The 51155-nt window shown below is 44.5% G+C and carries 43 protein-coding genes and 1 pseudogene; 26 read left to right on the top strand and 18 right to left on the bottom strand.

The genetic code is table 11. The features are described 5' to 3' along the window. Positions 1–193: IS3 family transposase (locus JMX92_RS07460; RefSeq protein WP_201544889.1), on the top strand; the 193-nt coding region annotated here is incomplete at its 5' end. Here the strand turns inward: JMX92_RS07460 and JMX92_RS07465 are convergent. Further along, positions 194–1873, bottom strand: coding sequence for a tandem-95 repeat protein (locus JMX92_RS07465; RefSeq protein ID WP_201544891.1), 1680 nt, complete (start codon positions 1871–1873; stop codon positions 194–196). It abuts the gene before it with no gap. A gap of 441 nt (positions 1874–2314) precedes the next feature. On the opposite strand from JMX92_RS07465, the gene JMX92_RS07470 reads away from it, so the two are divergent. The 3 genes from JMX92_RS07470 to JMX92_RS07480 all read left to right on the top strand — a co-directional run bounded on the left by JMX92_RS07470 (position 2315) and on the right by JMX92_RS07480 (position 4951). Further along, the gene (locus tag JMX92_RS07470; RefSeq protein ID WP_201544893.1) at positions 2315–3175 is read left to right on the top strand and encodes an alpha/beta fold hydrolase; all 861 of its coding nucleotides are present in this window, start codon (positions 2315–2317) and stop codon (positions 3173–3175) included. A 58-nt stretch (positions 3176–3233) separates the two neighbouring features. Further along, positions 3234–3590: a helicase gene (locus JMX92_RS07475; RefSeq protein WP_201544895.1), complete on the top strand. Its 357-nt coding sequence runs from the start codon at positions 3234–3236 to the stop codon at positions 3588–3590. Positions 3591–3679: 89 nt separating this feature from the next. Next, on the top strand, positions 3680–4951 hold the full coding sequence (locus tag JMX92_RS07480; RefSeq protein ID WP_201544897.1) for an NADH:flavin oxidoreductase/NADH oxidase family protein: 1272 nt from the start codon (positions 3680–3682) through the stop codon (positions 4949–4951). A gap of 25 nt (positions 4952–4976) precedes the next feature. Here JMX92_RS07480 and JMX92_RS07485 read toward each other — a convergent pair whose 3' ends face one another. The 3 genes from JMX92_RS07485 to JMX92_RS07495 form a co-directional block, all read right to left on the bottom strand. Next, the gene (locus JMX92_RS07485; RefSeq protein ID WP_155587174.1) at positions 4977–5426 is read right to left on the bottom strand and encodes a winged helix-turn-helix transcriptional regulator; all 450 of its coding nucleotides are present in this window, start codon (positions 5424–5426) and stop codon (positions 4977–4979) included. A 69-nt stretch (positions 5427–5495) separates the two neighbouring features. After that, positions 5496–5816 (bottom strand): polyhydroxyalkanoic acid system family protein, encoded by a 321-nt coding sequence (locus tag JMX92_RS07490; protein WP_011960428.1) that lies wholly within the window; start codon positions 5814–5816, stop codon positions 5496–5498. A gap of 35 nt (positions 5817–5851) precedes the next feature. Then, a complete protein-coding gene (locus tag JMX92_RS07495; protein ID WP_201544898.1) occupies positions 5852–6508 on the bottom strand; it encodes a TetR/AcrR family transcriptional regulator in 657 nt (218 codons plus the stop codon). Between the two features lie 298 nt (positions 6509–6806). Between JMX92_RS07495 and JMX92_RS13525 the strand changes: the two genes are divergently transcribed. The 6 genes from JMX92_RS13525 to JMX92_RS07520 all read left to right on the top strand — a co-directional run bounded on the left by JMX92_RS13525 (position 6807) and on the right by JMX92_RS07520 (position 12833). Continuing rightward, positions 6807–7094, top strand: a complete 288-nt coding sequence (locus JMX92_RS13525; protein ID WP_227675313.1) for a fasciclin domain-containing protein — start codon at positions 6807–6809, stop codon at positions 7092–7094. A gap of 11 nt (positions 7095–7105) precedes the next feature. Beyond that, positions 7106–7357: a fasciclin domain-containing protein gene (locus tag JMX92_RS13530; RefSeq protein ID WP_227675314.1), complete on the top strand. Its 252-nt coding sequence runs from the start codon at positions 7106–7108 to the stop codon at positions 7355–7357. Positions 7358–7414: 57 nt separating this feature from the next. Next, on the top strand, positions 7415–8179 hold the full coding sequence (locus JMX92_RS07505; RefSeq protein ID WP_201544904.1) for an SDR family NAD(P)-dependent oxidoreductase: 765 nt from the start codon (positions 7415–7417) through the stop codon (positions 8177–8179). Between the two features lie 67 nt (positions 8180–8246). Further along, complete coding sequence (locus JMX92_RS07510; protein WP_201544912.1) at positions 8247–9980, top strand: NAD(P)/FAD-dependent oxidoreductase; 1734 nt, start codon at positions 8247–8249, stop codon at positions 9978–9980. 57 nt (positions 9981–10037) lie between these two features. Further along, a complete protein-coding gene (locus JMX92_RS13655; protein WP_201544914.1) occupies positions 10038–12368 on the top strand; it encodes a DUF1365 family protein in 2331 nt (776 codons plus the stop codon). 48 nt (positions 12369–12416) lie between these two features. After that, positions 12417–12833 carry a DUF2177 family protein gene (locus tag JMX92_RS07520; RefSeq protein WP_155587180.1) on the top strand — a complete coding sequence of 139 codons (417 nt, stop codon included), beginning with the start codon at positions 12417–12419 and terminating at the stop codon, positions 12831–12833. Between the two features lie 105 nt (positions 12834–12938). On the opposite strand, the gene JMX92_RS07525 is transcribed toward JMX92_RS07520, so the two are convergent. Both JMX92_RS07525 and dkgB read right to left on the bottom strand, forming a co-directional pair. Further along, on the bottom strand, positions 12939–13523 hold the full coding sequence (locus JMX92_RS07525) for an NAD(P)H-dependent oxidoreductase (protein ID WP_201544916.1): 585 nt from the start codon (positions 13521–13523) through the stop codon (positions 12939–12941). Between the two features lie 70 nt (positions 13524–13593). Further along, positions 13594–14397, bottom strand: coding sequence for a 2,5-didehydrogluconate reductase DkgB (dkgB, locus tag JMX92_RS07530; RefSeq protein WP_201544918.1), 804 nt, complete (start codon positions 14395–14397; stop codon positions 13594–13596). 130 nt (positions 14398–14527) lie between these two features. Between dkgB and JMX92_RS07535 the strand changes: the two genes are divergently transcribed. Further along, complete coding sequence (locus JMX92_RS07535; protein WP_201544920.1) at positions 14528–15427, top strand: LysR family transcriptional regulator; 900 nt, start codon at positions 14528–14530, stop codon at positions 15425–15427. A gap of 28 nt (positions 15428–15455) precedes the next feature. On the opposite strand, the gene JMX92_RS07540 is transcribed toward JMX92_RS07535, so the two are convergent. The 6 genes from JMX92_RS07540 to JMX92_RS07565 form a co-directional block, all read right to left on the bottom strand. Continuing rightward, on the bottom strand, positions 15456–16169 hold the full coding sequence (locus JMX92_RS07540; protein ID WP_155587182.1) for a DUF6977 family protein: 714 nt from the start codon (positions 16167–16169) through the stop codon (positions 15456–15458). Between the two features lie 147 nt (positions 16170–16316). Next, the gene (locus JMX92_RS07545) at positions 16317–17999 is read right to left on the bottom strand and encodes an AMP-binding protein (RefSeq protein WP_201544922.1); all 1683 of its coding nucleotides are present in this window, start codon (positions 17997–17999) and stop codon (positions 16317–16319) included. Between the two features lie 189 nt (positions 18000–18188). Continuing rightward, the gene (locus tag JMX92_RS07550) at positions 18189–19259 is read right to left on the bottom strand and encodes a CaiB/BaiF CoA transferase family protein (RefSeq protein ID WP_201544924.1); all 1071 of its coding nucleotides are present in this window, start codon (positions 19257–19259) and stop codon (positions 18189–18191) included. Continuing rightward, positions 19252–21423, bottom strand: a complete 2172-nt coding sequence (locus JMX92_RS07555; RefSeq protein ID WP_201544926.1) for a 3-hydroxyacyl-CoA dehydrogenase NAD-binding domain-containing protein — start codon at positions 21421–21423, stop codon at positions 19252–19254. The genes JMX92_RS07550 and JMX92_RS07555 overlap by 8 nt, the downstream gene beginning before the upstream one ends. A 97-nt stretch (positions 21424–21520) precedes the next feature. Beyond that, positions 21521–22729 (bottom strand): acetyl-CoA C-acetyltransferase, encoded by a 1209-nt coding sequence (locus tag JMX92_RS07560; RefSeq protein WP_155587186.1) that lies wholly within the window; start codon positions 22727–22729, stop codon positions 21521–21523. A 130-nt stretch (positions 22730–22859) separates the two neighbouring features. Further along, positions 22860–24011 carry an acyl-CoA dehydrogenase family protein gene (locus tag JMX92_RS07565; protein WP_201544935.1) on the bottom strand — a complete coding sequence of 384 codons (1152 nt, stop codon included), beginning with the start codon at positions 24009–24011 and terminating at the stop codon, positions 22860–22862. 186 nt (positions 24012–24197) lie between these two features. On the opposite strand from JMX92_RS07565, the gene JMX92_RS07570 reads away from it, so the two are divergent. Both JMX92_RS07570 and JMX92_RS07575 read left to right on the top strand, forming a co-directional pair. Further along, positions 24198–24845, top strand: coding sequence for a TetR/AcrR family transcriptional regulator (locus tag JMX92_RS07570; protein ID WP_201544937.1), 648 nt, complete (start codon positions 24198–24200; stop codon positions 24843–24845). Positions 24846–25341: 496 nt separating this feature from the next. Further along, positions 25342–26607, top strand: a complete 1266-nt coding sequence (locus JMX92_RS07575) for a tyrosine-type recombinase/integrase (RefSeq protein WP_201544939.1) — start codon at positions 25342–25344, stop codon at positions 26605–26607. 33 nt (positions 26608–26640) lie between these two features. On the opposite strand, the gene JMX92_RS07580 is transcribed toward JMX92_RS07575, so the two are convergent. The 3 genes from JMX92_RS07580 to adh form a co-directional block, all read right to left on the bottom strand. Further along, positions 26641–27015: a PepSY domain-containing protein gene (locus tag JMX92_RS07580; RefSeq protein WP_201544941.1), complete on the bottom strand. Its 375-nt coding sequence runs from the start codon at positions 27013–27015 to the stop codon at positions 26641–26643. Between the two features lie 272 nt (positions 27016–27287). Beyond that, positions 27288–27620: a DUF779 domain-containing protein gene (locus JMX92_RS07585; RefSeq protein ID WP_201544943.1), complete on the bottom strand. Its 333-nt coding sequence runs from the start codon at positions 27618–27620 to the stop codon at positions 27288–27290. Positions 27621–27746: 126 nt separating this feature from the next. Continuing rightward, entirely contained in the window at positions 27747–29273 is a 1527-nt protein-coding gene (gene adh / locus JMX92_RS07590; RefSeq protein ID WP_201544945.1) for an aldehyde dehydrogenase, read from the bottom strand. Positions 29274–29691: 418 nt separating this feature from the next. Between adh and JMX92_RS07595 the strand changes: the two genes are divergently transcribed. The 13 genes from JMX92_RS07595 (at position 29692) to JMX92_RS07655 (ending at position 48052) form a co-directional block, all read left to right on the top strand. Continuing rightward, complete coding sequence (locus JMX92_RS07595) at positions 29692–30957, top strand: NRAMP family divalent metal transporter (RefSeq protein WP_201544947.1); 1266 nt, start codon at positions 29692–29694, stop codon at positions 30955–30957. 110 nt (positions 30958–31067) lie between these two features. Then, on the top strand, positions 31068–32327 hold the full coding sequence (locus tag JMX92_RS07600) for an NRAMP family divalent metal transporter (RefSeq protein ID WP_011960450.1): 1260 nt from the start codon (positions 31068–31070) through the stop codon (positions 32325–32327). A 237-nt stretch (positions 32328–32564) separates the two neighbouring features. Continuing rightward, positions 32565–33260, top strand: a complete 696-nt coding sequence (locus tag JMX92_RS07605) for a hypothetical protein (protein WP_201544949.1) — start codon at positions 32565–32567, stop codon at positions 33258–33260. Positions 33261–33307: 47 nt separating this feature from the next. Then, complete coding sequence (locus JMX92_RS07610) at positions 33308–34270, top strand: LysR family transcriptional regulator (RefSeq protein ID WP_110816562.1); 963 nt, start codon at positions 33308–33310, stop codon at positions 34268–34270. A 294-nt stretch (positions 34271–34564) separates the two neighbouring features. Next, positions 34565–35458 carry a methylisocitrate lyase gene (gene prpB / locus JMX92_RS07615; RefSeq protein ID WP_011960453.1) on the top strand — a complete coding sequence of 298 codons (894 nt, stop codon included), beginning with the start codon at positions 34565–34567 and terminating at the stop codon, positions 35456–35458. 197 nt (positions 35459–35655) lie between these two features. After that, complete coding sequence (gene prpC / locus JMX92_RS07620) at positions 35656–36786, top strand: 2-methylcitrate synthase (RefSeq protein ID WP_201544951.1); 1131 nt, start codon at positions 35656–35658, stop codon at positions 36784–36786. Between the two features lie 274 nt (positions 36787–37060). Continuing rightward, the gene (acnD, locus tag JMX92_RS07625) at positions 37061–39712 is read left to right on the top strand and encodes a Fe/S-dependent 2-methylisocitrate dehydratase AcnD (protein WP_155587211.1); all 2652 of its coding nucleotides are present in this window, start codon (positions 37061–37063) and stop codon (positions 39710–39712) included. Positions 39713–39827: 115 nt separating this feature from the next. Further along, positions 39828–41081 carry a 2-methylaconitate cis-trans isomerase PrpF gene (gene prpF / locus JMX92_RS07630; protein ID WP_201544953.1) on the top strand — a complete coding sequence of 418 codons (1254 nt, stop codon included), beginning with the start codon at positions 39828–39830 and terminating at the stop codon, positions 41079–41081. A 215-nt stretch (positions 41082–41296) separates the two neighbouring features. Further along, on the top strand, positions 41297–43150 hold the full coding sequence (locus tag JMX92_RS07635) for an ABC transporter ATP-binding protein (protein WP_227675315.1): 1854 nt from the start codon (positions 41297–41299) through the stop codon (positions 43148–43150). A gap of 61 nt (positions 43151–43211) precedes the next feature. Further along, on the top strand, positions 43212–43802 hold the full coding sequence (locus JMX92_RS07640) for a GNAT family N-acetyltransferase (protein ID WP_011960458.1): 591 nt from the start codon (positions 43212–43214) through the stop codon (positions 43800–43802). 123 nt (positions 43803–43925) lie between these two features. After that, positions 43926–45266, top strand: coding sequence for a DUF2868 domain-containing protein (locus JMX92_RS07645; protein ID WP_011960459.1), 1341 nt, complete (start codon positions 43926–43928; stop codon positions 45264–45266). 153 nt (positions 45267–45419) lie between these two features. Continuing rightward, the gene (locus JMX92_RS07650; RefSeq protein WP_201544955.1) at positions 45420–46367 is read left to right on the top strand and encodes a sterol desaturase family protein; all 948 of its coding nucleotides are present in this window, start codon (positions 45420–45422) and stop codon (positions 46365–46367) included. Between the two features lie 116 nt (positions 46368–46483). Beyond that, positions 46484–48052, top strand: a complete 1569-nt coding sequence (locus JMX92_RS07655; RefSeq protein ID WP_201544961.1) for a DUF3482 domain-containing protein — start codon at positions 46484–46486, stop codon at positions 48050–48052. Positions 48053–48099: 47 nt separating this feature from the next. On the opposite strand, the gene JMX92_RS07660 is transcribed toward JMX92_RS07655, so the two are convergent. The 3 genes and pseudogenes from JMX92_RS07660 to JMX92_RS07670 form a co-directional block, all read right to left on the bottom strand. Beyond that, a complete protein-coding gene (locus tag JMX92_RS07660) occupies positions 48100–49095 on the bottom strand; it encodes an ArsA family ATPase (protein ID WP_201544957.1) in 996 nt (331 codons plus the stop codon). Positions 49096–49136: 41 nt separating this feature from the next. Then, complete coding sequence (locus JMX92_RS07665) at positions 49137–49403, bottom strand: cory-CC-star protein (RefSeq protein ID WP_011960463.1); 267 nt, start codon at positions 49401–49403, stop codon at positions 49137–49139. Between the two features lie 144 nt (positions 49404–49547). Further along, positions 49548–51035 (bottom strand): annotated as a pseudogene (locus JMX92_RS07670) (carbon starvation protein A); the annotation flags it as partial. Positions 51036–51155: the final 120 nt, after the last annotated feature.

The raw sequence follows: 51155 nt of genomic DNA on the forward strand, positions 1-51155 counted from the left end.
ACCCATAGAAAGCTTCTGGGACATATTGAAGAACGAGCTAGTATATCACCAAGACTATAAAACAAGGTTTGCAGCTATCAGAGATATCATTGGATATATTGAGTTATATTATAATCAGACTAGGATTAAAAAGGGTTTAGGCTATAAATCGCCAAGACAGGTGTGGTTTGATTATTATCGTCAGGCTGCGTAATCAAAATCTCCCAAGTTTATATATACGGGATTGACGGCAGGGGTCATACTTTGTTGCTTCGACAAAAAGAATCTTATTATTACTATCTACTATAATATCCGTGGGACCAATATTAGAAGTTTGGGAAGTATAAAGAGAGCCTTTATTTCCAAAAGAATAATCCAAGGTACCATCAGGATTAAACCGTTGGATCATATGTTTATAGTTAGAATTCGAATCTTTTATAGTTCCTGCTACTAAAAATTTACCATCATTAGTGACAGCTATTTTATTAGCTTGTTCGTATACAGTAGGAACGTACGGTATTCCAGTAAGTACAGAACTATCTCTCTCATAAACTATTTGTGGTGCATCATTCACACCTTGAACCGTGACAGAAGCTTTCTGAGTAATCACGCCGCCTTTGCCGTCGCTGATGGTGTACGTGAAGCTGTCTGTACCATTGAAGTTAGCGTTTGGCGTATAACTGTAGCTGCCATCAGCGTTTACTACCACAGAACCATTGGCCGCTTTGTCTGCTAGTGCATAAGTTAACTTATCACCATCAACATCGGTCGCGTCAGATAGTTTGCCGGTTGCAACCGTATCTTCTACTGCTTGAATTGCTGTGTCTTTTGAAACTGGTAAGTCATTGACCGCAGCAACAGTGATCGTCGCCGTCTGGGTAATGGTTTCAGTGCCATTAGTGATGGTATAAGTGAAGCTGTCACTGCCGTTAAAGTTAGCCTTTGGTGTATATTTATAGCTACCATCAGCACTGATAGTCACTGTGCCATTGGCTGCTTTCTCTGCTAGTGCATAAGTTAATTTATCGCCATCCACATCAGTTGCTGGTGATAGTTTACCCGTGGCTACTGTATCCTCGACCGCTTTAATAGCAGTATCAGTTGATACCGGTGCATCATTGACACCTTGAACCGTGACAGAAGCTTTTTGAGTAATGACGCCGCCTTTGCCATCGCTGATGGTGTACGTGAAGCTGTCTGTACCATTGAAGTTAGCGCTTGGTGTATAACTGTAGCTGCCATCAGCGTTTACTACCACAGAACCATTGGCCGCTTTGTCTGCTAGTGCATAAGTTAACTTATCACCATCAACATCGGTCGCGTCAGATAGCTTTCCAGTTGCTACCGTGTCTTCCACTGCTTGAATTGCTGTGTCTTTAGATTCTGGATGTTTGTTACGAGTTCCACCTGACGAAGAACTACCGCCTCCACTTAATGCAGCTGCACCTAGAGTTATAGCCCCAAGTCCTCCCCATAGTGCGGTATTGCTAATGCCTGTCAACAGGCCGGATTCCGCTGCTACTGAAGTATTTAGCATTTCAGCAACCAAAGATGTGTATGAGGTTTCTGATACAGTCTCCACTACCGATGCATTGCTATCAATAGGAGTAAACTCTATGAACCCTGCATCCGTCATTGTGCCTATTTCAACATTATCTACAACATAATAGTTCTCAATCGTTAAAATATCTTCATTACTCTCATTAGCAATAACTAAATTATCACCTGATTTTTTTGCTTTTAAGTTAGTTATGGGTTTGCCAGACTCAGCATCAACGAGAGATATTTTCATGTTATTTGTTGCAAAAATTTTTCCTGTTTGTCCGTAATCTAAGATTACCGACTTAGAATCGCTGTCAATTTTATTAATGATAAGCTGAGTTTTTTGGTTCATACAGAGGTCCTTTTTAATATTATTTTTAAAAGCCGGTGATATGTATTTTTGTTAAAGCGTATTACCCTTTCCTTAATTCAGAAATTTACTATATAGCTTTACTTAAAGCAACATGTATGTGATGTTCTGAAAACAACAAACATTTTATTGTATATTACAAGCTAATACCTTCTTTTATTCACCAACTATTCAGTAAAATATTTGCCTAAGTCATTAATTTTATTTTCTAAGAAATACATCAGGTGTCGCACCACCTAAATCTGATTTAGACTTCCCCTCTTTGGTACGCCATAAAGCCTTGCTGCACCATATACAGTGAGGTATAACAACGATTTAAAATAGTCACTATCAAAAATATAGTGACTATAAAAACATAGTGTAGTAAACTAAATACACTTTTAGTAGTAACTATACTTTATATGTTTTTAAGGCGTATCTTATATGACCATTACCCACGTAACCGCCCCTACTCAATTTGTAGAGATTGATGGTGTTAAGTTTGCTTACCGCAGATGGGGAAATAAACAAAGCTCAAATCCCCCCTTGCTTCTTTTGCAGCACTTCCGTGGTGGCATGGATCACTGGGACCCTCTTATGACAGATGGTCTTGCAGCCAACCAAGAAGTTATCTTGTTTAATAATCGCGGTGTGGCCTCATCAACAGGGACACCGTGTACGCGTATAGAAGATATGGCTGATGATGCAGCCGCCTTTATTCGTGCACTTAGCCTTGATAAGGTAGATGTGCTGGGCTTCTCCTTAGGCGGCTTTCAGGCACAAGATCTGACACTACGCCACCCTGATATAGTACGTAAGCTGATGCTACTGGGTACAGGGCCACGTGGCGGCAAGCCAGACCATGAGAACAAAGATATTCCTGCCTTGGTATATAAGCACGCTACGCAAGCCATACCAGCAAAAGATGATTACTTGTTTTTATTCTTCGGCCGATCACAGTCAGCCATTGAGGCGGGTAATGATTTTTGGGAACGGCGCCACCAACGTGTAGAGCAAGACACACCAAGCTCGCCTGCCGTTATGCAAGCACAAATTGAAGCCAATCTACATTTTTTGCCAAAGCTTAATGACACCCACCCCTTTGCACATTTAGAAAAAATTAAGCAGCCCACATTTATTTTAAATGGGCAAGATGATGTGATGATTCCGACCATTAACTCTTATCATATGGCGAAGCACATCCCTAATGCGCAGTTATTTATCTATCCAGATGCCGGTCATGGCGCCCATTTCCAATATCCTCAGCGTTTTTTAAGTCATGCCTTAGCATTTTTAAATGAATAGCTTGGATGCTCGTTGACTATCTTCTTCTTTAATTATGCTCTATTGGGATACAGCTTCTATGTTGAAATTTAAATTTTTACTCATGATATTAACGAAATTAATGCAGCGTGCTATTAACAAAAACCCTAAAGCAGCTGCCCACACTCAAGGTGAAGAGTTAATCTTTCAGATCCAAACAGCCAGTGGCTCTGGACGCTATTATATCGTCAAAAATCAGCGCATTCGCTCTCATGCTGGGCGTCGTGATAATGCTGACTTTACCCTAAGCTTTAGTTCTGCAAAAAAGGCCTTTTCGGTACTTAGCTCTAAAGACAGCACAGCGGCTTTTTTGAGCGCAGTCGGTAGCAAGGATCTGATTATTAGTGGCGATTACGCTAAGGTAATGTGGTTCCAAGGATTGGTAGCTTATCTTTAATAGTAAGGCTACTTGTCATAGCCCTTTCACTGTAGCACCCTTATTAACCCGTCACTTCTTCTACTTACTCAATCTTTAAGAGACATTGTATGAAAGCTACCTATAATATCCCTGATAACAGTCGTCCCCATGATAATTTACTCAACCAACCTTTAACTCTGCCCAATGGCACCGTTATCAACAATCGTCTTGCAAAATCTGCAACTAGTGAGACGTTGGCGACTTATAGCAACAACCCTACTCAAGATTTGGTTCGGCTATATAGACACTGGGCTGCTTCTGGTATCGGTATGATCATTACGAGTAATATTATGATTGATCGCCAAGCGTTAGGTGAGCCTGGTAATGTGGTTATTGAGGATGAGCGCGATTTGTCCATATTGCAGCAATGGGCCAGTGCAGTGACAACGCAGGGTTCTCAGCTTTGGGCACAGTTAAATCACCCTGGCAAGCAAGCCCCAAAAGGACTTAATACGCGCACCATATCAGCCTCTGCTGTGCCCTTTAGCAAGGAGACACAATCTCTATTTGCTACCCCTGAGGCTGCAACTGAGGCGGATATTACTGATATCATCAAGCGTTTTGGGCGTAGTGCCGCCATCTGTCAAAAAGCAGGCTTTAGTGGGGTACAAATTCATGCGGCTCATGGCTATTTGCTCAGTCAATTTCTATCTCCCCACCACAATATTCGTGATGATGCTTGGGGAGGTAGTTCTGCCAAACGCCAACGTCTGTTATTAGAGGTATATCATGAGATCCGTCGACAAGTTGGGCCTGACTACCCTATTGCCATTAAATTAAATTCGGCTGATTTTCAAAAAGGCGGATTTACTGAAGAGGAGTCTTTGGCGGTCATCGAGGCGCTAACAGCGGCAGGGATTGACCTTATTGAAATATCAGGTGGTACTTATGAGACTGGAATAGCCAAGGCACAAAAAGCATCGACCATCGCGCGCGAGGCATTCTTTTTGGAATTTGCTGAAAAGGTACGAAAACAGGTTGATACGCCATTGATGGTCACAGGCGGCTTTAAAAGCTATCAAGGCATGAATAATGCTTTGTCATCTGGGGCGTTAGATATGGTGGGTATTGGCAGGCTGATGACGATTGATCCTGATGCGCCACAGCAGCTATTACAAGGCCGTGATAGTGCTCATACGGTAAAACCAATCAAAGTGGGCATCAAGATGATTGATAATCTTGGGGTGATGGATGTATTTTGGTACACCGAGCAAATTAAGCGTATTGCTCGAGGAGAGGATCCTAAGCCGAATGAAAGCGCCTTATGCGCCTTTATCCGAATGATATTCAAAAGTGGATGGGGTACTTTTAGCACGCGGCGTTTACGAGCAAAGTCCTAAGCGCTCACATTCACAAGATTGGCCATCAACGCTGCCGGCTAATGGCGCGTTTACCAATCTCTATCCCTGTATTTTTATCAATGACCACAGGCTTTATTTCAAGGCCTGTTTCTGAATCTGTAAAAATCGGCATCTGAGCGGGTGTGTCGCACAATTTATGGGTGCGGCCCCAAGCGCCTATTGAGAACAATACTGGCAATACATCCTGCCCCGCCGCTGTTAGCAGATACTCCTCACGCGGTGGATGCTCTGAGTAGCTTCTTTTTTCAAGCAGCCCCTCTTGCACCAAAGTTGCTAAACGCTTGGTCAGCATTGAGGGCGCGATACCCAAACTGGTACGAAAATCATCAAATCGAGTCAGTCCACTATGGGCATCGCGTAAGATAAGCAGGCACCAAGAATCACCGAATACCGACAGACTATGGGCAATCGGACAAGTAGCAAGGCTGGGTTTATCTAAAGGTAATTTAGCCATAATGAACCTTATTTTTTTATGATTTTATGAGTGTCATTATAGCGCAACCTTGGTGATCTAAGCACTAAGTTAAGACTTTTCTGCTATCGCCTTATCTAGGTTTTGCTCAATTTGCTGTTTTATCTTGGGCAAAAAGCTTTTGAACAAAAACCCAAGCTTGGCATCTAACTCAAACTTATCAGGCGCACTGAGCAACTGCCCCGTGGCGCCCGTACGCTTAAACGTGACGATGTCTTTATCCTCTAAGCGCTGTAAATGACATGTCATCCGATAATCTTGTTCAGCCGATTGAATCCAGTCGTCTGTCACTTGACGAGCCCGAGCCAAGCCTAGAGTGTGCTGACGCTCAATATGTAAGTCTGGATATAGGGTTTGGGCGGATTCACTCATTTATCATTCACCTTTGGTGTTTATTTTTGTTGTTTTTAGTTGGCTCGTCCAACCCCATCGAAATATGCCTTGGTGACCATCTCAATGATTTGATCGTCTGGGTACATGCCGCTACTTTTTAAAAATCCCAATACAGGATCACAGGCCTTTGCGTACAACGTGTACAAAATACAAAGTGGAGACAGCTCTGTATTTAATCGGCCATCTTGCTGGGCTTGCTCAATCCATTCGCCCAGATTGTCAGACATGACCACGAGCATATCCATATACTTCTCATGCGCCAATAAATGCTCACGCAGCTGTGAGTTCTCACTAGGAAGATTGGGCATTTTTTGATTCAGCTTTAGTCGCATTGCCCATTGGGTGATGGCTTTTAGCTTATCTATGGCGGGCAAGTCTTGTTGATTGATTTTATCAATTTCATCTAAGCCTGCCTGCATGGTATCTACCAATGCGCCGACAGCAAGGGCTTCTTTACTGGGAAAATGTCGATATAAGGAGGCCTTAGCAATGCCTACGGTATCGGCAATCTCATCGACAGTCATAGCGTCATAGCCTTTGGTCGCCAGCAGGTTATTCACTGTGTCTATGATCAGCTGTTCTCGCTTAATCATCATTCTTTGCTTGAAAGTAAGTTTTGAGCTTTTTGCCACCCCTTTACCATGAGTTTTGGTCTTTTGTTTTGTGCTCATCTACCCTCTCTCTTTTACTCAAATACAGGCTATATCTCTTGTCTTAGTATACCTAATTTGGCATGCTAATACTACTTTGTATAGTTTTATACTAATTAGTATAAAAGTTACTTGTTTACCATTTAATTATACTATAGAGTATAAAAATACACGGACGGGTTAGATGTTAACAGTACTGACACTACTCTTTTACTACCGACTAACTGATCTAAGTATTAAGTATTCAGCTCTGCATCTACAAAAAGCGATTACCCCAAAGTTATACCCTTTTTTTATACAACTAACCCGAGAGACCCTTATGAAAATGACTAAATTAACCACATTAGCAGCGGTTACCGTATCAAGCTTAGTATTATCAGCCTGTATGAGTAGCCCTATGCACATGGACCGCGCACACGATTCAGGTACTAATATGGCTCATTCTGAGCAAGCGATGAGCATGAAAAACTTGGTTCAAGTGGCTCAAAGCAACAAGGACTTTAGTATTTTGGTAGAAGCCGTGGCGGCAGCCGGTCTGGTAGATACCCTTGCTACTACCCCCAATTTAACGGTGTTTGCACCAACCAAGCCTTCGTCAATTTATTAAACGAGCTTGGTATGACTAAAAGTCAGCTACTTGCCAATCCTGCACTACTAAAGCAAGTGCTGACCTATCATGTGGTGCCAGCAACCGTTTATTCATCACAAGTGAAAGCCGGCATGGTAAAAACGGTACAAGGTACCAGCTTCTCAATTAGCAATGATGGCAAAATCAGTGATGCCAAGGGCAGAGTTGCCAATTTGATAAAAACGGATATAAAAGCCTCTAATGGTGTGATTCATGTGATTGATAAAGTGCTGTTACCCTAAGGCCCTCGCTAATTATCTTAAATTAGCTGATAACCCTTGCCCATTAAAGAGACCACAATGAGCACACGCATTCTTATTACGGGCGCCACCTCTGGCATGGGTTATCAATTAGCCGTTGATTATCTACAAGCCGGCCATGTGGTGTATGCAGCAGGACGCAATCAAGAGGCTCTTAATAAGCTTGGCCGCTTAGGGGCTGTATCTATCTGTGTGGATTTAACCGATTATCATCAGGTGATGCAGGCATTTGGTGATATTGATGCGCTAGATATTGTGATTTGTTGCGCAGGTGTTTGTCATTATATTGATATTGCCCCTGATACGAGCGTATCTGAGCCTAGCGGCTATAACTTTGGGTTTGATGGTCAAAAAATAATGCACACTATCAATACCAATTTAAGTACGTTAGTTTTTACCTTAGAGGCGGTATTGCCGGCGCTTACAAAGGCACAAGGCCGAGTGGTGGCGCTTGGCTCTGCCTCCGCTTATGTCCCCTTCGCTCGATCTGAAGGCTATGGCAGCTCAAAAGCGGCGATACATTATCTAATGCAGACCTTGCAAATCAGCTTAAAGCCACTGGGTATCAACGTCAGCTTAGCCATACCAGGCTTTGTTGAAACCCCAATGACAGATCACAACAACTTTGTCATGCCTTTTTTACAAACCCCTAAACAAGCCAGCCTAGCCATACGTCAAGGCATTAAAAACCATCAACAAATTATTGCGTTCCCAAAACAGCTGACTGTTCCGCTAAAGACTTTAGGTATATTGCCTAACAGTGTCTGGCAGTTTGTGTCTAGCAAGCTATATGCCAATCGATAAGTATCAATACAGATCACAAATAAATTTAGACAACGCTCTAAAGCATAACGATAACAAGAGATACTTTATGACCCAGTTACAATTCGCCAGCCCCCATCCCAAAACCGTTGCCATTATTGGCTCTGGCGTATCAGGCTTGGTTTGTGCTCATTATTTAGTGGCAAGTCACAAGGTAACTATCTTTGAGGCCAATGACTATCTTGGCGGGCATGTAAATACCATTGACGTTGCTCTAACAACACCGCGAAAGCTAAAAAAAGATGAGATTGAAACCGCTGCGATTGATACCGGTTTTATTGTGTTTAACGAGCGTACGTATCCTAATTTTTTTAGGCTGTTAGATGAGTTAGACGTCCCGTTTCAAAAGACGGACATGAGCTTTTCGGTCAAAAACCCTGCGATTAATTTTGAGTACAATGGTCACACCTTAAATAGCTTGGTGTCGCAGCGTAAAAACTTAATTAGTCCGAAGTTTTGGCGTTTTGCAAAAGACATTATTGCCTTTAATAAACACATAAAACAGCGACATCAAGCGTATAAGGCGCTGCGTCAAGCCATTGAGCAGTTGACCTTAGCTGCTGAGCAACTGAATGCGCAAAACAAACTTACTAAGCGCAAAGCCCAGAGGCTGCAAGAGCAATTGGCCAATAAAAATAAGGCGCTTGAGACGCTCAGTCAAGAAACACTGGGGGATTATTTATCCGGACAAAAATACAGTCAACTATTCCAACAAAACTATCTACTGCCCATGGTGTCTGCCATTTGGTCTATGCAGATTGAGCGCTCTAAATCGTTTCCACTGATATTTTTTGCTCAATTTTTTGACAATCATGGCCTACTCGATATTATCAATCGCCCACAGTGGTTCACGATCAAAGGCGGCTCGAAGCAATATGTCAATAAGTTGATTGAACGCTATGCCAACTTAGGTGGTAATGCGCTGGTTAATAGCCCTGTGCAATCGATTACTCGCCAAACCCATGGCAATAAAACCGATGGCCATAAAAACAGCATCACCATCCACTATAAAGACGCTAAAGGAGTTAGTAAATCAGCGAGCTTTGATGAGGTGATTGTTGCCTGCCATGCAGATGTGGCAAAGCGCCTGCTGGCCGACATCAATGAGCAAGAATCTCAAATACTGGGCGCATTTTCTTTTACAGATAATGAGGCCATTTTGCATACAGACACAAGCGTACTGCCAAAAAAGCCATTAGCATGGGCCAGCTGGAATTATTTATTACCCAGCACCAATCAGCAACTACAGCACTCTCAAGCACCAGCCAGCCAATCATTAGGCGACAACCATTCATTACACAGTGAGTTGAATGGGTTGGATGAGCTAAAGCCGGTCTTAACGTACCACATGAATATCCTTCAGCGGCTGGATAAGCATCACAACTATCTTGTGACCCTCAACGAGCAGATAGATACAGCGCAGGTGATAAAGCGTATTGATTATCGTCATCCTGTTTATGATATCAAGATGACACTGGCACAAAAGCAGTGGCACCGTCTTGCCAGCCAAGACAACCACACCCACTTTTGCGGTGCGTATTGGTTTAGCGGCTTTCATGAAGACGGCGTGAGAAGTGGTCTAAGGGTGTGCCAACATTTAGGGGTTAACATTGAGCTTCTCGATGCTATTAATCCGGCTCATTTAGATAAAGTGATTGAGCCTAACCCCACCTTTAATAATAGTGTCTTGCCGATTAAGGCCGATAAAAACCAGGCCAGATTAAGTCAGCGCCAGCTGATATCAGCCTCTACTAATACGGCATTAAACGAGGTGTTTCAATAAAAAATATAACAGCCATAAAGAATAGGTATAAAAATAATACCACGGAGGGTTTTGAGCATGCCTACCAACATAAGCGCGCATAAAGTAAGCGCAGATAAAGACAGTCATCACAACTTACGGCATCAAGCCCTGCCCCATCAAATCTTAACTGGCACAACATGGCATGTGCGTCACCTACCCTCAAAACATAAATTTAGCTATCCCTACCGCTATTGGGGGCTGAGTCTAAATAGACTGGTGGCAGGTGATTTCCCAGATAAGCTTGGTAAGGCTTGGAATAATTTGCATCATTTCGATTTTTCTGACTATGTTGAGCTAGAAAAGGTGGAGCATGCTCATTATAAGAATGCGCAATATAATGCACAATATGTAACAGATGATCTTACGGATAAACAGCGACAAGCACAGCAGTGGCAATATAAAGTCTTACAACAGTTTCAGCGATTGACCGATAGCGCGCCTAGCGGCGACATCTTAGCACTGGTAGTAAGCCGAAATTTGGGGTTTTATTTTAGTCCTGTTAACTTATATATTGGCTTTGATGCTAAGGGCGATGTCAGTCATCTGTTGGCAGAGATTAGCAATACACCATGGGACAAACGTCATTTTTATGGGTTCAAACTAGACGGCAATATCAGCGAATTTAGCCACAATAAAGGCTTTCATGTCTCACCCTTTAACCCTCTTGACCAAACATACACTTGGAAGGTTAAGCTCGTAGATAATCCGCTTGGATTAAAGCAGCTCATATTAAGCATTCAAGTATCAGACAGCAGCAGAGGCAAGGTGTTTGAGGCCGGTATCAACATGACGCCTCAAGCCATGACCGTTTCAAATATTACCAAAACCCTTAACAACAATCCTGTTATGAATTACAGCTCGATGGGCCGTATTTACTGGCATGCATTGTTAATATACGCCTTAAAAAAAGTACCTTACATGGGTTACAACCAGCGATTACAGGGCAGTAAACAAGCCGCTCATGTTGCTAGCCGGCAACACAATGATCAAATTAGAGAGCCTAAAATGTTAATACAGCCACACCACTCTACAGACAGAAAAACGCACTCATTGGTCAAGCGTGTGACAAATAGCCCTACGCTAACCCCTTTTAAGCTTGGTATTGATGTGGTGTCTCGCCGTGTCTTATTTAAAGCCTTATCTTACTTACAATTTGGCAGCATCACGGTTATTGAAGGCCAAGGCTCCAATAAAACTAGAAAACGCCGTAAAACGCACAACACCTTTACCTTTGGCAACAAACCTCAAAAATTAAACCCTAAATTTAGTGGTGAGGTGGCAGGCAATCATGCGCTTCATGCCGTGCTAGAGGTGCATAATAAAGACTTCTATCGCAAGCTGATCACAGGTGGCGATATTGCCCTTGCAGACAGCTATATTAACGGTGAATGGGAGGTGGATGACCTCACCGCTTTGATTCGACTTGGTGCCCGCAATAAAAAGATAAGCCATAAACTTGACGGTAAGCTTAGCAAGCTGACCAAAACCTTTGAGTTTAAAAAACATAAATCTCGTTCAAATACAGTCAGCAATTCAAAATCGAATATCCTAGCGCATTATGACCTTGGTAATGACATGTATCAGTCGTTCTTGGACGATAGTATGATGTATTCCTCCGCCATTTATCCAGCACCGGAGGCAACGCTTTATGAGGCTCAGCAACATAAATTAAAAACACTCTGCACATTGTTAGAGCTAACGCCTGAGGATCATGTGATTGAAATCGGTACAGGCTGGGGCGGATTTGCCATTTATGCCGCGACGCACTATAGCTGCCAGGTCACGACAACCACCATATCTGATGCTCAATATGAGGAGGCAAAACGCCGCGTTCATCAAGCAGGACTGAGCAGCAAAATCACGCTATTAAAGCAAGATTATCGCCATCTAGAGGGTCAATATGACAAGCTCATTAGCATTGAGATGGTAGAGGCTGTGGGCCATGAATATCTGCCTACCTTTTTTGCAAAATGTAATGCACTGCTAAAGCCGAATGGCATTATGGCCCTGCAAGCCATTACCTTTAATGACCAAGGATATGACGATTACCTAAGTTCTGCTGATTTTATTCAGTCGCATATTTTTCCTGGCGGCTGTTTGCTGTCCAACCAAGAAATCAGCAATCAATTTACGCAGCAAACAGATATGGTGGTGAAATCACTTATCGATTATGGCTACGATTATGCCCAAACCTTAAGAGATTGGCGTCATGCATTTATGGCTCATTTAGAGGATATCCGAGCTATGGGCTATGATGAGGCGTTTATCAGGCTGTGGCAGTTTTACTTTTGCTATTGTGAAGCAGGGTTTTTAGAGCGCACTATTGGCGTGGTACAGGTCAAAGCCGTCAAGCCTGACAATCGGTAACGGCTTTGATCAAGGGCGTTTAAACGCTTACGAAAAGGAAATTTCATCATGAATTTAGCTTACGTTTGGATCTATCTCAGCTCAGTGATTGTCTTTGTCTTGGTCGATAGCGTATGGCTAAAATCTATGACACAGACATTTTATCAGCCCCGTATTGGTCATTTGTTGTCTGACACGCCCAATATGCGAGCTGCGGCGGTGTTTTATTTGTTTTATATTTTTGCGCTATGCGTGCTGGTGATTTACCCTCAGCTTAAAGCACATGCGCCGCTTTGGCAATTTTTTGGCATGGGCGCTCTAATTGGTCTTATGGCTTATGGTACTTTTGACTTCACTGCTCTTGCCTTGTTTAAAGACTATAGCACCTCTGCGGCGTTAGTAGACTTTGCTTGGGGCGGCATTATTACCGGCACAGTGGCGCTATCTGTTGGTGGGTTAGCTTATAAATTTGGATGGTTGGCGTGATTTATAGCAGTTAAACAAAAAAATATAACCATTTAAATAAATTTATTTAAATGGTTATTGACATGGTTGTTGAAATGGCTTTGTCTGTCGGCTCAACAATGATGGCTACTGGGCAAAAACCGCCGTCAAATGCGCTTGATAGTCTTGTATGTCCCTCTCAATGGTCGGATTTTTAATAACATCATTGCTCATAAAAGTGGGTAATGGGGTCATGCCTAAGAATTGATAGGCCTTGTGAGTGGCAATATACACCCCATCCACGCCAGCACCCTCAAAGAACTGCTTAGGGTCGGTAAAGGCAATGGCAGGGGCATTCCAAGTCACCGAAAGCATATACTGCTTGCCTTGTAATAATCCGCCCGAGCCGTAGTTCTTCTCAGGGTCTTGGCGCGTGCGCCCATCGCTTTGATATAAGCGGCCGTGACCTAGAGTGAATACCTCGTCGATATACTTCTTGACGATCCAAGGCACACCCATCCACCAAGCCGGCGTCTGCTGAATGACCACATCTGCCCACAGCCACTTTTGTATCTCTTCTTCTACCTCATAGCCGGCATCAATGTGGGTGATTTGTACCTGATGTCCCAAATCTAGCAGATGCGCTTTTGCCGCCTGCGTCATGGTGTCATTAAGCTTGCCATGTGAATGGGCAAAGTTTTTGCCGCCATTTAAGATTAATATGTTTGTCATGTTAGTTACTCTGTATCTATTTAATCATTTTAAAGCCAGAGGTCTTGGCCTCTATTTGAATGTCAAAACATTAATCCCAAATGGGTGCCAGACCCTCAGGATCGACTTCACGGCTGTTGGCCTCTAATTGATCAATTTGTGCCATCTGCTCATCACTTAACGTGATATGTTGGGCTTGTAAGTTGCTGGCGAGATTTTCACGCTTTGTGGATGAAGGAATAACCGCGTACCCTTTGGCCAATGCCCACGCTAAAATAACTTGCGCAGGTGTTTGTTGGTTTTGCTCAGCGATTCGTTGAATCACAGCATCTTTTAGCGCTTTGCCATAGGCCAACGTCATGTATGAGGTGACCTTTATGCCTTGTTGCTGCATAAAATCAACCAGCTTACGGTTTTGTAGATACGGGCTAAGCTCGATTTGGTTGGTTTCGATATTTTCAGCACCCACCACATCGATGGCTTGTTTTAATAATTCGATATTAAAATTAGAGACGCCGATTTTCTTGGTTAAGCCCAGACTTTTTGCCTCAGCTAGGGCACTCATGTACACCTCAAGTGGTACAGGGTTTGAGGGCGCGGGCCAATGAATGAGGGTTAAGTCCACGCTATTGACGCCCAGTTTATCTAAGCTTTGTTCAAGACTGGGAATAAGCGCCTGTCTAGATAGATTATCCACCCAAATCTTGGTGGTAAGATAGATTGAGTCGACAGCAATACCGCTGTTTTTTATTGCCGCTCCGATGTCTGCTTCATTACCATATATTTGGGCAGTATCTATGGCTCTATAGCCTAAATCTAGCGCATTGGTTACTGAGTCGATAACCGTCTGGCCTTGCAATCTAAATGTACCTAAACCGAATCTTGGAAGTGTCATATAATTCACCTGTCTTTTGTTGTCACTATGAGCGTCCTAAGCAGTATTGCTTGTTGAGAGACAGTATATATAGACAGTTAATTGATAAGAAGGCATAGTAAATCAAAATTCTTTTGCATAAGAGTCAATAATGAAAGTTACCCTTAATGAGCTCGATACCTTTATAAGTATTGTGGATACCGGCAGCATCAGCCAAGCAGCAGAATACCTCGATGTTACGGTATCAGCGGTCAGCCGATCGTTAGCAAGATTGGAGAAAAAGTTAGACACCGCCTTGTTTAGACGGACAACAAGACGCTTGGCGCTGACCCAAGAGGGCGAGATGTATTTGGCACGGATACGCGGTGTATTAAATGATTTAGAGGCCGCGGAGGATATGCTGATAAAAAATAAAGCGGTGCCCTCAGGCAAGCTAAGAATTGATGCGGCCACGCCTTTTATGCTGCATGTCATTGCGCCGTTGATGACAAAATATAGTCAAGCCTATCCCCAGATCGATATTGAGCTGGTAAGCAATGAAAACTTGGTGGATTTATTAGAAGAACGCACCGATGTGGCGATACGTATTGGCGAGCTAAAAGACTCCACCTTAAATGCCACGCCGCTGGGCTTAAGTCAGATTCGAATTCTAGCCAGCCCAGCCTATTTACAGCGACAGGGCACACCGCAAAGTGTAGAAGACTTAGCTCACCATCAGCTACTGGGATTTAATGCTCTACCTAAGCTTAATGATTGGCCAATATATGATGCCTTTAATAACCTATTTCACGCTCAGACCAATATCAAGGCCGATAGTGGTGAGACCTTAAGACAACTGGCTTTATGCGGTACTGGCATTGTCTGCTTATCTGACTTTATGACCCAGCAAGATATTAAAGAAGGACGCTTGATTGAGCTGTTTGTATCAAGCACCATAAAAATGCAGCAGCCCATTAATCTGGTCTACTATAAAAATAGAAAACTGTCGCAGCGGGTCAGCTCATTTATTGATTTTATGAAAAAAGAGTTTGGTACCTCTAAGCCATTTTAATCTGTATCTTTATATGGCGGTATGCGCTCTAAAACCAGCCTTCTTGCAAAAGATGCTCAGTATTGCTCAGCTCAAACCCAGTGACCAAATCATAGAAGGTGCCTGGGTCCTCGATGCCCTCTAACAGCTCGCGCTTATGCAAGGCCACAAACATCGCCAGCGAATAGGCCGGACAATGCACATTCTTTTTTGGGTTAAATGAGATGTCAGTAAAGGCTTGATACTGTAGTACTTCTTGATGCAAGTGCGGATTTTGTTTTAAGGCATTCACATACAGCCAGTCATAAAACACCGTTAAAGGCTCAAGCCCCCAGACCATACCAAAGTAATCATAGCCAGTGATTTCTCCTGAGCTTATAAGGCGCTCATCTTTTTTGGCCTGTCTGGGTGCGGCATCTAACAAATCTACAAAGGGACCACCACCTTTAAATACTTTGCTGGCTTGATACGCATTCTCTACACTGTATTGTTGACCATCTTCTTCATTGGTGATCTTAAGGCTCACCGGGCTTAAAGGAAAGCTTAACTTATTGCCGGATTTGCTAGACAGCTCCAGCACATTTTTAAAGCCGTATTTCTTTTTGATGACTCGGTGCAAGTCGTTAAGGGTTTTTTTCTTTTGTCTGGTTGCAAATCCCACATGCCGCTCAATTCGAACCATGTCCGTTTTTACTAAATTGTCACTACCAACGCGTGGCATGAATACGGGTTTTTGTTCTGTAGCGGTTTGTGCGTGTTCCATAGCAAGGTGCCTTTTATTTCAATGAGCATGTTCAGTGTTAGCGAGGCAGTTTATAGCATTCTAAAAAAATTATCTTGCTGTATTTGCAGCTTTTAAGCCGTGAGCCACCTTTTGTACTCGCCACGGCATAGAATCGATGTAAAACGGCTAACGATTACTCTTCGCACGAAGCTTATGCCTTAAGATTTTACCTACTGTAGACTTAGGCAGCTCATCGATAAACTCAATATGACGAGGGCACTTATAAGCGGCTAGATTCTTTTTACAAAATTCAAAGAGCTCTTTTTTGGTTAAGCTTGAGTGGTCAGATACCACAAATAATTTTACAGATTGGCCTTGTAGTTCATCCTCCACACCCACCACTGAGCATTCTCTAACTTTAGGATGCATCTCCACAACACCTTCAATCTCATTAGGATAGACATTAAAGCCGCTGACAATGAGCATGTCTTTTTTTCTATCAAAGAGCTTAACGTAGCCTTTGTCATCGATAGCGCCCACATCGCCTGTTTTCAGATAGCCATCTTTGGTAAAAAACTTACTGTTATCTAGGTTGTGATAGCCTTTAATGACATTCATGCCTTTAATGCCAATCTCCCCTTCTTCGCCCATACCCAGTACATTTTCTTCATCATCAAATATCTTAATATCAACGCCTGGGACAGGCATACCAATCGTACCGGTAAATTCTTTATTGGTTAAAGGATTGGCAGTACCCACGCCGAGGGTCTCTGACATCCCCCATCCTTCATGAATGGGGACGCCAGTAGTATCTAGCCATTTGCGTGCCATTTCAGGTGTCGCTGCCATACCACCTGCCAAAGACAGTTTTAAGTTTGAAAAATCAACGGATTTAAATTCAGGATGATTTAACAGTGCTTGGAATAAGGTGTTCACTGCTGGCAGTAGATGAAATGGTTCTTTTTTTAGCAATTTGACAAAGGCGTTAATGTCACGCGGATTGGTGACAAGTAAGAAGTGTTGTCCGGTACGAAATCCGAGTAAAGAGATAATAAAAGCAAAGATATGATACAGCGGAAGGGCAATAACTGAGGTTAACTGACCGTCTTTATTGGCGTCATAATTTAACGGCTTAAACCATTCATCATACTGCTTGGTGCCATAGACCACATTATGATGAGTGATCAATATTCCTTTGGCCGTGCCTGTGGTGCCGCCGGTATATTGAATTAAAGCTAAGTCATCAGGCTTGCTATCACAACGGGTGTATTTGAGCTTTTTGCCTTGTTTTAACACCGCTTTAAAGCTAACTTCTTGGCACTTTGAGCAGCTTGATAGATCATAGTTAGGCACTGCTTTTTTGAGGTGTTTGGCGGCTAGGTTAATCAAAGCGCCTTTTGCTGTGCCTAACATGTCACCAATGGCGCTGACAACGACGGTTTCAACAGGGGTCTTATCAATAATAGAGTCTAGGCCATGGGCGAACGGCTCTAGAATAAAAATAATCTTGGCATCGGCATCAATCAATTGATGTTTTAGCTCTCGTGAGGTGTACAGAGGGTTGATTAAAGTTAGAACCATACCTGCGCGTAAAGCGCCAATAACTATAGGCAAGTACTGATTAACGTTAGGCATCATAATCCCAACCGTTGAGCCTTGTGCCAATCCTAGGCTTTGAATCCATGCAGCGATGTTTTTAGACATCTGATCGACTTCGGCATAGGTATATGACACGCCCATATTGGTCATAAACTTATTTTTGGCAAATTTTGTTAAGGTGTCATCGAAGAAGTCATTCAATGATTGGTTGAGAGGGGGCAGCTCCTTGGCGACACCTTCTGGATAAAACTCAGTCCAAAACTTATTCATAACATACCTTCCCTGGTTAATTAATGCACCTCAGCCTTGAAGTGCGTACAACATAGATAAAAACAGCCCGCTATAGCCACTTATCCCAACCACTTATCCAAACCACTTTAGAGGGGCTAGCGAGCTATTTTTACTAGATATATTTAATGTCAAATACGCTTCATGTATAGCTTATAAATATGAAGACATTTAACGCACCACCTGCCAGCCCGCCGTCGCCCCATACTGATCTTGATGAGCAAATAACGGATGCTGTTGTGCTTCTGCAAGCGTTAGCACAGGGGTCACACAGACATCAGTGTCAGCAAAGACTTGTTGCCAATGCGATAGTGGCTGGCTGGAAAATTTGTCGGCCACTGTTTTCATCGCAGCACGACTATCTGGTATGTTTGGTAACACCCCACGTTGCCAATGCGTATTTTTTAAATCGGCCAATCCCAGCACGTCGCAAAGCCCCTGCCAGAACTTTAATTCAAGCGAGCCTACAGCCATATAGCGCTCATCTGATGTCTTGTACAGGCGGTAGCAAGGCAATAGACCTCCCAAAAAATCATACTGGGGGGCAGGTTTTTTGCCGGTCATCTGCTCGATAAGCTTACCCGTCGCCTTTGGCATGACCATATGCTGGTATAAGCTGTGAGTCATACTGATGTTAATATGTCGACCCTTGCTCGTGGCTTTAGCAGCAATCAGCGCCGCTAATAAAGCAATGACGGCGGTATCACTGCCGCCTGCCAAATCTGCAAACTGGACATTGGGCATCGCCTGCCCGCCATCGGCTGTCTTTAATTGATCGAGCACGCCACTCATCGCCATAAAGTTGATGTCATGACCCGCTTTGTGGTGCCAACCATGAGTCACCGCGTCAGCATCGGCATCGCCATAGCCAGTAATAGACACCATGACAAGTTTTGGATTAAGCGCTTGTAAAGTCTCTGCACTTAACCCGATGGCTTCTAATACCCCTGGACGGAAGCTATCTAGCATGACATCCGCATCTTTTATGTGCGCTTTGATGGCCTCAATACCTGCTGCATCACGAAAGTCCACTTTTTGAGTGTCTTTGCCGTGGTTTAGGGCGGTAAATAGCTCACCAAACGCGCGGGCTGGGTCCCCATTTAGCGGCTCAATCTTGACAATCTGGGCACCCAAATCTGCAAGTAATCTGGTTGCAAATGGACCAGGCAAATTACGGGTTAAGTCCACTACCTTGATGCCTTGAAGGCAATCCGCCATTTGATCTAAACGTCGGCTACTCATCACTAAACTCCTGCCCCCTTTCAGCCATTTGTACTAAAATGTTAGCAGGTTCAAAGCGCTCACCGTAGGCGGCATCAAGCGTGCGACTACGCTCAACGAAGTTTTTGACACCTACAGAGTTGATAAATTGTAAGGTGCCACCTTGATTTGGCGCAAAACCCCAACCGAAGATTGATCCGACATTCGCATCTGCAACCGTCCGTACCACATTCTCCTCAAAGCATTTGGCGCTTTCATTGGCTTGGATATAAAGTAGGCGGTCCACCAAGTCTTGCTGTGAGGGCTGCTTATCTTGGGTGGGATAAAGCTTGGTCAGCTCAGGCCATAAACGTTTTTCACCGTCTTTAGGATAATCATAAAAGCCTTTGCCTACCTTCTTGCCTTCACGGCCAAGCTCCTTTACCATCTTCTCGACAACTGGCATGGCCGGATGCGCATTAAAGGGTTTACCTTCGGCTTGTAAAGCACGCTTGGTCTGCTGCATCACGTGAAGAGATAAGCTTAACGATACCTCATCTTGTAGGGCTAATGGCGGCATTGGCATACCAGACTTCATGCCAGCCACTTCGATACTACGGGGATGCACCCCTTCACTGAGCATCGCAATACCTTCTGAGACATAAGTGCCAAACACACGAGAGGTGTAAAAGCCGCGACTGTCATTAACCACGATCGGCGTCTTCGCAATTTGACCCACATAATCAAAGCCTTTGGCTAAAGTGGCATCATCTGTTTCTTCACCCACAATAATTTCAACCAAAGGCATCTTATCTACCGGAGAGAAGAAATGTAATCCGATAAATTGGTTGGGACGTTTGCTGGCCTTAGCCAGTTCGGTGATAGGTAATGTCGAGGTGTTAGAGGCATAAATGGCAGTTTCTGCAATAACCGCTTCAGTATTGCGAGTGCACGCCGCTTTAATATCGATGTCCTCAAACACCGCTTCAATAATCAAGTCACAGTCTTCTAAGTCATCATAAGCGGTAGTGGTGTTAATTTTATCTAATAAAGCCTGTTTCTTCTGCTCCGTGGAACGACCACGGGCAATCGCCTTGTCTAACAGCTTGCTAGAGTAGTCTTTGCCTTTTTCAGCGGCTTCAATAGAGGTATCTAACAGCACAACATTTATGCCTGCTTTGGCAGAAACATAAGCAATACCTGCGCCCATCATACCTGCACCAAGGATACCTACTTTTCTCACTTTAGAGCGCTCAAACCCTGCAGGGCGTGACTGACCTTTTTTGATGCTGTTTAGCTGTGTCCAAAGGGTGTTGATCATGTTTTTAGACACATCAGATAAAGCGCAAGCCACAAAATAACGCGACTCAATTTTAAGACCATTATCGATGTCGGTTAAACAGCCCTCGAACACACTAGATAAAATGTGCGTAATGGCAGGATAATTGCCATGTGATTTTTGATTGGCCATGGCTGGGGCAATTGAGAAGACCTGAACCACTTTAGGATGCTTGCTGTCTCCTCCTGGGATTTTAAAACCTCTTTCATCCCAAGGCTGGCAGGCTTTAGGGTTGCTATTGATCCAGGCTTTGGCTTTGCTGATAAGCGCCTCGTTGTCTTTGGCCGTATCATGAATAACACCGAGCTCTACCGCTTGTTGAGGGCGAAGCTCTTTGCCTTGAGTCATTAGCTCAAGTGCTTTTTGGATGCCAACAAGACGAGGCAGGCGCTGAGTACCGCCACCGCCTGGCAATAGACCCAGCTTCACTTCAGGTAGACCCAGCTTGTTCTTTGGTGAATCAATAGCAATACGATAATGACAAGCCAAGGCCAATTCTAAACCACCACCCAAAGCCGTACCGGTAATAGCGGCCACTACTGGTTTTCCGGCAGTTTCAAGCTTACGCAGGCTGGTTTTTAGCTCTTCTACTAACTCAAATGCTTGTTCTGCGTTTTCAATCTTGGCCAACTGATCAATATCAGCACCCACCACAAAAGTTGATTTGCCTGAGGTTAAGATGAGGCCTTTTGCATCTGTATCGTTGATAAATGCATCGGTCAAAGTGGCAAATGCCTCGTTAAAGCCATCGCCAATCACGTTCATTTTACGATCGCTTTGATCGATGGTAACTGTGATGATGCCGTTGTCTGCTTCTGCAGAGAAGTTATTTAATGCATTAATGATGTTTACGCTGTTTGTGCTCATGTTATGTCCTTATTATTTCTACACGTCATGTAGGGCGTGTATTCTGTCCGTATTTAGACCCTAGAAGAGTGTGCCCCTATCATTGATAAATTGCGGGTTAAACACGCTCAATAATAGTCGCAATACCCATGCCACCACCCACACAGAGCGTGATCATAGCCGTCTTTAGGTCACGGCGCTCTAGCTCGTCCAAGACAGTGGTCAAAAGCATAGCGCCTGTTGCCCCTAATGGATGACCCATGGCGATAGCGCCGCCATTAACGTTGACTTTATCTAGCGAAACACCAAAGTCTGCAGCAGTATTCATCGGGACCGCAGCAAAGGCTTCGTTGATTTCCCAAAGGTCGATATCAGCAGCACTCATGCCCGCCTTATCCAAAGCTTTTTGACAGGCTGGAGTTGGGCCGGTTAACATGATGGTAGGCTCTGAACCGATAACAGAGGCCATAGTAATCTTAGCGCGTGGCCTCAGACCGGCTTTCTCGCCAGCCGCTTTACTACCAACTAGACACAAGGCAGCACCATCAACGATACCTGATGAGTTGCCCGCATGGTGAACGTGATTGATATCCTCAATTGTGGTGTATTTATCAAGAATAACGCTATCAAAGCCCATCTTGCCAGGCATAGCAAATGAGGGATTTAATTTTGCCAAGGTTTCTACAGAAGTATTAGGACGAATGGTTTCATCTTTATCTAATAATAAAAGACCATTAATGTCGGTTACCGGCACCACGGATTTATCATAGTAGCCCTGCTCCCAAGCGGCAGCCGCTCTTCTGTGCGACTCTGTGGCAAAGGCATCGACATCTTCACGACTAAACCCACGCAAAGTTGCAATGGCATCAGCGCCAACGCCTTGTGGCGCAAACTGAGTCGCAACGTTGACACGAGGATCCATATACCAAGCACCGCCATCTGAGCCCATAGGCACACGGCTCATAGACTCAACACCGCCGGCAACCACCAAATCTTCCATACCAGACATAACTTTGGTAGCGGCTAAATTAATTGACTCCAGACCAGAGGCACAAAAGCGTGACAGAGTTAACCCAGCCACGCTTTGATGCCACTCGGCATCAATCGCTGCAATACGAGCAATGTCAGAACCCTGCTCACCGACTGGGGTGACACAGCCTAACACGATATCGTCAACCAAACTGGTATCTAAGTTGTGGCGCTGCTGCATCTGTTTTAATAGTGTGCGAACCAGCCAAATTGGAGAGGCTTGATGTAACGAGCCATCTTTCTTACCCTTGCCACGAGGTGTGCGGATGGCGTCATAAATATAGGCAACTTCAGTCATAAAAATCCCTTTTTTAATTCTTAATATCATTTATGGTCGAACGGTTGGTTTACGCTAAGATAGCTTAAGTAAAGCTATTTGGTGACTTGATATTGTCTTTAAGTCACCAAACATAAGTCAAACTGGTGCGTTACATGAAGCGTGAGGCAAGCTCTTTCATGATTTCGTTAGTACCGCCGTAGATTTTTTGTACGCGCGCATCAGCATACATACGGGCAATGGGGTACTCGCTCATATAACCATAACCACCGAATAACTGTAAGCATTCATCGATTACTTTACACTGTTTTTCAGTGACCCAGTATTTGATTAATGACGCTTGTGGTGCCGTAAGCTTGCCCTCTATCATGGCCTCCACTGCAGAGTCGCACAGAGCACGTACGGCTAAATAGTCAGCTTGTACTTCGGCTAATTTAAAGCGAGTGTTTTGGAATTTCCAAATGGGACGACCGAATGCTTCACGCTGTTTGACATAGTCAAGGGTGAGCTCTAACGCCAGTTTGATAGCACCGCAACCGCTTAAGGCTATAATAAGGCGCTCTTGTGGCAGCTCTTGCATCATTTGGATAAAGCCAAGGCCTTCGATGCTACCTAATAAGTTCTTTTGTGGCACGCGGACATTGCTAAAGAACAGCTCTGAGGTGTCTTGAGCGGACAAACCGGTTTTTTTAAGATTACGGCCACGCTCAAAGCCTTCTAAACCATCGGTTTCAACAACGATTAATGAGACACCTTGTGCGCCCTTCTCACGGTCTGTCTTACACGCCAATACAATCAGGTTGGCATGTTGACCGTTAGTGATAAAGGTTTTTGAGCCATTAATAATATAGTCATCGCCCTCTTTTACGGCATAAGTTTTAATTGCTTGTAAGTCTGAGCCTGTTGTCGGCTCGGTCATCGCAATGGCGCCCACATATTCGCCAGTTGCCAATTTTGGAATCCAAGCCTTTTTTTGCTCTTGAGTGCCATGTTTGAGGATATAAGGGGCAACGATACCTGAGTGAACCATCCCTCCAAAGCCAGATTGATTGGCTTGAGCCTGGGCTAGCAAAATAGCGGCTTCATGACCAAAATCACCGCCGCCGCCGCCATACTCTTCAGGCATTGAGGCACATAAAAAGCCCATTTCACCGGCCTCAAGCCATGCATCACGATCAATTTTACCGTTCTCGCGCCACTGCTCATCTTTATCTTCCCAGCTTTTGAACAACTTTAAGGCGCTTTCATATACCATTTCATGTTCTTCAGTCATCCAATTACTTTTAAAAGCATCAATACTCATACCGTCATTCCTTAACGAGGTTTAGGGTTTTTATGGTAATTTAAATTACCATATATTATCCCGTATAAAAAACATTTTAGGCTTATATATCTATCCTTTGAGCTTTCATACTACAAAAGTATATTTATTTAAGCAACGACTTATACTAAAATAGTAATTATTATTACTATTTTATTGGGATGTGACGTGAACCAGAGTTTAGCAAAGGCAAGCCAAAAAAATGAGAGGCTCAATGACAAAGCACTTGCGCCTTTATCCAAGATACGCCCTGCCACATTGGATAACATTGAAAAAGCAGTACATCAGTTGTTTGCCGGTGATAATGCGCAAGAGGTCACCATGATCCAAATTGCCAAGGCGGCCAACGTCTCATTGCAAACTTTATATAAGTACTTTGGGGATAAGCAGACCGTGTTCCATACTATTATGGATAGAGTACTCGGCCGGCTCGCTATACGCATGATGGATCATTTGCAAGGTATTGATAGTGTGGAGGATAGAATTAGAAAAACACTTTGGGTGGTTTTTGACTTTGTGGATACCCACCCTGATGCCGTCATGGTACTTACTTCGATATCTGCCACGGACATTCGTAAAATATCTATCTATGAAAATGAAGAGCTGATTAAGGCATTTACCAGTGTCTTGCTAGATGGACAAAAACGTGGTGTGTTAAATGATAGCGTGCCTTTATATGTGTTATTCGATGTGTTTATGGGGTTTGTGATGCGTATTGGTATGATGCAAGTGGTTCGCAAAGCCAATACGCCGCTTACGGACAGTTTTGATGATTTGTTCAATATTTTGTGGCGTGCCATCTCTAAACCGCAATAGTTATGATATGACTGTGCTATTTTGACGCTTATCATCATCAAAAAAGACAAGCGCCTGTATTTGCACAGAACAGTAATACACCCCTACTTTTATAATTCTGTGCAAGTACAGGCGCCTCTAATTTTTATTAAAAATTACTTCTTTTATTAAATGCATCACCTATAGCCAGTATTTGTAGTTAATTTGCTCTATAATAACTTAAATCATCCCCAAGGTACACTTGGGGATGATTATGCATAAAAGCTTTTATATATAAGGGTTTTATTTTTATAAAGATGATTTTGGTATCCAGTTTGGTGTCCAAATAATAGGATGTTTAGTACTGGATTTTAGAGGCAAGACTACAGATAAAAGACGGTGATTATTAAACTGTATGCCTTTAGTGCTAGGCGTTAGGCGTGATGAAGATTACTAACAATACTTTAGCACAATAAAAGCGAAGATTGTACAAAAATGTGTGCTCCTATTTATATGAAAAAACAACAAAGTGAGAAGTATGGTTATTCATAATAGACGGGATATTAATAGACTTGAGTGCCGTGACAAAGATTATTTGGTCGCAGTCGCTGGCGTACCCGGACTTAGTGTACGTATCTATCCCAATGGCAAAAAAGAATATTATCTGCGTTACCCCCATCCACATCAGCCCAATAAACGTCCGCGTATGACGTTGGGTTCTGTGGAAGGTATCAGCCTGCATGAGGCAAGAACCAAAGCTGAGTCTATATTGGATATGGTGCGAAATGGCACCGACCCTAAAGCCATACGTCAGCAAAAGCAGGTTAATAAATATGCGCATCTAACAAACGCCACGTTTGCTGAGATTGCTGCAGCTTGGCGTGATAATAAAATCAATAGCCGCCGCCAACGTAAGACCGGCAAGCGCACCTTTAGCGAGTCAACCTTAAAGTTTTGGGATTTGTGTCTGGGTTATATGTGCGCCGAGATTGGTAACTTGAGGATGAATGACATCACCAGTGAAACCATCTTGAATGTTTGTGAGTCTATTCAAAATAACGATAATGAAGCTGCCTTTGTGGGTGCCAGTACCCGTTTATATACCGAAAAGGTGTTTTCATTCGCCGTGGCTCGTGGGTTATGTGACACCAATGTCGCCATTTATACCCGTGGAGAGCTGGCACCAGCGGGCTCAGGAAAACACTTGCCAGCACTGACCAAACCCGATGAGTTTGCCGCTTTATTGAAGGACATGGCGACGTTTACTGCAGCAAGTGAGCTGACGTTAATGGCAATGAACTTATTGCCTTATGTCTTTGTGCGCAGTATTGATTTACGCTCTATGCGCTGGGATGAGATTGATTGGGCGCATAAGCTCTGGGTTTTTTCACCAACCAAAGGCGAAGGGCGTGAAGATATGGTTTCAAGCTTGGTGGTGCCTTTAGCAGATCAGGTGATTACTCGCCTGCGTGACATCCAAAAAATAACCGGTGACAAGCCTTATGTGTTCGCCTCGATACGCAGCTCAAGCAATGCTTATATGAGTAAGGCCACTTTGGTTCAGGCATTTCACCGGCTGGGTTACAAGGGAAAACATTGTACGCATGGATTTCGAGCCGCCGCCAAGACACTGCTTATGGAGCAGCCCGAGCTTCGCTATTCAGACATTGTCACTGAGCTACAGCTCGGCCACAGGATCAAGGATACCCATGGCGGAGCGTACAACCGATTGGATGAAATAAGCACACGTACTCAAATGATGCAGCACTGGGCTGATTATATTGATAGTCTGCGCAGCCGTTAATACCAAGTGGCCTGCTCTACTAGTCTTTCGCTACTAGTCTTTTTTCATTTTTACCACATTCATGCTGGGATAAGCTAAGTCAATCTTGTATTTTTTGCCACCTCGATAAGCGGTGGTTTTGACAATGCCTTGCTTTTGTTTATAGTCGACTTTTTGTACTTGGTAACCCATTGCATTTAGCTTACGTGTGGCCAGTCGTTCGGCATTACCTTGGTTGTACTCGCTCTTGTTATATTTTTTGTTTTGATGCTTTTTGTTCTGCTTATGGGTATTATGCCCTTTTTTATCATAGGTACCATTAGGATAGTGCATCCCTCGAGTATCCAGAGGTGTCGATGCACAGCCCACAACAGCTACACTCAAAAATATAGCAGTAAATCCTGTGGCCAATGTTTTAAGTTTTATCATGCGGATTTATCCTTATAAAATCAATTTACCCAGTACTCTTTAGCTAAATCAGGGCTTGAAATATTTCATTACAAATATATGACTATGATAGCTGTCTTATATTGATAGTTAGTATCTTAAGCGTTATAAGTTGTAATTGCTCAGTCTATGTGTCGGCTAGAGTCAATGCAGAGCATAGGACCATATAAATGGAAAAAACCGAGCGGTTTAGACTCGGTTTTTTAGATGATTTACTGCAAATAAATTAACTTTTTTTAGCACTTAGAGCGGGCTTAACTTTGAATCTGACAAATCTCAGAGCGCACAATAAAGCGCTTGCCCTCAGGCATCTCAAGCGAGAAGCTAGCACCGCGTCCGGCCACAACATCTATCGTTAAGTCAGTATGCTGCCATAGTTCAAACTGAGCCTTGCCCATATAAAAAGGACAGCCGCCAATCTCGCCTACCAGCACATCCTGCCCTCCTGTCTTAAACTCACCAAGCGGATAACACATAGGTGAGCTGCCATCACAGCAGCCGCCAGATTGGTGGAACATCAGATCGCCATGCTTAGATTTTAATAACTCAATGAGCTCAATGCAGGCTGGCGTGGCATCAACTTTCATAATTTGTACTCCTAAAATATTCGGCCTTGTCATTATGGTTTGGTAATGAGCACCTTAAAATTAAAAAAAGCAATCCACCTGACGATAGATTGCTTTGGTAAGTTGATAAAGAGTTGAATTTAGGTTTTAAAAGAAGCCCATCGCCTTGGTGCTATAAGAGACCAGCATATTTTTGGTTTGCTGATAATGATCTAGCATCATTAGATGGTTTTCACGACCAATACCTGACTGCTTGTAGCCACCGAAGGCTGCGTGTGACGGATATAGGTGGTAGCAGTTGGTCCATACACGGCCTGCTTGGATGCCACGGCCAAAGCGATAAGCTTTATGCACGTTGCGGGTCCAGATACCTGCGCCTAAGCCATACAAGGTATCGTTAGCCAAGCGTAATGCTTCCTCATCATCCTTAAAGGTAGTTACCGCCAGCACAGGTCCAAAGATTTCTTCTTGGAAAATGCGCATGTCGTTGGTGCCCTCAAAGATAGTAGGCTGCACATAATAGCCGCTGGCAAGATCGCCTTCATGCTTGGCCTGCTCACCGCCGACCAGCACTTTAGCACCTTCTTTTTTACCAATATCTAGATAAGATAAGATTTTTTCTAACTGATCTGAGCTGGCTTGCGCACCGACCATGGTTTCGGTATCTAGCGGGTTGCCAAGTTTAATGGCTTTAACGCGCTCAATACAGCGTTTGATAAATTCATCATAAATGCTCTCATGCACCAGTGCACGTGAAGGACACGTACAGACCTCACCTTGGTTGAGCGCAAACATCACCAGACCCTCTACCGCCTTGTCTAAGAAATCATCGTCTTCATCCATGATGTCTGCAAAGAAGATATTAGGACTCTTACCACCAAGCTCTAGCGTAACAGGAATAATGTTTTCACTGGCGTATTGCATGATTAGGCGACCGGTGGTGGTTTCACCTGTGAAAGCGATTTTGCTAATACGAGGGTTTGACGCAAGTGGCTTGCCTGCCTCTACCCCAAAGCCATTGACCACGTTTAATACGCCTTTTGGCAAGATGTCTGCCAGCCCAATGGTTTCAATTAAATACAAGATTGAGGCAGGCGTCTGCTCAGCCAGCTTAAGTACGATACAGTTACCTGCAGCCAATGCCGGAGCAATTTTCCAAATCGCCATAAGTAGAGGGAAGTTCCAAGGGATAATCTGACCGACCACACCTAAGGGCTCATGGAAATGATAGGCTACGGTATCTTCATCAATTTGACTGATACCGCCTTCTTGGGCACGGATGGCGCCGGCAAAATAACGCAAATGATCGATAGATAAAGGGATATCTGCTGCTAGGGTTTCTCTAACTGGTTTGCCGTTTTCATAACATTCGGCCACCGCGATTTTTTCAAGATTTTCTTCCATCTTGTCAGCGATTTTTAGCAAGATATTTGAGCGCTCTGTGACACTGGTTTTGCCCCAAGCTTCTTTGGCCGCATGTGCAGCATCTAGGGCTTTTTCGATGTCGGCAGCTTTTGAACGGGCAACTTGGCAAATGAGTTTGCCGTCGATAGGACTGGTGTTATCAAAATACTCACCATCAATGGGAGCAACCCACTCTCCGCCAATAAAGTTATCGTATTTTTCGCGGAATTTAACCAAGCTATTGTCAGTATTTGGGGTTTGGTAAAGCATGTGACGCTCCTTGTGATTATTATTAAGCCTTAACCTTTTGTTATTTTTGAATAAATAAGCGTTAAGGCCGGTTCTTATAAGCCGCAATTTTCCTTTGCGTGCTTGCTTATCCTAATCCCTAATTAGTTAGAAGGGAAGTTACTTATTTTATGCAGTGCTTGCTTAATAGATAAAATATAGTTATAAAATATGCTATCAGCAAACTTAGGGTTAACTTAAGTGTATTTTTAATGATACGTTCTGCTTCTGCTGTGGGTTTTATAACTAAAGGAGTGGTCGGTCATAACCATATTCAATTAGTTGCAATACTATACGTGATAGTATATTGAGTTTTTTGAAAGCTGAGCTTAGCGCTTATGATTACTGCCACCACTGCCAGTTGCGCTGATCTAAGCTTTCTGACTCATTCGAGGTGTTTATGAGCGCAGCATCCCCTAATTTAGATCAAAACTCGGATAAATTTAACTGGCGTATCTTCGGCCCTGGCATCTTGCTAGCTACTGGCGCTGTTGGTGGCTCACATCTTGTTTCATCGACACAAGCTGGCGCGTTATATGGCTGGCAATTGGCGATTATGATTATTCTCGCCAACTTTTTTAAATACCCCTTTTTTAAATTCAGCACCGATTATGTGTATGACACAGGGGAGTCACTAATTGCCGGTTACGCCAAAAAATCGCGGGTATATCTTTGGTTATATACCTTGCTTTTGTTAGCGTCAGCGCTTATTAGCGTGGGTGCTGTGGCCTTGTTAACCACGGTTATTTTGGGCTTTATGTTGCCCTCAAGTATCAGTCCCTCGATGACGGTACTGTCATTTATCGTTATGGGCGTCTCTTGGCTGTTTTTGGTGTTGGGCCACTACAAGCTGCTCGATAAGTTCAATAAGTGGATTATGGCCGCTTTAATTGTCTCAACCATTGCTGCTGTTATGATTGCAGCGGGTAAGCCGACAGTTATGGCACCAGATTTCATAGCCGCTTCGCCTTGGAATATGGCTTCGCTGGGCTTTATCGTGGCCTTAATGGGTTGGATGCCAGCACCGCTTGAATTTGCGGCCATGACCTCGATGTGGACCAAAGAAAAGGTAAAAGCCGATCACACTACCCACCGCCAAGGTTTAATTGACTTCAATGCCGGCTACATCTCAAGTGCCATTTTGGCGCTGTTTTTCTTAGCGCTTGGGGTCTTTGTACAATACGGCACAGGGACCGAGATTCAAACCCAAGGCGGCGCTTACATTACTCAATTAATGAATATGTATACCGCCACCATTGGCGATTGGTCCAAGTTATTGGTGGCGTTTGTGGCCTTTATGGTGATGTTTGGCACCACCATTGCCTGTGCCGATGGTTATGGCCGCTCTATTGCTGAAGGGATGCGTTTGATTAATAACAATCCAAACGAGGCCTCGCAAACCCAGATTTTTTGGTGGACCACCTTTTCAGCCTTAGGCGGCTTTGTTCTTATCACCTTTTTCAAAGGTCAGCTTGATATCATGCTTAAGTTTGCGATGATTTCAGCCTTTGTGTTAGCCCCTGTGTATGGCTGGCTCAACTATTCATTGATTAAAAGTCAGCAACGACTGTCACCGCTTATGACCTTTTATAGTATCTCAGGCCTTATCTTTTTAGCGGGTATCGCTTTATTGTTTATGGCACAGCTGACAGGGATTCTTGCCTAGCGCTTTGCTAGTAAAAACTTAAATAAATTTAAAAAATACACCTACTGCACCTATGAGTAATCTTATAAACCAAGCCCTTTAAAATAAGCACAAATTAAGGTTAACCTGCTATGAGCACATCTTCGACTCACGCCTCGCCCAAAGACAAAGGCATTAATTGGCAAGCTTTTGGTCCCGGTATCTTACTGGCCTCAGCGGCCATTGGGGGCTCACATCTTATCTCATCGACACAAGCTGGCGCGTTATATGGTTGGCAATTGGCGATTATGATTATCCTCGCCAACTTTTTTAAATATCCCTTTTTTAAATTCGGTACCGACTATGTTTATGAAACCGGAGAGTCGTTGGTTGCCGGATATGCCAAAAAATCACGCCTATATCTGTGGGCATTTTTTATCTTATCTTTGGCAGCTTCGGTCATTAGCACCGGTGCAGTGGCGCTATTGGCGGCAGTTATCCTAGGGTTTATGTTGCCTGAAAGCTGGGGGCTATCTAATGGTGTTTTGTCGATTATCGTCATGGGCGTGTCTTGGCTATTTTTGATTCTCGGTCACTACAAGATGCTTGATAAGCTTACCAAATGGATTATGGTGGCGCTGACTGTGACCACGTTAGCTGCGGTGATTATTGCGGCAGGCAAGCCTACCATTATGGCACCAGATTTTGTGGCCGCCTCACCTTGGAATTTGGCCACCTTGGGCTTTATTGTGGCCTTAATGGGCTGGATGCCAGCACCACTTGAGTTCTCAGCGATTAATTCTATGTGGATTTCAGCCAAAGTAAAATCGGACCACACCACACACCGTCAGGGCTTAATTGACTTTAATGTCGGTTTTATCGCCACCTCTTTATTGGCACTGGTATTTTTGGCATTGGGTGTGTTTGTACAGTATGGCTCAGGTGTTGAAATCCAGACCCAAGGCGGTGCTTATGTGGGGCAGCTGATTAGTATGTACACGGCCACCATTGGTGAGTGGTCACGTCTATTGGTAGCCTTTGTGGCCTTTATGGTGATGTTTGGTACCACCATTACCTGTGCTGATGGTTATGGCCGTATCAATGCCGAAAGCTTACGTTTAATCAAAGACGATGCCAATATTTCACAACAGCAAATCATCCTGTGGACCACCTACTGTATTGTGGGCGGCTATATTATTATCACCTTCTTTACCGGGCAGCTGGGCGCTATGCTAAAGTTTGCTATGATTACAGCTTTTGTTTCAGCCCCAATTTTTGGTTGGTTAAATTACTCACTAGCCAAAGATCAGCAGCACCTATCAGCTGGCATGAAGCTGTACAGTATTGCCGGCTTGATCTTCTTAGGCGGTATTGCTTTGTTGTTTATGGCGCAATTATTTGGCCTAATCTAAAAAAACTTCTCTGTTTAACCTCTTTAAAAGACCTTACAATAGCCGTAAGGTCTTTTTTTATACCCCCTCATATTTAGCTGGCTTAAGCGCAGGGTTGGATTAGGGTTAGAATTGTAATTACAATTACAATCCAAAGGTTTCGTTGTATGCTATCTTAATAGCGACAATAGGCCTTTTTTGGCACGTTTTTTGGTGATTTTCTTTTGGCCCCTTAGATAGATAACTGGAGTAAGTGCCATGACCTTAAATCCCGTACGTCCTTTTGTGAGCGCAGTTGTGCTGGCCACCCTCACTGCTTTGGCAGGCTGTGATACGCGCACCCAAAACCCAATGATGCAGACCATTCCTACCGATGCCGAGAAGTGGCAAGACAAATTGGGTGACACCTTAGAGCAGCTTTCAGAAGAAGATCGCCAGCTTCTAAGCCGTTATATGCTACGGATGCGTTTAAGTGACGCTTATGAAAAAGGCGCTGTCCCTAGAATTACCATTGGCCGGGCATTAGAGCAGCAGCGAAAGTACGAAGCACTGCATCCGGATAATCCCACAGGTAAAAAAAGCCCCGTAACCACAGCTGTGCAGCCTGATAACTATCCGATAACCCTACTGCCGGCCAAAACCAGTGAAAACGACAGTTTGAATAATGTTAAATTGTCTTTTGTGCTGTCAAATGAAGGGCAAACAGCTGTAAAAAGCTTTAAAGGCACTTTAATGCTGCGTTATCCGGCATTCAAAAAACCCAAGCCGGTGGTCATTCCTTTTACCCTATTTGATCAGCCCATGTTGCCCAAACAGTCTCGGAAAATGGAGGCGGATGTGAGCATAACTGACATCAATGTGATGAAAGCCATTCAAAATCCACAAAATATTGAAATTGAGATAACCAATGGCGCTATGGTATTAGAAGATGGTCGCGAGATTGTGTTTAAGTAAGCACTATTTGGTGCAATGTATGTGTTTTAACGTATGGTGAGTGAGTGATGCAGTTAAAAAGATTAACCGCCTTTCATAGCGTAGCACGCTTAAAAAGCTTTAGTGAGGCAGTATCACAAACCCAGCTGTCACAGCCGACTTTAAGCCGCTTAATCAAGCAGTTAGAGGATGATCTGGGCGTTATCCTCATTGACCGCTATCATCGTCCGTTACAGCTGACTGAGGCGGGCAGATTTTTTTATGAAAAAATTGATATCATCTTAAAAGAGCTCGATAGCACCATCAGTCTGACCCAAAAAATCGCGCATCCGCCAGATACCCTAAACATTGGCTTTGTGCCCTCAGTGCTTTATGGCTTATTACCGACGGTTATTTCAAGGTTAAAGCAGCGCTTGCCGAATTTGGAGGTGCATTTAAAAGACATCAGTTCCTTCAAACAGATCGGTGCGCTCAAGGCCGGCGAGATTGACGTGGGTTTTGGCCGATTTGCCCATAACGATGAGCATATTTATCAGCTGTTACTGCGTCATGAACGCTACGTCGCCGCCCTTCCCAATACTCATGAACTGGCTGGCAGCCATGATATTCACTTATCACAGCTGCAAAATAGCCGAGTTATCTTATACCACCAAACCCATCTTCCTGTCCCTCAACTTGCCAGCGCTTCAACAACTGAGGCTCAAAACACAGACCCTAGTCTTATTAGCGAGCCGCTGCTGCATCTGTTTGCCAAGCGCTCAGCCTTACCGCATCACACCACCTCGGTTAGTGACATTCAGTTGGCATTAGGCTTGGTAGCCGCCGGTGAAGGCATAACGTTAGTGCCTGATAGCCTAAAATCAGTACGCTCTGAGCAAATCAGTTACCGCACCTTAATTCATGAAGATGCCACCTCACCGATTTACATCTGTAGCCTTACTACCCCCACGCACCCAGCCTTTACTACCTTACTTGAGGTGATTTATGCCATTTATGAAGAGCGTGGTATCACCTATCGCCGAGTGATCTAATTCTTTATCAGCTGTATTTTCTACACAAATTGTAATTTTTTGTAAAAAAGCATCTGGTTTTTGATTGCTCTATTTTGCATATTTTAAATACGGCTTAAGATAAACCATCAAAATTTAAATAACCATAATCATTTTATGAATAGTATTAGTAAAAACACATATAATATTTAGTATTTGTAATCAATATCGCTTTATACCCCTCTTCCTTATTGGCCAATTTAGGGCTATTCTTATTGAAAATACAATCTACATAAAAACAAGTTATCCCTCCCCCTTCTATTCAAAGGACTGATTATGAGCACTTATTCTGCCGGCAAGCGCTTTCGCGAAGCCCTCTTAGCACAAAAATCAAATAACCAGCCGCTACAAATTGTCGGTACCATCAACGCCTATACCGCCATGATGGCCAAACAAGTTGGTCACAAAGCCATTTACTTATCAGGTGCTGGCGTGGCAAACGCCTCATACGGCCTACCAGACTTAGGCATGACCAGCCTTGATAACGTATTAGAAGATGCCAGCCGTATTACCAATGCGGTGGATACACCACTATTGGTCGATATCGATACCGGTTGGGGCGGTGCATTTAATATCTCGCAAACCATCAAAAAGATGGAAAAAGCAGGTGTTGCTGCCGTGCATATTGAAGACCAAGTGGCACAAAAGCGCTGTGGTCACCGTCCAAACAAAGAAATCGTATCAACCGCCGAGATGGTTGACCGTCTTAAAGCGGCGCTTGATGCCAAAGTCGATCCAGATTTTGTGGTGATGGCACGTACCGATGCCTTATCCGTTGAAGGTTTAGAAGCTGCTGTTGAACGTGCTGTGGCTTTTGAAGAAGCTGGCGCCGATATGATTTTCGCTGAAGCATTAACCGATATCGAGATGTATCGTAAATTCACCGATGTATTAAATATCCCCGTACTCGCTAATATGACTGAGTTTGGCCAGACTGACTTATACACCACAGAGCAGCTATTTAATGTGGGCGTCGATATGGTGTTATACCCATTATCGGCCTTTCGTGCGATGAACAAGGCGGCGCTAAACGTGTATCAGCATCTATTAAATGATGGTACTCAAGAAGCTGTGGTCGATACCATGCAGACGCGTATGGAGCTATATGACTTCTTAAATTATCACCAGTTTGAACAAAAGCTAGATGAGCTATTTGCTCAAAAGAAGTAAGTTACTTAAAAGAGAAAAGCTCTACCAATAAACAGTTGAGTAAACCAAATATTTTAATTTAATAATAGCTTGAAGGTTTGTAGCGTCACAAGGCGGTTGACTGCAGATTGTACAAATCGTACATCTAAGCAAACCAACACAGTGACGCTGCAACATACAAACTATTTCAGCCACCAAACAAAAAAAGGATTTTTACTATGGCAGCAGGTAAACAACTATCAGGTGCAGGCTTACGTGGTCAAGTAGCAGGTAAGACGGCATTATCAACCGTTGGCAAATCAGGCTCAGGCTTAACTTACCGTGGTTATGATGTCAAAGACTTAGCCGAAAACTGTATCTTTGAAGAAGTCGCCTATTTATTGTTATACGGTAATTTGCCTACCCAAGCCCAGCTTGATGACTACAAAGCAACGCTAAAACAACTGCGTGATCTACCGCAGCCACTAAAAGATGTATTAGAACGTATTCCACAAGATGCACACCCAATGGATGTGCTGCGTACGGGCTGCTCGATGTTAGGTAACTTAGAACCAGAAGACAGCTTTGAGCAGCAACTGGACAAAACCAACCGCATGTTATCCGCTTTCCCAGCGATTATTAACTACTGGTACCGCTTTAGCCATGAAGGCGTGAAGATTGACTGCATGACTGATGCCGAAACCATTGGTGGTCACTTTTTGCAATTATTAAAAGGTGACAAGCCAAGTGAGCTACACGAGCGTGTGATGAATGTGTCGCTTATCTTGTACGCTGAGCATGAGTTTAACGCCTCTACCTTTACCGCGCGTGTCTGTGCCTCCACCCTATCAGACATCTTCTCTTGTATCACAGGTGCCATCGGCTCATTACGTGGTCCGTTACACGGCGGCGCCAATGAAGCGGCGATGGAGCTTATCGAAGGCTTTGACTCGCCAGAAGATGCAGAAGCCGGCTTGCTGCGCATGCTAGATAACAAAGACAAAATTATGGGCTTTGGTCACGCCATTTATAGCGAATCAGATCCTCGTAACGTGATTATCAAGCAGTGGGCTGAAAAACTAGCCGCCGATGTGGGCGATGAGGTGTTATACCCAGTATCTGTGCGCTGTGAAGAGGTGATGTGGCGTGAGAAAAAACTGTTCTGTAACGCAGACTTCTTCCATGCCTCGACCTATAACTTTATGGGTATTCCAACCAAGCTATTCACGCCAATTTTCGTTTGCTCTCGCCTAACCGGCTGGGCCGCTCACGTATTTGAGCAGCGTGCTGACAACCGTATCATCCGCCCAAGCGCCGAATATGTGGGCGAAGCGCCACGTGAGGTAACGCCTATCGCTGAGCGCGGTTAGTTTATAAAGTAGAGTCAGATTGTTTAGGGCTCTATCTTTTTTATTGAAGATAGGGCCTTATTTGTTAGATGATTATTTTGTTAGATGATTGTATTTAATGACCGTTAGCGCATTAATATTTTATTGATTTCAAAATTTAGCGATTTTAGCAATTAGGGCTACTTATAGGGCTACTTACTGCTAAGTGTTAAATTTAATTTAAGGACAGCCAGTCATGTCAAATCAGAGTATTGAAACAAACCAGCCAGAGCTGACCCACAAACATCCCCAGCCGATGAATACAGAATTTAAAAAACCACTACCTTTGCCAAATGGTGAGGACAGTGGTCTGTATTATTTTGACGTTGAACAAGCAGTTAATGCAATTGAACCAGGCGCTTATGCCAAGCTGCCTTTTAGCTCAAAAGTTCTTTGTGAAAACTTAGTACGCCGCTGCCCACCAGAAGATTTGACCGAGGCGCTATCACAGCATATCTACCGCAAACAAGACATTGATTTTCCTTGGTATCCGGCGCGTGTGGTGTGTCATGACATCTTGGGCCAAACCGCCTTTGTCGACTTAGCTGGCCTTCGTGATGCCATCGCTGCTGAAGGCGGTGACCCGGCGAAAGTTAACCCCATTGTGCCGACCCAATTGATTGTCGATCACTCATTGGCGGTTGAACACGCCGGCTATGAAGAGAATGCTTTTGAGAAAAACCGGGCCATTGAAGAGCGCCGCAATGAGGACCGTTTTCATTTTATCAACTGGTGTGAATATGCCTTTGATAACGTTAACGTGGTGCCGCCTGGCAATGGCATCATGCACCAAATTAACCTTGAGAAAATGTCACCTGTGGTCCAGGTCATTACCGATAAAAACGACGGCACACCTGTGGCCTATCCAGATACCTTGGTCGGTACTGACAGTCATACGCCCATGGTCGATGCCTTAGGCGTTATCTCCATTGGTGTGGGCGGGCTAGAAGCTGAAAGCGTGATGCTGGGCAATCCCTCATATATGCGCCTGCCTGATATCATCGGTCTGGAATTAACCGGCAAATTACAACCTGGCATTACCGGTACAGATTTGGTACTGGCTATGACTGAATTTTTGCGTGATGAAGGTGTGGTCTCCGCTTATGTAGAATGCTTTGGAGACGGGGCTCGTAGCTTATCTGTAGGCGATCGTGCTTCAATATCAAACATGACCCCTGAATATGGCGCAACCGCTGTTATGTTCTATATTGATGAGCAAACCATTGATTATCTGCGTTTGACCGGCCGTACAGAAAAGCAAATTAACGTCGTTGAGGCCTATGCTAAGCACACGGGGCTTTGGGCAGATGGCATGCAACAAGCCAAATACGAGCGCGTATTAAGATTTGATTTATCAAAAGTGGTGCGTAATATCGCAGGCCCCTCTAAGCCGCATGCTCGTGTATCTACCACAGATTTGGTTAACAAAGGCATCGCTCAAGAGCACTACGACCCCACCGCACCCGCAGATGGCTCAATGCCTGATGGCGCTGTGATTATCGCCGCCATCACCAGCTGCACCAATACCTCAAACCCACGCAATATGGTTGCTGCGGGGATTGTGGCCCGTAATGCCCTCAAAAAGGGTCTGGTGCGTAAACCTTGGGTCAAATCATCATTAGCACCGGGCTCAAAAGCGGTAAAACTGTATTTAGAAGAAGCCGACTTATTGCCTGATTTGCAAGCCCTTGGTTTTGATGTGGTGGCCTTTGCTTGTACGACTTGTAATGGTATGAGCGGTGCGCTTGAACCTGAAATTCAGCAAGAAATCATCGACCGCGACTTATTTGCCACGGCAGTGCTCTCAGGTAACCGTAACTTCGATGGCCGTATTCACCCATACGCCAAGCAAGCATTCTTAGCCTCGCCGCCTCTGGTTGTCGCCTATGCAATTGCAGGTTCTATTCGCTTTGATATCGAAAAAGACCCACTGGGCCAAGATCAAGATGGCAATGATGTCTATCTAAAAGACATCTGGTTTGATGATGCGGAAGTTGATGCCATTGTGGCCTCTGCGGTGAAGCCTGAGCAATACAGCAAGGTGTATATCCCCATGTTCGATGAAGGAAAAGTAGATGCTGAGCGTCACGATGCTGTCACTGACCCTCAATACAACTGGCGAGAGATGAGTACCTATATTCGCCGCCCGCCTTACTGGGAGGGTAATATGGCTGAGGCCAACCAGTTAAAAGGCATGCGACCACTGGCAGTATTGGGAGATAACATCACAACTGACCACTTATCACCCTCTAATGCCATTATGCCAGATAGTGCTGCTGGCGAGTATTTGGACACCATGGGCTTGCCTGCTGAGGACTACAACTCCTATGCCACTCACCGTGGTGATCATTTAACCGCTCAGCGTGCAACTTTTGCCAATCCAAAACTGTTAAACGAGATGGTTCGTGACGAAAACGGCGAAGTCATTCAAGGCTCTTTGGCCCGTGTTGAGCCAGAAGGCGAGACCATGCGCATGTGGGAAGCCATTGAAACGTACATGAAACGCAATCAGCCGCTCATCATCATTGCAGGTGATGGCTATGGTCAAGGCTCTAGCCGTGACTGGGCTGCTAAAGGGGTTCGTTTAGCTGGGGTTGAGTGTGTGGTCGCTGAAGACTTTGAGCGTATTCACCGTCAAAACTTAGTGGGTATGGGTGCGCTACCGGTTCAGTTTGAAGCCGGCACGACCCGCAAAACCCTAAACATCGACGGTACAGAAGTGTTTGATATCGAAGGTGAAGTGTCTGCAGGTGGCACAATGACACTCGTGATTCACCGCAAAGATGGTAGCGTAGATAAAGCGCCAGTTAAGTGTCGTCTAGATACCGCTGATGAAGTTAAAATGTATCAATCAGGTGGTATGTTACAGCGCTTTGCTAAAGAGTTCTTGGCAGGCAATGTGGCTTAGTTTATTGAAGCTAATTTGCTGATAAATCGCGTCTTAATTAAGCGCATAAGCCACCTTTTATTGTGCTTGTGCGCTTTTTTAATAAAAAATAATATCCCCCTCATAAGGATTTGTCATGACCCAATCTAATACACCCTTTGCCCCCCAAATTTCAGTACCTGCCACCTATATGCGTGGCGGCACCTCCAAAGGCACATTTTTTAAATTAAGTGATTTGCCTGAGCGTTGCCAACAACCTGGCGAGGCTCGCGATAACTTTTTAATGCGCGTCATTGGTAGCCCCGATCCTTATGGCAAGCAAATCGATGGCTTGGGTAATGGGTCATCTAGTACCTCAAAGACGGTTATTCTCTCTAAACCTGATCAAGCCAAGTCTGAAAAAGATAGCCACGATGTGAATTACCTGTTTGGGCAAGTGAATATTGCCAAGCCCATGATTGATTGGGGGGGTAATTGTGGTAATTTAACCGCTGCAGTGGGCGCTTGTGCCATCAATATGGGTCTGGTCGATGCTGATAAAGTAGCTGCTAGTGCCAAGAGCGGTATTTGTGAAGTGCGTATTTGGCAGCAGAATATTAGCAAAACTATCATTGCCCATGTGCCGGTCTACACTGATGAGCAAGGACAAGTGCAGGTACAAGAAACCGGCGACTTTGAATTAGATGGGGTTACCTTCCCTGCCGCAGAGGTAAAAATTGAATTTATTGATCCGGTTGACGCATCAAGCGCTATGTTCCCAACAGGCCATCTGGTTGACGACTTTGATGTCTCCGGGTGCGGACTGGATAAAGACTGTGTTCAAGCGACCTTTATCAATGCCGGCATCCCCACCATATTTATGAAAGCTGAGGACTTAGGCTTTAATGGTACTGAGCTTCAGTCTGATATTAATGGCAATCAAGAGCTGCTTGATAAGCTTGAGACTATCCGCGCCAAAGGCGGTGTGGCTATGGGCTTATTTCAGGATGTAAGTGACGCACAAAAAAGCCAGCATATCCCTAAGATTGCTTGGGTGGCACCTGCTCAGTCTTACACTGCCTCAAGTGGTAAGGTGGTCGATAAAGACGACATTGACTTGGTGGTACGTGCCATGAGTATGGGACAGCTGCACCATGCGATGATGGGTACAGCGGCGGTGGCCATTGCCGCTGCTGCCACCACGCAAGGTACATTGGTTAACCAATCAGCTGGCAATGGCTCAGCAACACAGCTGTCTGAAGTACGCTTTGGCCATCCCTCTGGTACACTGCTTGTGGGCGGTAAAACTGAGCTGGTAGATGGCCGCTGGCAAGCCAAAAAAGTGTCTATGAGCCGCTCTGCTCGCCGAATTATGGTCGGGCAAGTGTTTGTGCCTGGTGACTGCTTTTAGAGTTTTTGGGATGACAATTGGTCTCTATAATGACCTTGGTGAGCGGATATAAAGAGTCATCATGGGGCTTTGCTTTCAAAAATATTACAATGGCGCCATAGTAAGCGGCTATGATTATGAAGGTATAATTACCCAAGCCAAGAGCGCGAATGGTAAACTTCATAATCATCCGCTTTATATTTAATCTTATTTATAATTAAAGAGCTAGAGATAATATGGCCTCACCTCCAAAACGTGTCCCCCTAGATATCAAACCGCCCACCAAAAAAACCGAACGGGGGGCATTGCTGTGGTCGATATTAAAACGATTGGGTGAGTTTGCTCGCCCTTATCGTGGCCTGTTTATCCTAACCTTAATTTTGACGGTATTGGGGTCGTTTACCGCTCAGGTTAACGCATTCGTGCTGCAGTACACCATTGATACTTTAACGGGTATCGTGGGTTTACCTGACCCGTGGATTAAAGGCCTGAAGCTATTAACCTTAATTAGTAGTATTTTATTGGCTAAAGAGGTGCTCAACGTTTTTATCACCTTCGGTCAGCGCTATTTTGGTGAGCGTATTCGTATTAACTTATCGCGCGATTTATCACAAAAAGTCGTCGATCGTATTTTGTCCTACAAAATGTCGTTTTATACCAGTGATGAGAATGCCAGCGGTAAGCTGCAGACCCGTATTGACTTGGGCGTTAGCAGTTTGACGCAGCTGGTACAAAACTTCTTTATCGACATGCTGCCTCTATTCGCCAGTGCCATTGTGTCCTTGGTGATTATGTTTAATGCCAACTTTTGGGTGGGCATGGTCGGCCTAATTATTGTGCCGATTTATTTCTTTGTTAGTCAACAGCAGGCCAACCGCTTACAAGGGTTTCGTAAGCAAATGCGCCAATATCGCGAGACCAAAAGCGGCCTGGTGATCTCAATTATTGACTCTATCACCGTGATTAAGTCCTTTGTGCGTGAGCCGATTGAGTCGGATAAGCACTGGGAAATTCAAAAAGACATGACCACCAACCAGCTACGTATCCGCAGTATTGCGTTTATGTATAATGCTGGCAAGAGTTTTATCGAGCAAATCGGGGTGGTGGTTATCATCGTCTTGACTTCATATTTTGTGCTTAATGGCCAGATGACCATTGGTGCGATTATGTTTCATATTTTGCTGTTTCAAAACATCGCTGCACCTATTCGCGAATTACACCGTATTTATGACCAAATCAACAACGCCCTAACCTACGCTGAAGGCTTCTTTGATATTTTAGATGATGATGACGCCATTGAACGTGCTGGTGAAATTGAGTGTACGGATTTAAAAGGCCATATTGAGCTTAAAGATGTCAATTTCTCCTATCCTAATGGCAAGCAGGCGTTAAAAGATGTCAGCTTTGAGATTCATCCCAATCGCATCACCGCATTGGTCGGCTTAAGTGGCGCTGGTAAAAGCACCATTATTAATCTACTGGTGAAGTTTTATGACCCCAGCAGCGGCACTATCTGTCTAGATGGTCAAAGCCTAGATAACTACAATACGCATAATTTGCGCGAACAAATTGGATTGGTACTGCAAAAGAACCATATTTTTTCGGGTACCATTGCTGATAATATTCGTTATGGTAATATGCAGGCCACCGATGATGAGATTATTGAGGCGGCTAAGCAGGCGTCTATTCATGAACAGATTATGGGGATGCCTGAGGGCTATGATAGCGAAGCAAAAATGCTCTCAGGAGGACAGCAGCAGCGGATTGCGCTGGCACGAATGTTCCTAAAGAACCCGCCTATTGTGTTCTTAGATGAGCCTACAGCAAGCCTTGATGCCATTGCGACCCAGCAGATCAAACACAGCTTGGACTTAATCAAAAAAGACCGTACGGTAATTATTGTCTCACACAATATTTCCCAAATTATCGATGCTGATGATTTGATTGTGATTGATAATGGCCGCGTGGTCGAAACCGGTACCCATGAAGAGCTGTATGCCCAGCATGGCGCGTATTATGATATCTTTAACGCCATGTCAGACAGCTTAAATTTAGATAAAATAAGCCACACTCTCAAAAGCGATGTCTAATTTATAGCGGCTTTTTAGTTTATAATTTTTGGCTGATAAATAACCGATAAGATGTTTTTCAATGACCGTTAAATTCACTATAAAAAACTTCGATGAGCTCACTGCCGTCGATGTGTATTACATTTTACAAGCCCGCTCTCAGGTATTTGTAGTCGAGCAGCACTGTCCTTATCAAGATGTTGATGACATTGACTTTGAATGCCTACACTTGGTGGCTCATATGGACAAAACCTTGGTCGGTTATTGCCGTATTATTCCGCCCAATGTCGGTGGTGTGGCCTCCAATCCAAATCCCCGCATCGGTAGAGTGTTGGTGCTACCTGAGTACCGCCGCAATGGGCTGGCGCGCGATATCATGATGCATGCCATTAAGTATTGCCGTAGCAAGTATGGCAAAAAACCAATTAGAATAGCGGCACAAACTTATTTGACCGAGTTTTATCAATCTTTAGGTTTCGAGGCCATTGGTGAGCCGTATGAAGAAGATGGCTTAAGTCATATTGATATGGTGCTACAGCAAAATAAGCGCAAAATCAAAGCGGCTTCTGTCCCTGCCATTGCAGAAGGCGTCAGCGCCAAAAGTGTGCTGATGAATTTAGTACTGTTTATTATCGCGGTGGCCATTATAGGGGTGTTGTATCTGTTAATCTAAAGGATGGCGGGCCGGTTTTTGCCATGTGCGCCTCTTTTGCTGGGCAATGACGCCCTTGATCACTTTTTATTTGATTTATTTGGTATCGCGTAGCGCGATCGGCTGCCATCGACAAGGAATATCATGTTATCCAAACAAGACCAATTGACTGAGCTGGTACGAAAGCTTGAGTCGAAAAATCATGTGTTCTCCACCGATCCGCTGCTGATCACAGAGCGCTTGCAGGATGAGGCTGCCACACCCCTTCAAAAAATACGTCGCCGTGCTGAACGCATTGATAGCAATGGCGCCTTAGCTGGTACGTTAAATAAAATCGATGGCCGTATTAAAGGCATTATCCTAATCATGAGTGTGCTGTGGTGCATCTCAGGATTTTTGGGGTTGTTTGCGCTGCTACAGGCCAATGTGGTCAACTTCTTTTATGTACTGGTGTGTTTGCTTGGTTTTCATACTGTGATGCTGCTTGGGTGGCTGATCTTCACGGTCATTAATCGCGGCAGTCAATCACCCAGCCTGATTACCAGCTTTATCAGCCCCAAGGCTTTAATTCGCGGCAAAGATGATGTGACCCAAGCGGCGGTAGAGCTATATGACGAGCAATTGCACCACACTGGCATGCGCTGGTATCTGAGTAAGTTTAGCCATCAGCTGTGGCTGGCCACTTTAACCGGTATGCTGTTTGCTATCATCTTTTTGCTGATTGTGCGTCAATACAGCTTTAGCTGGGAGTCTACCCTACTCTCTGATCAAGCGTTAATGAGCTTGACACATTGGCTTGGGTGGCTACCAAGTTTGGTGGGTTTTCACGTCCCTGATACTGAGGCGATTATCCAAAGTCGTCTGGCCACAGAGGCAATGCCCTTATCTATTGCCCGGCAATGGGCGAGCTTGCTTATTGGCAGCTTGCTCATGTATGGCATTGTGCCAAGGGCCATAGCTTGGGCATTGTGCGCGCTGATGTTTAATCGCCAAAAAATGAAGATTGACTTAAATCTACCTTACTATCAAAAAATCCTCAATTTTTGGCAAAGAAAAGTGGTGGATGCAGATGACTTTGTCGAAAAAATACAGGCTGTCGCCCCTGTCGCAAAAATAAGTACGGGCAATAAATTGGTGGTATTGCTTGAGTATAAACACAGTGATCCTCATTGGTATCATGCCGCAGGCCAGGCCTTTATTCATCCTGCACCTGTTGAATTTGGGGTGCTAGATGATAGGGAGGATATGGATAAAATCTTGCAGTATCTTGAGCAGCATGAGGTTCAAGTTTTGGTGGGTATTCATGCCAAAGCCTTGCCTGATCGTGGCACCATGCGTAAGTTAGATAAGATTGCCACTCATGCCAAACAAGGGGTTATTGTACAGTTGCTAGAGGACACCTCTAGTATGGAGAAGCAAGACAGCGTGCGCAGACAACAGTGGCAGGCGGCACTGGCTGAGCGCAATATTGGTCTGGTCTCATAGCCATTATTTATACTTAATTTAGAAAGATTACTTGATAGTAAAAACTTTTTAATGGGTTGCCTCCCTGATAACTGTTAAACTCAGAGAGATACTTGTGCTTAACGCCGTTATCTTTAACAGCGACGTCATATTTAACAAGGTAGTCAGGTAACTATGAATGGAATCACGGAGCAGTTAAATGCTCTAAAAGACACATTAAATGATGGTGTTTTAACTATCGCTCCTGAAGCCATACACCCTACTTTGGTGAGTATATTGCCCCAACACTGGCAGGAGTGGTTATTGCCTTTAATGGGTGGACCCTTTGTTTTGATATTTCTACTTGAGTGGTTTTATCAAAGCCGCCGCGGGCAAGCTGAACAATTTTCAGCCAAAAGAGCCCTGACTAACTTTAGCTTAGGCGGCACCTACATCACCTTTGAGCTGATTATTCAGGCGTTGATAGTGCTGCCAATTTGCTTGTGGTTGTATCAATTTCGGTTATTTACCATTGATGTCACTTGGCTTAGTGCCCTGCCTATCTTTATTGCCGTTGAGTTTTGTTATTACTGGTTCCACCGCGCCTCGCACCGGATCAGCTGGTTTTGGTCGGCACACATAGTGCATCACACTGATGATCGTATGAATTTATCGACTGCCATGCGCCAAAGCTTACTGTATTCGGTTACCGGTTGGTGGCTGTTTTTTACCCCGCTGATGCTGCTAGGCGTGCATCCGGTCTGGGTGTTCTTCTTCTACGCGCTTGATTTAATTTATCAATTCTTCATTCATACCGAAACTGTCGGCAAGCTCCCCAAATGGGTGGAATATGTCTTTGATACCCCCTCTAACCATAAAGCCCATCATGGCACCAATGCCGCTTATGTCGATAAAAACTATGGCGGCGTACTGATTATTTTTGACCGCTTATTTGGTACTTATGTTGAAGAAGACCCCCTCAATAATCCTGTACGATTTGGCGCTTATGGTGAGAAAAGCAATGACAACCTCTTTGGGCTGATATTTTCTTTTTTTGGTCGCATGTGGCACAAAGCTTTAAGCGCTCAAGGGCTAAAACAAAAACTAAAAGCCTTTATTCATCCCCCCAGTGAGATAAAATAACAAAACAAGCGACACTGCTAACTTGGTAAACGTTAACTTAGTAACCGTATTTTTCGCTCTGATGTTTACTGTGATTTATACTATTAATTTGATCAATATTTGAGTCCTTTATGACCATGCAAGATGATACCCCACAGCAGCAAGAAAATTCGATAACGCCGGCTAAATCGGCCAATGTAGACTTGCTCAAAGATACGCAAAATACCAGTGATGACTTGCATGGTGATGCCGTATTGACGGACTCCCATGCCAGCTCACAGTCAAAAAAGGCGACCTTAGCCACAGGAGAGGCCCTAAAGCTTGCGGTAGTGGGACATACCAATACCGGAAAGACCTCAATTTTACGTACCTTATTACGGGATATGTACTTTGGAGAAGTAAAAAACGAAGCAGCCACTACCCGTCACGTGGAGCGAGCCATAATCAGTGACAGCCAGACTGATGAGCCGCTGGTGGCCTTGTTTGATACACCAGGGTTAGAGGATGCTTCAGGTTTAATGGACTGGCTTGAAGACCATACAGCCAGTCGCCGTGATGGCATTGAGCGTCTACAGCAGTTTTTGGCCAGTGATAGTGCTCAAGGCGGTGAGGCGGTCGCTGCTTTAAATGATTACTCCCAAGAGGCGAAGGTAATACGCCAGTTATTGGCCAGTGACATGGCCATCTATGTGATTGATGCCAGAGAGCCGGTGCTAGGCAAATACAAAGATGAGTTGGCGATTTTGTCCTGGTCCGCTATTCCGGTTATGCCTGTGTTTAACTTCACTGATAGCCAAGAAACCAATATCACTGAGTGGCAGACGATGCTGGCAAGGCGTAATCTGCACATCTCAACTCGCTTCGACTCCGTGGCCTTTGAGTTTGAAGATGAGATGAGGCTTTGGCAGAATTTGGCCACCATGCTGACCCATCCGGAGACCTTAAATCAGCTAATTACCCGTCGCCGTGAAGACTGGATACAGCTATACGAGCAGGCAGGCATCATTATCGCCCATTTCTTATTGGATGTGGCCGCTTATGTGCGCGAGATTGATGAGGACGATGATCCGCTACCTGTACTCAATGAGATGCAAGAGGCAGTCCGTCAAACAGAGCGGGCCATGCAAGGCAAATTACTTAATTTATATAAGTTTTATGATAACAGTGCTGTGGTCACCCCACTTGAGCTAAGCGAATATCAGCAAGACCCCTTTGACCCTGAGCTGCTCAAAAGTTATGGTCTACGCACCACCTCAGGTGCAGCTGCAGGCGCCTTACTTGGTCTGGGTATAGATGCAGCTGCTTTAGGCACTACCTTTGGACTAGGTGCGGCCATTGGCGGATTAGCAGGCGGGATATTGTCTAATACTGGCAGTATCGCCGATAAGATTAATGGCGTAAAACGTCTGTATATTGATCCGGCCACCTTAACCTTACTGGCCACTCGCTCACTGGATCTATTGGCCTCGCTGCGCCACCGTGGTCATGCCGCCAATGCCGACACACCCATCACTGAGTTACAAGAGGCCAATACGCCACCTTGGAATCCCAATAAGCTACCAAGCGAGCTTAAAAAAGCACGTGGCAAACCTCAGTGGAGCAGCCTATCGAGTGGCAAAAGCGACTTGGCCGCTGAGCTTAGAGCAGATGCTGCTTGGTCATTATCCTCTAAACTCAAGCGCTCTCGCCTGGAAGATAAAGAATAAGCCTTGGTTGGTTGGCACTGCAGCTTGGAGCTTGGGTTGGTGCTAGCTTAAATCAACTGCTGCAGCGCCTCAACACCACGAATATCCGAAGGCTGTAGGTATACCCCATACAACGGGTATTGCGCAAAATCTTGCTCAATGTGTGCGAGCAGTGTTTGCTGGCGCGCGGCACGGGTTTGCCAGAAGGGATCACTTTGTGTTTCAGCAATTAATTGGTTCACCACTAAAGCTGCTGGTGCCATATTCGCATGCCTTAACTGCTCGGCGGCTCGCCGCGTCTCCTCTATAGGCAAATTATCGGCAGTTAATACCAGCACCACAGCTGTGCTACGTCTATCATGCAATAGCACACCAGCTTGCTTAAATAGTGCTTGGCGTTTGTTAAGTACCTCAACCGCCTGCTGCCATTTGTCTACCGGCTTGGCATCGGCAAAAGGATTGGTCAGAGCTGACTTAGGCTTATGTGGGCGTAAGTTATCAGCAGCGCCTTTTAGCTTAGCTTGATGGCGCTGCTGAGTTAATAACCCGTCGGTCCAAGCCGCCATCATTTCAGGCAGCATAAGCAGGCGCAGTGTATGACCTGTGGGCGCCGTATCAAAAATAACGTGCTGGTACTCACCTGTTTGTACGGTGTCTACTAGATATCGACAAATGGCCTCAAGCATCGCCGCCTCCTGTGCTCCAGGCGCACTTTTGGATAACTGTAGATGCTGCTTAATCTTCGGCAACATATCTGGATGAGCATAACTGCTAATCGTCTGTTCTACTCTAGCAAAGTGTTCCTCAATAATTAAATCAGGATTTAATTCTAAAGCATCCAAATTAGCCGCTAAGCTGCTGATGGTATTGCTTAATTTTTTATTGAACACATCACCTAAGCTGTGCGCTGGATCGGTTGAGATGACCAAGGTTTTTTGACCGCGTGCTGAGAGCTGGCTGGCTAAAGCTGCTGCGGTAGTGGTCTTGCCCACCCCGCCTTTGCCGCCCACAAATATAATGGGGAGATGCTGTAGCTGATCGACCAATTGTATGAGTTTTTGCATGTTTTTCTTCTTAAATTAACAGATGATGGGTCTGAGTGAACTTAGCAGCAGCCCCCATGTTGCAGTGGACAGCGCGGCATGCCCATACGCTGATGCCACTCATGGAACTTTTCTAAAAATATAGGCTGTAACTCCAACGTATAAAAGCTTGCAGGATTATCAATACCCAAACTTTCACAGAACAGTAGCAACATAAATAAGTCCTCTTCCTCGCGAGCTGCGCGGGCCAAGGTCTGCCGATAAGGGGCGTGATAAAATTCAGTCAATCCTTCTACAAAACGCTGCCATAGCGTAGGCTCTATACTCATGGGTTTATCTCCTTAGCTTGCTTCAGTCTTATTTTAATTATACAGACGTATTTGACATCCACCATAGTCGCCTATCAAAAATTGGGTAATAAAAATGCCGGCCTAAGCCAGCACTTTTATGTTTTTATGCTTATACCATTCTTATTAAGCTTTGTTCTGTTTCCACTCGCGGCGTAAAACTGAGAAGCTCTCAAAGGTGACCATAATTGTTGCAATTAAAATGATGATATCCATCACGATTAACAGCCAGTTACCATCTGTATAGAAAGTTTTTAGCTGTAAAATAAGCGCAAATACGGCCATAATTAACAAGAAAGACAGCGGCGCTAAAGTATACCAAACCGTCTTACCTTTACGTAACAGGATAACCGTGACAATCATTAGAGTTAAGGCGGCCATCAACTGGTTAGTGGTACCAAATAGAGGCCAAATGATCATACCACCTGAGCCATCGATACCACCGGCACCAAAGGCGATTAACAAACAGGTACCTACTGCAAGCAAAGTCGCTACCACGCCTTTTTTCAATGCTGGCAAGTTATACACCTCACCGAACTCTTGGAAAATATAGCGCTGTAGGCGCACACCAGTGTCCATAGTGGTACCGGCGAATAGTGCAGCCATAACGGTCAAGATGGTCTGCGATAATACAATCTCAATGCCCATACCATTATTTAAAATAGTCGCACCACCATCGATAAAGGCGCCGATAGATCCGTCACCAAATCTTTGGTAGATGCCTTCCCATTCCGCTAGGCTTGCAAAACCGGCTGTTGTCGCTAAGATAGCCCCTAATGCCAGCAAACCTTCGCCGACTGCACCGAAGTAGCCCACGAAGCGGGTGTCTTCTTCTTTATCGATCTGCTTAGAGGTGGTACCGGTTGAAACTAGACCATGGAAACCAGAGATTGCACCACAAGCCACCGTCACGAATAATAGTGGCATGATAGAGGGCGTGCTAACTGGCAAGTTATGGTTAATGGCTGGTGCGACAATATCTGGTGTGGCAATCAAAATAGCACCAAATAATAAAATTAGACCCACAAATAGCTGTAGACCATTGATGTAATCGCGTGGCTGCAATAGCATCCAAACTGGCAATAAAGAGGCCACAGCGGCATAGAAGAATAAGAATAAAATCCAAACCGCATTGTCAGGTAGACCAAATATAGTCTCAGGCAATACTACAGGTACCAAGGTTCCAATATAAATGAGGCCATATAACGCAATAACACCCAAGGTTGAGACGATCACCAAATTCATTTTAAAGCGGTAGATACACTGGCCAATAATAAAGGCCACTACCAAGGCGCCCCATACTGGGATAACCGCTGTGGGTGTTTTGATCATCATATTGGCGATAACCACACCAAATACGGCGTTTACCATCAATAACAATAAGAAAATCACAACCATCATCAAGGTGCGCACACGGCCACCCATAACCGATCCAGCAATAGAGCCAATGGACTGGCCTTTGTTACGCATACTGGCCCAAACCGCCGACATATCATGAATACCGGCCATAAAGATAGTACCAAATACTACCCATAATACAGCTGGCACCCAGCCCCAAATCACAGCAATAGCTGGACCAATAATAGGTGCGGCCCCTGCAACTGATGTGAACCGCCCCGAGTATATCGGAGAGTGGATTACTTGAGTCAGGCAGCTTTGTTTGACTCATTAAGACTATCATAGTATCGTCTCTCAAACTCAAAAGGCGACACATAACCAATCGTACTATGAATG

The sequence above is a fragment of the Psychrobacter sp. H7-1 genome, assembly GCF_904846585.1.
GTDB lineage: Bacteria > Pseudomonadota > Gammaproteobacteria > Pseudomonadales > Moraxellaceae > Psychrobacter > Psychrobacter raelei.

What these genes read in the sequence shown, in the direction of transcription:
- JMX92_RS07465 (WP_201544891.1), bottom strand. Translation starts at nt 1,873, where the DNA reads ATGAACCAAAAAACTCAGCTTATCATTAATAAAATTGACAGCGATTCT.
- JMX92_RS07470 (WP_201544893.1), top strand. Translation starts at nt 2,315, where the DNA reads ATGACCATTACCCACGTAACCGCCCCTACTCAATTTGTAGAGATTGAT.
- JMX92_RS07475 (WP_201544895.1), top strand. Translation starts at nt 3,234, where the DNA reads ATGTTGAAATTTAAATTTTTACTCATGATATTAACGAAATTAATGCAG.
- JMX92_RS07480 (WP_201544897.1), top strand. Translation starts at nt 3,680, where the DNA reads ATGAAAGCTACCTATAATATCCCTGATAACAGTCGTCCCCATGATAAT.
- JMX92_RS07485 (WP_155587174.1), bottom strand. Translation starts at nt 5,426, where the DNA reads ATGGCTAAATTACCTTTAGATAAACCCAGCCTTGCTACTTGTCCGATT.
- JMX92_RS07490 (WP_011960428.1), bottom strand. Translation starts at nt 5,816, where the DNA reads ATGAGTGAATCCGCCCAAACCCTATATCCAGACTTACATATTGAGCGT.
- JMX92_RS07495 (WP_201544898.1), bottom strand. Translation starts at nt 6,508, where the DNA reads ATGAGCACAAAACAAAAGACCAAAACTCATGGTAAAGGGGTGGCAAAA.
- JMX92_RS13525 (WP_227675313.1), top strand. Translation starts at nt 6,807, where the DNA reads ATGAAAATGACTAAATTAACCACATTAGCAGCGGTTACCGTATCAAGC.
- JMX92_RS13530 (WP_227675314.1), top strand. Translation starts at nt 7,106, where the DNA reads ATGACTAAAAGTCAGCTACTTGCCAATCCTGCACTACTAAAGCAAGTG.
- JMX92_RS07505 (WP_201544904.1), top strand. Translation starts at nt 7,415, where the DNA reads ATGAGCACACGCATTCTTATTACGGGCGCCACCTCTGGCATGGGTTAT.
- JMX92_RS07510 (WP_201544912.1), top strand. Translation starts at nt 8,247, where the DNA reads ATGACCCAGTTACAATTCGCCAGCCCCCATCCCAAAACCGTTGCCATT.
- JMX92_RS13655 (WP_201544914.1), top strand. Translation starts at nt 10,038, where the DNA reads ATGCCTACCAACATAAGCGCGCATAAAGTAAGCGCAGATAAAGACAGT.
- JMX92_RS07520 (WP_155587180.1), top strand. Translation starts at nt 12,417, where the DNA reads ATGAATTTAGCTTACGTTTGGATCTATCTCAGCTCAGTGATTGTCTTT.
- JMX92_RS07525 (WP_201544916.1), bottom strand. Translation starts at nt 13,523, where the DNA reads ATGACAAACATATTAATCTTAAATGGCGGCAAAAACTTTGCCCATTCA.
- dkgB (WP_201544918.1), bottom strand. Translation starts at nt 14,397, where the DNA reads ATGACACTTCCAAGATTCGGTTTAGGTACATTTAGATTGCAAGGCCAG.
- JMX92_RS07535 (WP_201544920.1), top strand. Translation starts at nt 14,528, where the DNA reads ATGAAAGTTACCCTTAATGAGCTCGATACCTTTATAAGTATTGTGGAT.
- JMX92_RS07540 (WP_155587182.1), bottom strand. Translation starts at nt 16,169, where the DNA reads ATGGAACACGCACAAACCGCTACAGAACAAAAACCCGTATTCATGCCA.
- JMX92_RS07545 (WP_201544922.1), bottom strand. Translation starts at nt 17,999, where the DNA reads ATGAATAAGTTTTGGACTGAGTTTTATCCAGAAGGTGTCGCCAAGGAG.
- JMX92_RS07550 (WP_201544924.1), bottom strand. Translation starts at nt 19,259, where the DNA reads ATGAGTAGCCGACGTTTAGATCAAATGGCGGATTGCCTTCAAGGCATC.
- JMX92_RS07555 (WP_201544926.1), bottom strand. Translation starts at nt 21,423, where the DNA reads ATGAGCACAAACAGCGTAAACATCATTAATGCATTAAATAACTTCTCT.
- JMX92_RS07560 (WP_155587186.1), bottom strand. Translation starts at nt 22,729, where the DNA reads ATGACTGAAGTTGCCTATATTTATGACGCCATCCGCACACCTCGTGGC.
- JMX92_RS07565 (WP_201544935.1), bottom strand. Translation starts at nt 24,011, where the DNA reads ATGAGTATTGATGCTTTTAAAAGTAATTGGATGACTGAAGAACATGAA.
- JMX92_RS07575 (WP_201544939.1), top strand. Translation starts at nt 25,342, where the DNA reads ATGGTTATTCATAATAGACGGGATATTAATAGACTTGAGTGCCGTGAC.
- JMX92_RS07580 (WP_201544941.1), bottom strand. Translation starts at nt 27,015, where the DNA reads ATGATAAAACTTAAAACATTGGCCACAGGATTTACTGCTATATTTTTG.
- JMX92_RS07585 (WP_201544943.1), bottom strand. Translation starts at nt 27,620, where the DNA reads ATGAAAGTTGATGCCACGCCAGCCTGCATTGAGCTCATTGAGTTATTA.
- adh (WP_201544945.1), bottom strand. Translation starts at nt 29,273, where the DNA reads ATGCTTTACCAAACCCCAAATACTGACAATAGCTTGGTTAAATTCCGC.
- JMX92_RS07595 (WP_201544947.1), top strand. Translation starts at nt 29,692, where the DNA reads ATGAGCGCAGCATCCCCTAATTTAGATCAAAACTCGGATAAATTTAAC.
- JMX92_RS07600 (WP_011960450.1), top strand. Translation starts at nt 31,068, where the DNA reads ATGAGCACATCTTCGACTCACGCCTCGCCCAAAGACAAAGGCATTAAT.
- JMX92_RS07605 (WP_201544949.1), top strand. Translation starts at nt 32,565, where the DNA reads ATGACCTTAAATCCCGTACGTCCTTTTGTGAGCGCAGTTGTGCTGGCC.
- JMX92_RS07610 (WP_110816562.1), top strand. Translation starts at nt 33,308, where the DNA reads ATGCAGTTAAAAAGATTAACCGCCTTTCATAGCGTAGCACGCTTAAAA.
- prpB (WP_011960453.1), top strand. Translation starts at nt 34,565, where the DNA reads ATGAGCACTTATTCTGCCGGCAAGCGCTTTCGCGAAGCCCTCTTAGCA.
- prpC (WP_201544951.1), top strand. Translation starts at nt 35,656, where the DNA reads ATGGCAGCAGGTAAACAACTATCAGGTGCAGGCTTACGTGGTCAAGTA.
- acnD (WP_155587211.1), top strand. Translation starts at nt 37,061, where the DNA reads ATGAATACAGAATTTAAAAAACCACTACCTTTGCCAAATGGTGAGGAC.
- prpF (WP_201544953.1), top strand. Translation starts at nt 39,828, where the DNA reads ATGACCCAATCTAATACACCCTTTGCCCCCCAAATTTCAGTACCTGCC.
- JMX92_RS07635 (WP_227675315.1), top strand. Translation starts at nt 41,297, where the DNA reads ATGGCCTCACCTCCAAAACGTGTCCCCCTAGATATCAAACCGCCCACC.
- JMX92_RS07640 (WP_011960458.1), top strand. Translation starts at nt 43,212, where the DNA reads ATGACCGTTAAATTCACTATAAAAAACTTCGATGAGCTCACTGCCGTC.
- JMX92_RS07645 (WP_011960459.1), top strand. Translation starts at nt 43,926, where the DNA reads ATGTTATCCAAACAAGACCAATTGACTGAGCTGGTACGAAAGCTTGAG.
- JMX92_RS07650 (WP_201544955.1), top strand. Translation starts at nt 45,420, where the DNA reads ATGAATGGAATCACGGAGCAGTTAAATGCTCTAAAAGACACATTAAAT.
- JMX92_RS07655 (WP_201544961.1), top strand. Translation starts at nt 46,484, where the DNA reads ATGCAAGATGATACCCCACAGCAGCAAGAAAATTCGATAACGCCGGCT.
- JMX92_RS07660 (WP_201544957.1), bottom strand. Translation starts at nt 49,095, where the DNA reads ATGCAAAAACTCATACAATTGGTCGATCAGCTACAGCATCTCCCCATT.
- JMX92_RS07665 (WP_011960463.1), bottom strand. Translation starts at nt 49,403, where the DNA reads ATGAGTATAGAGCCTACGCTATGGCAGCGTTTTGTAGAAGGATTGACT.